The following is a 54,642-nucleotide window of genomic DNA, read 5'->3' on the forward strand; positions in this document are numbered from 1 at the left end:
CTCTTTGCGTCGTGACATAGTGGGACTCCTTCTTCCTACCCATTATGCCCGCCACACACGAAATTCCTGACAGTCCCTAGCGAAGCTGCTGCGACGCGGCACTTAGACCACGCCACCAACTTGCTGTTCGATCCGTCGCAAACGCCCGGACTGATGGCCCTCACATGGCCTGAACAGCGCCATATCTACGAAATCCGGTTCATCGGCACCGAGTCTTACTCCCCGGGGCTCAACGAGGGTGGAACCAGCACGGGAGCAGTCATGGTGTTGGAAGTGCTCGACCTCCAAGAAGTTGGTGGCCCAAATCAAGCGAACTAATGTCAGCTTCCCACCCATTGCGGACATTCGGCTGAACGTCTGAAACAGGCGATCGTGAGACGCTAGCGGACGCGGGTGTTGCTCCACACGACCTGCCCGATGCCGAAGAGCGCCAGGATGGCGCCATAGAGCGCCCACTGCGGATCGCCGGCCATGAAGCTTTGGAGAAAGGCGACGTTCAGCCCCTGGAGAATCCAGATGCTGCCCATGCACACCATCAGGACGCCGATCAGCGTGCTGACGACCCGCATCACTCCGTTGAATGCCTTGCGCATGCTGTTCCTCTCCCAAGCTTTGCCGATGTCATACGGGGCCACGGCACCGGGCGCCATCCTTTACCCCGACCAACGCACGCTCGTGATTGTCCACGCGTGACGCGGTTGTGATATTCGCTTGAGAGGCTGAACGCGAGTGCCCTGTGGGGGCGTTCAGCTGCCTTCGATGAAGTGCGGCACGAAGCGGGAGAGGTTGCGGGTGATGCGGGTCGTGTCTTCCCGCAGTCCGAGGCCCGCCGCGCGGTCGCCGATCATCCAGCTGCCGAGGACCGCGTGCTGCCCATCGGCGGCGAACAGCGGCGCGTAGTCCTGCACGATGCGCCGTTCCTCGCCGTAGTCTCCTCCGGCCTCGACCACTGGTTTTCCGCCTTCCAGCAGGGTCACGTTCTCGCCTTCGCGCGAGAAGACCGGCTTGGACACGGCGCGCGCCAGGTCGGCGCTGCGGGGATCGCCTTCGAAGAAGGCGGGCAGAAGGTTGGGGTGCCCGGGGTGCTTTTCCCAAAGGAGCGGCAGCATGGCCTTGTTCGACAGGATCGCCTTCCACAGCGGCTCGATGAACACGCCGGGTTTCAGGTGGGCCGCGAACGGCTCCCGGAACATGTCTTCCCAGGGGTAGAGCTTGAAGCAGCGGTCGATCGTGCGGTCGGCGGTGTCGGTGAAGCGGCCTTGCGGATCGACGCCGATGTCGCGGATGTCGATGAGTTCGGTGTGGTGCCCCGCCTGGACCGCGCAGTCCATCAGGTAGACAGCGGTCCCGCGGTCTTCCTCGTTCTGAGTCCAGCAGGCGAAGTGGAAGATGCGGTCGGATGCGAAAGCCGTGGCGAAGGCTTCGATCAGGCTTTCCTGCAGGAAATTGAACTGGTCGGCGGTGTCCGGCAGCTGCCCGGCCTCGATCCGGTCGACCAGCCAGTTGTGCTGGAAATAGGCAGCCTCAAAGATAGAGGTCGGGGTGTCGGCGTTGTATTCCAGCAGCTTTGCCGGACCGGTCCCGTCATAGGCGAGATCGAACCGCCCGTAGAGGTGCGGATCGCCGCGCTTCCAGCTATCCCGCACGAGATCGAGCCGGTCGCGCGGAATGCAGAGCCGTTCCAGCGCCTGCTCATCGTCTACCACATCGCCGACGAGGGCGAGGGCCATTTCGTGCAGTTCTTCGCTCGGCGCCTCGATGTCCCGCTCGATCTGCTCAAGCGTGAAGGCGTAGGCGGCATCGTCCACCCAGTACGGCTCCCCGTACATCTCGTGGAAGCCGAATCCGGCCGCGCGGGCCTGATCCCGCCAGCCGGGTCGTTCGGGGAGGGTAATCCGCCGCATCAGCCGCCGAAGCCGTAGCCCCCGCGCGCCATGCCCCGGCCGCCAAAGCCGCTGCGGGCAACCGTGGTGGTCCCGACGTTGACCGGCGTCGCCTTCGGCGGCGCAAGGCCGGTTCCGGGGGTCAGGGTTACCGCCTGTCCGGTGCGGTTGCGGTAGATGGGGGAACCGTAATAGCCGGCTCCGCCATAGTTGTAGTAGGACCGATTGCCGCCCTGGTTCAGTGCCTGGCCGACAAGGAAGCCGGTGAGCAGCGGCATGAACACGCTGCCTCCGCCCGGCGGGCGCTCACACCCCGCCGCGCCCCATTCCGCCTCGCACTCGGCGGCCGTGGTGTACCGAGGTGCGGTCTCGCGATACTCGGCCAGCGCCGCTTGCTGCGAAGATTCGCAGAACGGGCGTTCGTAGCCGGCCGTGATGCACTGCTCGACGCTGCTGAAACGCAGGGGTTCGGCTGGCTGGTCCTCACACCCGGAGAGGCCAAGGCTCATCCCGGCGGCGGCGATGCTTCCCAGCGCAAGGCGGGAGCGCTTGCGGGAAGAAAATCGGCGGGCGGGTGGCTTGTCGCTCATCGCGGGGCTCCGGTTCAGTAGGTCATGCAGGCGGCGTTGAGCAGGCCGACCGTCAAGGCGACGCCGCCTGCCCACAGCCCGGCACTCATCTGGTCATCGGTGATCCGCTGCGCAAGGTTTGGCTGGGTCAAAGCGGCGATCCCGAAGGCGATCAGCTGGATCACCGCGCCGACTGCGGCCCAGATGACGAAGTCGATCAGGCTGACCGAATTGGCCGCAGCCGAAGCGAGCGGCAGGCTGAAGCCGAACAGCGCCCCCAGAAAAGCGACCGCGGCCGTGGAATTGCCAGCGCGGATCAGCGCAAGCTCCCTTTGCGGAGTCACTGCCGTGTAGATCGCGGCGAAGACGACCAGCAGGACCATCCCGCAGCCGAAATATGCCAGGAATGCGGGGAGCCCCGCGACGTAACCGTTCATCGGCCCCTCTCCTCAATTGCTTCAAACACGGCGCACGTCAGTCGGGCCGAGGCCGTAGCCTAGCATGAACGCGATGGCGGCGCCTTCCCGTCTCGCGCTGTCGGAAAGATCCCGCTCCACGTTCAGGAGCAGCATTTCCTCGCCTTGTCCCACCGGGCGGGAATAGAGCATGCACTGCTGGTGGATCTGCCGCCGGCTTTCCCCGTCGTCGACCGTTTCGACGAATTCGACCAGCGGCGTGTGCGCTTCTCCGCTGCCCCAGTAGCGTTGGAACAGGAGGCCGTCGGCATCGTAGCGGGGCGCGCCCATCAGCCCGCCGGGTCCGGTCCAGCGTTCCCACTCGGCTGCGCCGACAGGGACGACGCTGTCCCAGGCCGCATAGAGGCTGACGTCCTGGATCGTGTCGGGTCCTCCTCCGGGGGAGGCGATCACTTGCAGGAGGCGGTCGTATTCGTCGTAGTAGCGCGTGAGCTCGCTGGTGGCATCGAGCCGGGCGGTCCCGATCGCCGCGACGATGAACGCGCCGCCGGTGGGCGCGCCCATTGCGGGTTCTCCGGAGGCAAGGGCGGCTTGCAGGCCCAGCGTATCGATCTCGATCGCGCCGCCGATGGCGCACTGCAGCGGGCCTTGTTCAGGCGGAAGGGCGTCTTCCGGCTTGCCGCGGCCGAACAGCGAACGGATCATGCCGGAACTCCCTGGCAGGCGGCCCAGTCGATCATTCCGGCACCGATCCTGTGGTCCGCGATGTAGAACACGGTGTCTCCCGTGCGCACCCGGCGATCGGGCGGGCAATTAAGGTCAATCTCGCCGTCGTCCTCGCGGCAGAGGCCGATCAGGGTCAGGTCGTGCCGCTGTTTCAGGCCGCAAAGCAGGCCGAAGTACGTCAGCTCGCCTGCGAGGTCCGGCACCTTCAGCGAGAAGGCCGTGTCCTGCGTGTCGTGGCAGAACATCAGTTCCGCGAGGCGCGATGCGCCCGGGTCGCGGGCGGAACGGACCATCAGCTGGGTCGCGATGGAGGTGATCACTTCCACGTCGGGCAACTGGTTGCGGATCAGGCGCGCCGCGCCTTCGTCCTGAAAGAACGCGACCACGTGCGCCTTTGGCGCGGCGGCACGGGCGGCGAGAGTCGCGGCCAGCGTCTCATCGTCGCTGGCGCCGCGCACCACCACCGTCGTCGCTCCGGCAGCGCCGGCGCGGGAGAAGCTGTCAAAGTCCGACAAGCTTTGCGCACCGACGAAATCGACCGTGTCGGGCAGCGGGTTGGAATCGAGCCCCGGGGCAAGCAGCACGATGCGTTCGTGCCCCGCGCCGTCGCTTTGCAGTCCCTCGATCAGCTGGCGCGTGTGGTTTTCCCGCCAGCCGACGATCAGGGTGTGGCCCAGCCGCCTGGAAAAGTTCCCCTGACCTTGCAAGCGCCGCCTCCAGAAACCGCCGATATCGCTGACCGCCTTGCCCAGAAAGGCCGTGAACAAGGCAATCGCGCCCGGCAGGATCACCAGTATGGCCGCCAGCCTTCCCCCCGGCAAGGAGGGAGACAAATCTCCGTACCCGACGGTCGTCGCCGTCGTCATGTAGAAGTACCCGAACGTGAGCCATTCGGACGTGAGATCGGTTTCCCCGGCGAGCCGCAGCAGCAGCCAGGAGAGGGCCATGTGGGCAAGGAAAGCGGCCGCCAGCACGCCCCACGACAGGGTGGCGATGGCAACATAAAGCCGCTGCAAGGCGGTCTGGACAATCGGCATGACGTTCCCCCTGCGCTTTACGCCCGCTCCCGGTGCGCACTATAGGGAGAGACGCAGATCAACAAGCGGAAGGGAATTCAGGTGCTGAACGAACATTGGCCGGTTCCGGAAGATGGCTGGGACATCACCGGCCTGACGGCGCTGTTCGCTTCCGATCCGGAGGAGCTGGGCGACGTCGATGTGGAAGTCGTCGATGACAGCGACGTGCTTTCCATCACCCTGAAGGAGCGCGGCGGGCTGACCGTGCTCGTCACCGCGAGCGGGGAGCAAGTGCTGTGCAGCGTGCTGCTGGCCGAAGCCGGGACGATCCCGCGGCGCGAAGCCTTCGAGCGGATGCTCCTGTCGGTCCACAAGCTGATCCCGCTTTCGACGTTCGGGATTACGCGGATCGACGGCACGGAATGGTACGAGCTGTTCGGCTCCCTTTCCGCGTCGTCCACCGCCGCCGCGCTGGTGGAAGAAGTATCGGTACTGGCCGCCAACGCGATGGACGCGGCGGACTGGGTTGGAGAATGGGTCGACAGCGGCGGCGCCTCGGACATGGGAGAAGCGGCATGAGCATCTGGGGAAAACTTTTCACGGCTATGCGTGGCGGCGTGAATGAAGCTGCGGAATCCGTCGCCGATAGCCAGGCAATGCGGATTCTCGATCAGGAACTGCGCGATGCCGACACCGCGCTGCGCAAGGCCCGGAGCGACCTTGCCGGGATGATGGCGACGGCGAAACGGATCGAGAAACGGATCGAGGACAACCGCGCCAAGGAAGACCGCGACATCCAGAACGCGCGGGCCGCGATGGAAGCGGGCCGGGAAGACCTGGCGCGCGGACTGGCGGATCGGATCTCCACCGGACGGACCGAGCTGGTGCGCGATGAAGCCGATCTGGCAACCATGCAGCAGCAGCAGCAGGCGATGATCCGCACGGTACGGGAAACCGAACAGCGCATCGCTGCGATGAAGCGCGAGGTGGAAAGCGTGAAGGCGACCGCGTCGCTTCAGCGCGCGCAGAAGACAATCGCCTCCACCCACGCCGGGGTCAATTCCCGCATGGGCAGCGCGGTGGGTTCACTGGAGCGGATCCGGGACCGTCAGGCGCAGCTCGCGGCGCGGCTTGAGGCAGGCGAGGAACTGGCCGCGCTCGAAAACGGTGCGGATCTCGACCAGCAGTTGCTGGAAGCGGGAATCAGCGGCCGGACCAGCAGCGCCGATGACATCCTGGCCGAGATTTCCGGTCCGCCTGTGCGAAAGGCATTGCCCGGCAAGTAATCGGACGCCCTGCGCTGCCCGCCATCGGGCTGCGCAGGGAGGCATGGGACGAGCGGGAGCCGTCAGGTATCCCGCTTGTCGCGCTTCTTCGCCTCGTCCCGCTCATGGAGCTGCGCCCACAGCTTCTCGGTCCCGGCTTCCTGCGCCTTGTTCATGTATTGCGAGGCGACCAGCCAGCCCTTGATCGGCCGCAGCGGCAGGAGGCAGCCGATCGCCAGCAGCGGGATCGACGTCAGCAGATGGACCCAGAACGGCGGGCTGAAGGCGACTTCCAGCCAGACCACCAGGAAGATCAGCGGAAACGCGATGATGCACAGGGAGAAGAAGGCGGGACCGTCATCGGGCGTGGCGAAACGGTAGTTGAGACCGCAGACTTCGCACGTGTCGGTAATCTGCAGCCAGGACTTGAACATGTGCCCCTTGCCGCAACGCGGACACAGGCCCTTCCAGCCGGACTTCATGATCCACGCGAACGTGTCGCGCTGCTGCTGTTCCACCCGGCAATCTCCACTGTCCATGCAACAGGGGTGATGTACGGGCACAGCTTGGGCAAACAAGCGGCATCTGGCCGAATTGTGAAAATCCCTGCCTCCGGACCTCGAAGAGCGGCTTGATCCACAAGGCGGGCGGACAAACGGCTTGCATGTTGCTGACAACGTTGCCCAGATGACCGCCTGAACGGCTCCACCGCAAAAGGTGGCGAGGCAAAAGGTTCGGGAGAGGGAGCGTAGCCATGGTTCGTCGCAACATCGGGTATCGTGCAGCCTTGCTTGGCGGGTGCTTTTTGACGCTCGGGGCGGCAAGCGCGCAACACGCCGCACCGCCGCCGGTGCAGCCCGCATCGGCGGACAATCGACGCTGTGCGGCACTGGGGGCTGAGGCCTTTGGGGAGCAGGTGGAGATCCTGTCCGCGGCCCACGTTCCGGCCAGTCTCGCCCGAGGCGCCGCCGGGGCTGCCGGGGTGCAGCCCGCGCTGCCGCCGCATTGCCGTGTGGAAGGCGTCATCAACGAACGACAAGGCGCCGGGGGCAAGACGTACGGCATACGCTTCGCGATCTCTTTGCCGGAAACGTGGAGCGGGCGATTTCTCCTGCAAGGCGGCGGGGGCCTCAACGGCACGGTGAACCCGCCTACGGGGCCGGTCGCCGCCGCGGACCGGCCTGCGCTGGCGCGGGGATTTGCCGTGATCACCAGCGACAGCGGACATCAGGGCGCGGTGTTCGACGACAGCTTCCTGGCCGATCAGCGCGCGGCGCTCGATTTCGCGGAAGCAGCCGTGCCCACCGTCGCGGCGTTGGGCAAACGGATCACGCAGCGGTATTACGGCCGGCCGGCTGCGCACAGCTATATGACCGGCTGTTCCACCGGTGGGCGCGAAGGGATGCTCGCTTCGCAGCGCTATCCGGAATTGTTCGACGGCATCATCGTGGGCGCGCCGGCGATGCGTTCCGGCGATTCCAACCTCGCCGTGGAATATACGCAGGTCCTGTTCAACCAGGCGGCCCCGAAGGACGAACAGGGCCGCCCGATCATGAGCCAGGTGCTGACCGACGCGGACCGGGCGACGATCCTGACCGGGATACTCAAGCAATGCGACGCGCTTGACGGGCTTGAGGACGGGATGGTCGAGAACGTCGCCGGATGCGGGTTCCAGCCGCGCGCGCTCCAGTGCACGGGGGACAAGCAGGATGGCTGCCTTAGTCCGGGCCAGGTGACCGCATTGGAGAAAGGCTTCGCGGGTCCGGTCGACAAGGCGGGATACCCGATCTACGCCCCGATGGCGTTCGACACCGGGGTCGTCGCCGAGCCGGTGGGATACCTCCCAACGGGAGAGTCGGGACCATTCGGCCCGCCGAGCAGCGCGACCACCATCGATCTGGACGCGCGGATCCATGCGATCCGCAACACCGCCTGGCAGCGCCTGACCGACACGAATTACTGGACCAATCTCAACACCTTCCTTGGTCGCGGCGGCAAGATGATGTTCTACCACGGCGTTTCGGACTTCTGGTTCTCGCCGTTCGCGACGCTCGATTACTACCAGCGCGCTGCGGAGGCCAACGGAGCGGCTTTCACCGATGCCAGCCGGTTCTACATGGTGCCCGGCATGCTGCATTGTGGGGGCGGCAATTCCTTCGACCAGTTCGACATGTTGAGCGCGCTGGTGGAGTGGGTGGAGCAGGGCAAGGCGCCGGCGGAGGTCACCGCGCGTCGTTCCGCCTCGCCCGATCAGAGCCGGCCGCTGTGCCCCTGGCCGGCTTATGCCGCGTACACCGGGGGTGACCCGGCCGATGCGTCCAGCTTCACTTGCCGCGTTGCGGAGCAGCAGGCGCGCCGCTGACGTTTCAGGGCAGGGCAAACGCAGGTTTGCGGCGGATCAATGCGCTGCGGCTGGTCGCGCGGCAGTTTGCTTTCGACGCCGCAGTATGGGGAAAACGCCGCGAGGGGCGGCGGCTGCGGCGTGGAAAGAAAAACCATGCGACCAGCGTTTGTGAGCCTTGCCGTTCTTGCCGCCTTTGGAATTGCCGCGCCTGCGCAAGCCGATCCCGCCGGGCGAGTTCAGGTCAAGGCGTTTGCCACGGCCGTGCTTCCCGATGGCCAGATCAAGGACGTGAAGAGCGATGCCGTGGGTTTGCCCGCCGATCTGCAGACCCGGGCGAACGACAATTACGTGCCGACGCTGGCGGTGGAGTACTTCTTCACTTCAGACTTTTCGGTCGAGACGATCTGCTGCCTGACGCAGCACGATGTCGACGCCACGTCAGGCATGGCCGGGGCTGAACTTGCAGCGGATGCGAAGCTGATCCCGGCGACGGTGCAGCTCAAGTATCATTTCGGCTTCGGCGGGGCGGTCAAGCCGTACGTTGGTGCGGGCGCGACGTACTTCCTGTTTATCGACGATGAGCCGGGCACGGCTGCGATCGCGGCCGGGGCGGACGATTTCAGCCTCGACGACAGCCTGGGGGTCGCCTTGCAAGCCGGGGTAGACGTGCCGCTGAATTCGGCGGGTCTGGCGCTGAGCCTCGATGCCAAACGGTACTTCGTGAGCACGGATGCCAACTGGTATGCCGGTGCGACGAAAGTGATCGAGACGCGCCACAGGCTGGACCCGTGGCTGCTGAGCGCCGGTCTGGCTTACCGGTTCTAGGTTGTTTCACGCGAAAAGGGCGCCCGGGTATGGTCCCGAGCGCCCTTTTGTAACGTCGCAGAAGTGAGCGGTCGGAAGCGAGCGCTTACTTCGCCGACTGGCCCTTCATCATCGCAGTTTCCGTGCGGGTGCTTTCCGGGCCGGTATTCCGCTTGGTCAGGCCATTGCCGACCGGGTTGCGGTTGAACGGTTCCGGATCGCCGTCGCGCGTCTGCAGGCCGAAGATCGGCGATAGTCCGGCGTGACGGCCAAGGCCGCCGTGAAGGTCGAACCCGCGATCCAGCCAGTCGCGCAGCGGATCGTCCTCTACCAGCGCGGGAATATCCGCGACGGAAGCGAGCCAGAGGAAGCAGGCCAGCAGGCGGTAATCGACGTAGTTGGGGCTGTCGCCGCCGAACCACTTGTTCTCGCGCAGGGTGGTGCGCATCAGTTCAAGGTTGGCGGAAATCTCGGGCAGGCGGTCTTCGCGCCCGATGATGATATCCTCGATCTTGCGGCCGCCGAACATCCGTTCGCGCGAAGTGGTCACGTATTCGTGATCTTCGGGCACCGACCGGTCGCGGTAAGCCTTGAGGTAGCACGTCATCCACGGGCCGACCGCGGTCTGCCACAGCCACGACTCGATCATCTGCCCGCATACCTTGACGCTCGGGTCGCCGATCAGCGTCGGGCGGTCCGGGTACTTTTCGTCGAGGTACTCGGCGATCAGCCAGCTATCGAGCACCCATTGGCCATCGTCGACGATCGCGGGCAGCCGTTCGGTCTTGCCGCCGGTCCGTTCCGGAATTCCGGTGAACCCGCCGGGGACGATATCCATATCGAATCCCTTGTGGGCCACCGCGTACTTGGTTGCCCAGACGAACGGGCTGATCGTTGCCCCGCTGGCAAGTTGCAGATCGTAAAGGGTAATCCTGTTGTCCTTGGCCATCTGGCTCTCCCGCGTCGTGGTTTCGCCACTTCATAGGGCGCTGCCGGCCCGAGGGCCAGCACGTTTCGGACAAAATCAACCGGCCGGCCGCGCAGGCGAGCCAGTGGCGGGTCAGCTGGCCTTGGCGACCTGCTTCTGGTCCAGAAGCTGCTGGAGCTCGCCGGCTTCGTACATCTCCATCATGATGTCGCTGCCGCCGACGAATTCGCCCTTCACGTACAGCTGGGGAATGGTGGGCCAGTCAGAATAGGCCTTGATGCCCTGGCGAATCTCCTGGTCCTGCAGCACGTCCACGCCTTCGAAGCCGACCTGGCAATGCTCAAGGATCGCCACGGCACGGCTGGAAAAGCCGCACTGCGGGAAATAGGGCGTTCCCTTCATGAACAGCACGACGTCGTTGTCGTTGACGATCTGCGCGATGCGCTCCTGGGAGTTGGACATGGAAAAAAGCCTGACTGTTGGTTGTGTGTGGCGATCAGTTGGGAACCGAGGTGGTGAGTTGCAAGGCGTGGAGCTCTCCGCCCATGCGGCCGCCCAGCGCTTCGTACACCATCTTGTGCTGCTGGACCCGGCTCTTGCCCGTGAACGCGGCAGAACTGACGCGCGCGAGGTAGTGATCCCCGTCGCCGGCCAGATCCTCTATCACCACGTCGGCATCGGGCAGGGCCGCCTTGATCAGCGCTTCGATTTCGGCAGCGGGCATCGCCATCAGGATTCGCCCATCAGCTGGCGGCGCGCCTCGACGCTCTTTTCCTCAAGCGCGGCGCGAATGCTGGGCTCATCCACGACCACTCCGGCGGCGGTCAGATCGCCGAGCAGCTTGCGGATCACGTCCTCTTCACCCGCTTCCTCGAAATCCGCCTGGACGACGGACCGGGAGTAGGATTCCGTCTCTTCGGGAGTGAGGTTCATCTGCCGGGCCGCCCACTGGCCGAGCAGGCGGTTGCGCCGGGCGGCGATGCGGAAGGCGGTATCTTCGTCCAGCGCGAACTTGGCTTCTTCGGCGCGTTCGCGATCCTTGAAATCGGTCATGTCAAAAGCCTCTGGTGGCAAGGGAATGGAGGGTGTTCATGCGGCCAAGCTGGTGCCGCGCCCGAGCCACGGCATTTCGCTGTCCTGCCGCTGCTCATAGTCGGAGATGGCTGCGTCGCGGGCGAGGGTGAGGCCCACTTCGTCGAGGCCTTCCAGCAGGCAGTGCTTGCGGAACGGATCGATCTCGAACGTAAAGCGGTCCTGAAACGGGGTGGTGACGATCTGGCGTTCCAGATCGATCGTCACCGGGTCGGTTTCAGCGACCTCGAGCAAGCGGTCGACCGCTTCCTGCGGCAGTTCGACGGTCAGGATGCCGTTCTTGAACGCATTGCCGGAGAAGATGTCCGAGAAGCTGGGGGCGATCACCGCCTTCACGCCCATGTCGAGCAGGGCCCAGGCGGCATGTTCACGCGACGATCCGCAGCCGAAGTTGTCGCCCGCGATGATGATCGGGGCGCCCAAGAACTCCTCGCGCTCGAACACGTTATCCGGCTGGCCGCGCAAGGCTTCGAATGCGCCGCGGCCCAGGCCTTCGCGGCTGATGGTCTTGAGCCACTTTGCCGGGATGATCAGATCGGTGTCGACGTTCTTGCGCCCGAAGGGACACGCGCGGCCTTCGATCTCGCGGACAGGTTCCATCAGTCAGTCTCCGGCGGCTCGCCCGACGGAATCGGCGGCAGTTGCTTGGGTTTGCGATGATTGACCTTGCGTTTGCCTGCGTAAAGCAGCGCGGCTGCCACGGCTGCGGATCCGATCGCGGCGCCTGCAATGGCCTTTCCGGCAAGGCTCTCTGGCATTTTTCTCGTCATGAATGAATCTTGGAGCGGGCGCGGGCGCGAGGCAAGCGTTCAATCGAGGAAATCGCGCAGCGCGAGCCAGGCGCGCTCCTTTTCCGCCCACGGGGTCCGGGCGTTCGCTGGACTGGAGGATGGCAGGCGCACCAGTGCAACGTCTCTCCCGGCCAGCAGCGGAGCGCCGGTGGCGGCGGACTTGGCCCCGTTGAACCCGACCGCGCGCAATTGAGGCAGCGAGTCGACAAGTTCAGGCAGGCGGTTGCGCTCTTCGTCCCGGATTGCGCCGTCGAGACTGCCTTCCCGTCGCGCCGAGGCGATCGTGTCCCACAAGCCGATCCCGGCGGAGAGCAGGGCGGCCAGACGCGCTTCGTAGTCGAGCGCTTCCAGATCCTTCCCCACCACGTGCCCGGCAAGGTGCCAGAACCGGTTGCGCGGATGGGCATAGTACCGCTGCGCCGTCAGGGAACGTTCCCCCGGCAGGCTGCCAAGGATCAGCACGCGCGTGTCCGGCGCGATGACCGGCGGGAAGGAAGACTTGCGAAAGTCAGTCGGCAAGGCGCCGCACGTCGGTCAGCCGGCCGGTAAGCGCCGCAGCGGCGGCCATGGCCGGGGAAACGAGATGCGTGCGCGCGCCGGGGCCCTGGCGCCCGACGAAGTTGCGGTTGCTGGTCGAGGCGCACCGCTCATTCGCAGGAACCTTGTCCGGGTTCATGCCGAGGCAAGCCGAACAGCCCGGCTCTCGCCATTCGAGCCCCGCCTCGGTAAAGATACGGTCCAGCCCTTCCTGTTCAGCCTGCCGTTTGACGAGGCCTGATCCGGGAACGACGATCGCCCACTTCACGGTGTCCGCCTTCCGGCGCCCCTTGAGCACTTCGGCGGCGGCCCTGAGGTCCTCTATCCGGCTGTTGGTGCAGCTGCCGATGAACACGTTCTGGACTTCGACTTCGTCCATCCGCTGACCCGGGGTAAGGCCCATGTATTCGAGGCTGGCGCGGGCGGCCTGCTGCTTGGACGGATCCGCAAAGCTTTCCGGGGCCGGAACCACGCCGCCGATCGGCACCACGTCTTCGGGGCTGGTGCCCCAGGTGACGCTCGGCTCGATCTTGGATGCGTCGATCCGCACGGATTTGTCGAACCGCGCGCCGGGATCGGTCTTCAAGGTGCGCCAGTACGCAACCGCGCGATCCCAGTCGTCTCCCTTGGGGGAGAAGCGCCGGTCCTGCAGGTAGGCGAAGGTCTTGTCGTCCGGCGCGACGAGCCCGGCGCGTGCACCGCCTTCGATGCTCATGTTGCAGACGGTCAGGCGGGATTCGACGCTCATGTCCTCGAACACCTCGCCGCGATACTCGATCACGTATCCGGTGCCGCCCGCCGTGCCGATCACGCCGATGATGTGGAGGATCAGGTCCTTCGCCGTGACGCCGGGGCCAAGCTGCCCTTCAACCACGATTTCCATCGCCTTCGACTGCTTCAGCAGCAGGGTCTGGGTGGCAAGGACGTGTTCCACCTCGCTCGTCCCGATGCCGAAGGCCAGCGCGCCGACGCCGCCGTGAGCGGCCGTGTGGCTGTCCCCGCAGACGATCGTGGTGCCGGGGAGGGAAAAGCCCTGTTCAGGCCCCACGACATGGACGATGCCTTGTTCGAGAGCGGTCGCCCCAAAGTAGTGAACGCCGAAATCGGCGGTGTTCCGCTCCAGCGCGGAAAGCTGCTCAGCGCTCGCGCGGTCGGCGATGGGGATCCGCTGCCCATTGGCATCGATCCGGGCGGTGGTGGGCAGGTTGTGATCCGGGACCGCTAGAGTCAGCTCCGGCCTGCGAACCTTGCGCCCGCTCATCCGCAAGGCTTCGAAGGCCTGGGGGCTGGTCACTTCGTGAACCAGGTGGCGATCGATGAAGATCAGGCAGGTTCCGTCCTCACGCCGTTCAACGACGTGGGCGTCCCAGATTTTTTCGTAAAGTGTGCGGGGTCGGCTGGCCATGCGATGGCGGGTAAGCCCGCCGGCCCCGGCTGACAAGTGACGAAAACTTGGCCCGGCTCAAGCCTTAGCGGCGGTGGTTTCCGCCGCGGGACGAGCGAGTCGCCGTGCCGCGGTCGTCGCGGCCCGCGCCGTTATCATGGCGGCCCGCGGCATGGACCTGCGACCGAACCGACTCGATGCGTGCGGTAAGCGTCCGGATTTCGGGACGGGTGAAGCCGTTGCGGCTGTAGCTGCGGTAGAGGTTCTGCAGCTGGTCTACCTGCCGCGCCAGTCCGGCTGTCCCCTTTCGCGAGGATCCGTTCTGCTTCTGGACCTGTCGGTCAAGCTGCGTGATCTCCGAGCGCAGCTGGCCCGCATCGCGCGAGACGCTCGCCGCTGAAACGGGGGTCGCGAGCAGCAGGGCGCTGGCGGCGAGGGAGAGCGGGGCAAGGATGAAGATATTGCGCATCTGATGAACTCCTGTGTAGCGGCCTTTGGGCCGTGCACATGGTTTGCCACCGAAACATGCAACTGGGCGTCTCGTGATGTACTTTAGTGTCACGATCCCCGCGCTGTTCGTCGCAGCCTGCGACGTCTATAAAGGCATCATGAACGTGCTCCTCGCCCTTGCGATCGTGCTGGCCACCATGCTTGTTATGGAAGGCGTTGCATGGGCTTCGCACAAGTACATCATGCATGGATTCGGCTGGGCCTGGCACCGGGACCACCACCAGCCGCACGACCGCGTGCTTGAGAAGAACGACCTTTACGCCGTGTTCGGCGCGGCCATGAGCATCGGGATGTTCGCCGTCGGCTCACCGCTGGTGATGGGAAGCGAGGCGTGGTGGCCGGGGACGTGGATCGGCCTGGGGATCTTCGGCTATGGCCTGATCTACACGCTGATCCATGACGGGTTGGTCCACCAGCGGTACTTTCGGTACGTGCCGAAGGGCGGCTATGCGCGGCGGCTGGTGCAGGCGCACAAGCTGCACCATGCGACCAGTTCGAAGGAAGGCGGGGTCAGCTTCGGCTTCGTATTCGTGCGCCACCCGGCCAGGCTGAAGGCCGAACTGAAGCGCCAGCGCGAAGCGGGGTTGACCACCTTGCGGGAGACGGAGCGCTCCTGACGATCCGGCCGCAAGCATCAAGATGGTCGCTGGGGCCGGTACGCGGAGCCGGCGAACGTCGCTGCGCCGGGACTACTGAGCCGCCAATCGCCCTGCCGTCTGCTGGATCAGCGCAATCATGTTGGGAACGCCCTGTGTACGATTGGAGCTTAGCTGGTTCTTCAGATCGAACGGCTGGAGCGCGGCGGAAACGTCCATTTGCGCCACTTCCGCGGCGGGCTTTTCCTGCACTGCCGACAGGACCAGTGCGACAATTCCCTTGGTGATCGCCGCGTTGCTGTCGGCCAGGAAGTGGAGTTTGCCTTCCGTTTCCGTCGGATAGATCCACACGCTGGCCGAGCAGCCGCGCACCAGCGTTGCGTCGGTCTTCAGCGCGGGCGGCATCGGCTCAAGCTCACGCCCGAGTTCGATCAGCAGGCGATAGCGTTCATCGCCTTCGAGGAACTCGTATTCGTCTTTGATATCATCGAGGGAGCGCATGGTGTGCGCCCTAGCGCAATCGAGCGGCAGGTCCAGCCGGAGTAATCATTCAGGCTCCTTCGTCGGGGCTGACACGCAGGCTTTCGATCTCGGCGGAAAGCCGCTTCGCCTCGCGATCCTCCGTGATGATCCGTTCCAGGACCTCGATCCGTTCGCGCAGCAAGTCCACTTCCCGTTGCAGTTCGGGCTCAGGCGAGGGGCTGATGATGGGATTGCCGTTCGCGTCGGTCGGGTACTGGTCCAGCCATCTGCCGGTGTTCCGGTTTCGCCACATGTTGAAAGCCATCACGGCAATAAAAACGAGAAGAACTAAATTCAAGAACGCCACGGTTATCCCCTGAGTCAGCGCTGGACGGACAATGGTGGGCCGGCCGTCCGATGATACAAGGTAAACCGCAGGCGCCGGACTTGGTTCACTGAACGGCCCGGCGGCCTGCCGGCACCCTTCGCGTTCAGCGCAGCCGCTCGATCTCGGCGGACAGGCGCGGATTGCTGGACACGTAGTGGCTTTCGACCTCGGCGAGCCGGCGGTCGATCTCGCGGAAGCGGCTGCGGACCTCGCGCGCGGTTCGCGTCGGGCTTTGGCGCACGCGCTGCCAGTACTTCTGCTCCTGCGCGTCCACATAAAGATGCGGCGGTTTCTTCTCGGTCATGATCCCGAGGGCGAGATACACGGGCAGGCCGAAGCCGAAGCCGAAGGTCAGGATCAGGAAGAACAGGCGCCACCACAGCGCGTCGATCCCGGTGTAATCGGAGAGGCCGGCGCATACCCCCATCAGCTTGCCGTTTTGCTTGTCGCGATAGAATTTGGTGCGGGCGCTGCTCATCTTGCGTTCCCCTTGCTGGCCAGCAGGCGATCGAACTCGCTCAGCGGTTCCTTGTCGATGGCGCGGTCAAGTTCGATCCGCGCAGGCTTGAATTCGGGATTGTCGGCCGCGACGAGCCGCTCGACGGTGTCCATCCGCTCATCGAGCCGCTTGGCGAGCTGATAGAGCTCTTCCAGCAGGGTCTCGTCGTCGTTGGTAAGGGTGGCGGCGGTTTTCCACTTCGTGATGTAGTGGAAGATGATCCACGGCAAACCAAGGAAAATGGCTACAATTGCTACGAACCCTTCCATGATCAGGTCTCCTGATTATCGCCGGCACCCCTGCCGAGCGCGCGCTTCATTTGTTCCAGTTCAGCGTCGATCTTGTCCGATCCTTCGAGCGCGGCGATTTCGTCGGCCAGGCTCGGCGGTCCGTCGCCCCCGACCTTGAGCGCATCGGCGCGCCCTTCGGCGTAGTCGACTCGCCGCTCCAGCTGGTCGAATCGGGCCAGCGCTTCGTCCACGCGCTCGCTCGTCATCAGGCTGCGCAGCTTGATCCGGTTCTCGGCGCTTTCCAGCCGGGCCGCGATCTGGCTTTGCCGACTACGGGCCTCCCGCAAGCGGTGCTGCAGCTTTGCGATGTCCTGTTCATAGGCGCGCAGCGCATCGTCCAGCACCGTGATCTCGGCGTTCAGCTGCTCGAGCATGTCGCTGGCCTTCTTCTTTTCCATCAAGGCGGCCCGGGCAAGATCCTCGCGGTCCTTGCTGAGCGCCAGCTGCGCCTTTTCGCCCCAGTCGGCCTGCAGCTTTTCCAGCTTCAGCGTGTGGCGCTGCATCTCCTTCTGGTCCGCGATGGTCCGCGCGGCACTGGCGCGGACTTCGACCAGGGTTTCCTCCATCTCGAGGATGATCATCCGGATCATCTTGGCCGGATCGTCGGCCTGATCGAGCAGTTCATTGAAGTTCGCGGCGATGATGTCGCGGGTGCGGGAAAAGATGCCCATCCAGGATGCTCCGGAAGTGAGGGAGTTGCGAGTCGGGGTGGGGCTGGAGCGCAGGCGGCCGACCTCACGGTCGATCCGCGATTCTCTGGCTCGATCGGCCCCGATCGGGCGCAGCGGGTCGTCCTCGCGGCTCACGCCAGGATCACCGCTGGTCCGCCGAGGATCACCAGGGGCGGCGATGCCGCCGCGTAGTGTGTCAGGGCGAACACGTTGAAGCTGACCATCGCGGCGATGCTCGCCAGGGCGGCCAAGCCGAGCTTGCTGGCGAAAAAGCGGCGATCGTACATGGTAATGTCTCTCCTTGAACCCTGATGCCCCCTTCCTTGCAAAGGGTGTGCCAAGTGGAGAAATCCCGGCAGTTCAGCGCTTGGACTCTGCGCACCACCGGCGACCATCGGCGTGGATTGCCAAGGCTTGGGAAAATCCGCTACATGTTGGTGCGTGGAACGGGAAAACCAGTTCATCGGCCAATCGGGCGCCTTTCTCGACGCGGTGGAGCGCGCCAGCCGAGCCGCGCCCATGCGTCGCCCTGTCTTGGTAATCGGAGAGCGCGGCACGGGCAAGGAACTGATCGCCGAGCGCCTCCATCGCTTGTCCGATCGCTGGGAGGAGCCGCTGGTGACGATGAACTGCGCCGCGCTGCCCGAAACGCTGATCGAGGCCGAATTGTTCGGCCATGAAGCGGGCGCGTTCACCGGCGCCACGAAGATGCGGGAGGGCCGGTTCGAGGAGGCGGATCGCGGCACGTTGTTTCTCGATGAACTGGCGACCTTGTCGACGGGAGCGCAGGAGCGGCTGTTGCGTGCGGTCGAATACGGTGAGGTCACGCGCATCGGTTCTTCCCGGCCGATCCGGGTAGACGTGCGGATCGTCGCGGCTACCAACGAGGACTTGCCGCGGCTTGCGGAGGAAGGGCGTTTCCGCCCCGACTTGCTTGACCGCCTGAGTTTTGAGGTGATCACGCTGCCGCCGCTGCGGGTTCGTGAGGGCGACATTGCCGTGCTGGCCGACTATTTCGGCCGCCGGATGGCCGCCGAACTCGGGTGGGAGGAATGGCCCGGCTTCGCCAGCCACGTCCAGCGGCAGCTGGAGGAACATCACTGGCCCGGAAACGTGCGTGAACTGCGCAACGTCGTGGAGCGTGCGGTTTATCGCTGGGATGACTGGAGTGAACCGATCGGTCATGCCCAGTTCGACCCGTTCGACAGCCCGTGGAAACCCGCCGGGCAGCGGCCTGCATCGCCGCGTGCGAGAGAAACCGATCACGGGGCGGCCGTTCCTGCCAAAGCCGCACCTCCGCCGAGTTTCGACGGCGTGACCGATCTTCGCGCAGCCGTGGACGCGCACGAGCGGGCGATCCTGGAGCACGCGCTTGGCCGGCATCGCTGGAACCAGCGGCAGACGGCAAAAGCCTTGGGACTAACTTACGATCAGTTGCGCCACGCGATCCGCAGGCACGGGCTGACGGAGTAAGGACCGGCGCATCGCAGGCGGGACGTTTTCGGCCCTTGCGCCGCGGGCGGAAGTTTTCGTTGCAAATGAGCGATAACTGGCTTAGCTACTCCATATCCCGACATTGTCATGGCAATGCCCGGTGCTGGCGCCTCCGGGGGCCGGCCCAAACGGCATTTCCTGCACCCGGGGTCATCACGCTGGAGAAAGAATGGCCGACATCGCGCGCTTGACCGAAGTAATCGAACCCGAGGCAACGGCTCTGGGCTTCGAACTCGTGCGGGTGAAGCTGACCGGTTCGGCTGAAGAGCGTACGCTGCAGGTGATGGCCGAAGATCCTGCTACCGGACAGCTGGTGGTCGAACAGTGCATGGCGCTGTCCCGCCGCGTCTCCAGTGCGATCGACGCGCTGGAGGAGCAGGGCGATGAACTGATCGAGGGGGCTTACCACCTCGAAGTCAGCTCGCCCGGCATCGACCGGCCGCTGACGCGCCCGAAGGACTTCGCCAACTGGCAAGGGCATGAGGCGCGGCTTTCGCTCGCCGAGGCGATCGACGGGCGCAAGAGCCTGCACGGCCAGTTGATCGGGATCGAAGATGGGATGGTCTCGCTCGACGACCGCAAGTCGGGCAGGGTGTCCATACCCTTCGAAAAGATTCATTCGGCGAAGCTTGTTCTGACCAACGAACTGATCGCCGCGACCAAGCCGCTCGACATTACCGGGGCGGATGAGATCATAGAGACAGACGAAGAAAAGGCAGACTGATGGCCAGTTCGATTTCCGCCAACCGGGCCGAGTTGCTCGCGATTGCGAATTCCGTCGCGTCGGAGAAGATGATCGACAAGTCGATCGTCATCGAGGCGATGGAAGAAGCCATCCAGAAGAGTGCGCGCAACCGTTACGGCGCCGAGAACGACATCCGGGCCAAGCTCGACCCGATGACCGGCGACTTGCGCTTGTGGCGCGTGGTCGAAGTGGTTGAAGAGGTTGAGGACTACTTCAAGCAGGTCAGCGTCGAGCAGGCGCAGAAGCTGCAGCCAGGCGCCAAGGTCAGCGATTTCATCGTCGATCCGCTGCCCCCGGTCGATCTTGGCCGCATCGATGCGCAGAGCGCGAAGCAGGTGATCTTCCAGAAGGTCCGCGACGCCGAGCGCGAGCGGCAGTACGAAGAGTTCAAGGACCGCGCGAGCGAAGTGATCACCGGCGTGATCAAGTCGGTCGAGTTCGGTCACGTGATCGTGAACCTCGGCCGCGCAGAGGGCGTGATTCGCCGCGACCAGCAGATCCCGCGCGAGGCCGTCCGCGTCGGCGAGCGCATCCGTGCGCTGATCCTGAAGGTGGAGCGCAACAACCGCGGGCCGCAGATCTTTCTGTCCCGCGCACATCCCGACTTCATGAAGAAGCTGTTCGCGCAGGAGGTCCCTGAGATCTACGACGGGATCATCGAGATCAAGGCCGCCGCCCGCGATCCGGGCAGCCGCGCCAAGATCGGTGTGATCAGCCACGATTCCAGCATCGATCCGGTCGGCGCCTGCGTCGGCATGAAGGGTAGCCGCGTCCAGGCCGTGGTGCAGGAAATGCAGGGCGAGAAGATCGACATCATCCCCTGGAGCGAGGACACTGCGACGTTTGTCGTCAACGCGCTCCAGCCTGCCACCGTCAGCCGCGTGGTGCTCGACGAGGAAGAAGGGCGGATCGAAGTGGTCGTTCCTGACGACCAGCTGTCGCTCGCCATTGGGCGCCGCGGCCAGAACGTCCGTCTGGCCAGCCAGCTGACCGGGCGTCAGATCGACATCATGACCGAGGAAGAGGCGAGCGAGAAGCGCCAGCGCGAGTTCGCCGAACGCTCCAAGATGTTCGAAGAGGAACTCGACGTCGACGAGACGCTGTCCCAGCTGCTTGTCGCTGAGGGTTTCAACGAGCTGGAAGAAGTCGCCTACGTCGACAAGCAGGAGCTTGCCTCGATCGAAGGATTTGACGAGGAACTGGCCGAGGAATTGCAGAGCCGCGCGCTCGAAGCGCTCGACCGCCAGGAAGAGGGCTACCGTGCCCAGCGCCGCGAACTTGGCGTTGAAGACGCCTTGGCTGAACTGCCGCACCTGACCGAGCAGATGCTCGTCGCGCTGGGCAAGGCGGGCATCCGGACGCTGGACGACCTGGCTGATCTCGCAACCGACGAACTGATCGCCAAGAAGCGCGAAGCTCCCCGCCGGCGCAACACGGACGGCCCGCCGATGCGCCGTCCGCAGCGCACCGAGGACAAGGGCGGCGTGCTGGGCGAATTCGGCTTGAACGAGGAGCAGGGCAACGAGGTCATCATGGCCGCCCGCGCGCACTGGTTCGAGGACGAAGAAAGCGACAGGGCCACCGCGGTTTCCGGAAACGAGCCGCAGGCGGCTCAGACAGAGGAGGCCGCTGATGCGGAATCCTCGCAATGAACCGCTAAGTTCCGACATCAATGGCACGGCTTCGGCGCATGCGAGTGCGCCGGAGCGGCGCTGCGTGCTTTCCGGACAGCATGGAGAGCGCGACACGCTGATCCGTCTGGCGCTTTCGCCGGAAGGAGCGGACGGACGGCACAGCGTGCTGCCCGACGTGCTGGCGCGTGCGCCGGGACGCGGCGCGTGGATCGCGGTTGGCCGCACAGAGCTGCAAACGGCGTTGAAGAACGGAAAGCTGCGCGGCGCGCTGGCTCGCGCGTTCAAGACGGGCGCGCTTGACATCCCCGATGACCTTGCCGGACGTACCGAAGAGGCCCTGACCCGCACGTTTCTTCAGCGGCTCGGACTCGAAATGCGCGGCGGACACCTTATCTTGGGATCGGACAGGATCGCGCAGGCTGCCCGCGACGGGCGCGTTGCCGCCCTCTATCATGCGCAGGACGCGAGCGACGATGGGGCGCGAAAGCTCGATCAGGCCTACCGCGTCGGCATGGATGCAGAAGGTTCAGGGTTGGGCGGCATTCGTCTGCCACTGGACCGCACGGCACTGTCTGTGGCATTGGGCCGCGACAATGTCGTCCACCTGGCGCTGGCTGACCGGTCTTCGGCCGAGCGGATTTCGATCCCGCTGCAGCGCCTGCTGATCTTTACGGGAACCGCGCCTGAGAGTGTCTCAGGCATGGCTGTCTCTGGTGACCGGGCGGCGAATACCGCGCCGGAAACTGCGGCGACGAATTGATGCGAAGGAAGTTACGAGGCGTATGAGCGACAACGACACCACCACACCGGCACGCAGCCGCAAGCCGCTGGGGCTGAAGCGCTCGGTTGACGCCGGCGAGGTCAAGCAGACCTTCAGCCATGGCCGCACCAACAAGGTCGCGGTCGAGGTGAAGCGTCGGCGCAAGCTCACGCGTCCGGGTGAAGCCGAAGCGGCTCCGGTGGCGCCGGAACCGGCTGCTCCCGCGCCTGCTCCCTCACCGGCGCCTGCTCCCGCCCCGGCACCCGCTCCCGCTCCGGTAGCGCGCAAGCCGGTTGCACCCGTGCGTCCGCCCGTTTCCGACGAAACGCGCCAGGAACGCCAGGCGCGCCTGCTGCGGGAAGCCGAGGAAGCTCGCCTTGCCACGCTGGAAGAAGCCAACCGGCGCGAGCTCGAGGAAAAGCAGCGCCAGCTTGAGGAAGAGAAGCGCCGCGCCGAGGAAAATCGCCGTGCCGAGGAAGAAGCGAAGGCTCGTGCGGCTGAGGACGCGACTGCCGGGGAAGCGGCAGCCGTAGAACCTGTGGCCGAAGCGTCGCCAGCTGGCGACACCGCGGCTGAACAGCCGGCGGACAGCGCGGCCGAAGTTTCGACGGAAGCGTCGCAAGGCGCAGAGGCCGAAGCGCAGGGCGAGGTCACCCCCGCTCCGCGCAGGTTCACGCCTGTAGCCCGCGTCGAACCGAAGAAGCCGGAAAAGAAGAAGGAAGAAAAGAAGGGTCGCACCGAGCCTGCTCGCCTTACGCCGGATCGCGGCGCGGCGGCAACGGCGGCGGATCGCCGTCGTGGCGGCAAGCTGACCGTCAATCGCGCCCTCAACGATGACGAGGGGGCTCGCGCCCGTTCGCTCGCCGCGCTGAAGCGTGCTCGTGAAAAGGAACGTCGTTCCCACAGGGGCGGCAACAACCAGCCGCGCGACAAGCAGGTCCGCGACGTGGTCGTCCCCGAAGCGATCACCGTGCAGGAACTCGCCAATCGTATGGCGGAAAAGGGTGCCGACCTGGTGAAGGCGCTGTTCAACCTCGGCATGATGGTCACCGTCAACCAGACGATCGACCAGGATACCGCCGAGCTGCTGGTCGAGGAATTCGGTCACCGCATCCAGCGCGTTTCCGAAAGCGATGTCGACGTCGACACCAGCGAGGATGTGGATCCCGAGGAAACGCTCAAGACGCGTCCGCCGGTGGTCACCATCATGGGTCACGTCGATCACGGCAAGACCAGCCTGCTCGACGCCTTGCGCGGGACGGACATTGTGAAGGGCGAGGCCGGCGGCATCACGCAGCACATCGGCGCGTACCAGATCAAGACCAAGTCGGGCGACAAGATCACCTTCCTCGATACCCCGGGCCACGCGGCGTTCACTGAAATGCGGGCCCGCGGAGCCAACGTCACCGACATCGTGGTGCTGGTGGTTGCGGCCGATGACGGGTTGATGCCGCAGACGATCGAGGCGATCAGCCACACCAAGGCGGCCGGCGTGCCGATGATCGTGGCGATCAACAAGATCGACAAGCCGGAAGCCAATCCGCAGCGCATCCGCGAACGCCTGCTCGAACACGAAGTCGTGGTCGAGGAGATGAGCGGCGATGTGCAGGACGTCGAAGTTTCCGCTCTGAAGAAGACCGGGCTCGACAACCTGATCGACAAAATCCTGCTTCAGGCAGAACTGCTCGAACTGAGGGCGCGGCCGGACCGTGAAGCCGAAGCGACGGTGATCGAGGCACAGCTCGACAAGGGCCGCGGCCCGGTTGCGACCGTGCTGATCAATCGCGGAACGCTGAAGCGCGGCGACGTGTTCGTTGTCGGCACCGAAAGCGGCCGTGTGCGGGCGCTGATCGACGACAAGGGCAAGCAGGTGAAGGAAGCCGGACCGTCAATGGCGGTCGAGGTCCTTGGCCTAGGCGGTGTTCCGTCGGCCGGTGACCAGCTGACCGTGGTCGAGAACGAGCAGCGTGCCCGTGAGGCGGCCGAGTACCGCAAGGAAAAGGCCAATGCGAAGCGCACGGCTATCGCTCCGGCCAGCCTGGACACGATGTTCTCCAACCTCAACAGCGACGTGATCGAGTTCCCGCTGGTGGTGAAGGCCGACGTTCAAGGCTCGGTGGAGGCGATCAACACCGCGCTTCACAACCTGTCGAACGAAGACATCAAGGTCCGCATCCTTCATTCGGGCGTGGGCGCCATCACGGAAAGCGACGTCACTCTCGCGGCTGCCAGCGGAGCGCCGATCGTCGGCTTCCATGTGCGGCCGAACGCCAATGCGCGCCAGCTGATCGAGCGGGACAAGGTGCGGATGATGTATTACGACGTCATCTATCACCTGACCGAAGAGATCGCGAAGGAGATGATCGGCGAACTGGGCCCGCTGCGGGTCGAGAACGTGGTCGGTCGTGCCGAGATCAAGCAGGTGTTCCCGGCGGGCAAGCGCGACAAGGCGGCGGGTCTGCTCGTCACCGAAGGCGTGCTCCGCAAGGGTCTGTTTGCGCGGCTTACCCGGCGCGACGTCATCGTTTCAGCCACGCGGATCGAATCCCTGCGGCGCTTCAAGGACGATGTGGATGAAGTCCGCACCGGTCTGGAATGCGGCGTGGTGCTGGCCGACACCAACGACATCAAGCCGGGCGACATGCTCGAGGTGTTCGAGGTCGAGGAACGCGAACGGACGCTTTGATCACGAGCCGGGTGGGCTGGCTGCGCATAGCGCCGGCCCACCCGCGGCCCGTCCTGCAAGAGGGACGGGAGGAGCAATGGCATGACTCGCTACGCCGCCTTTTTCTCCAGCATCAACGTCGGTGGAAACCGGCTGACCATGGCTGAGTTGCGCGATGCGTTGGACCGGGAAGGCTTCGACGACGTGGAGACAGTCGTCGCCAGCGGGAACATCCTGTTCTCCCATGAGGAACGCCCATCCGTCGGCCTCGCTGAAAAGCTCGCCTACGTCATGAGCGACCGGTTCGGGTTCGACAGCTTCGCCGCCGTCCGCAACCTGGCGGAAGTGGAGACGGCGATCGTGGATAATCCGTTTCGCGAAACGGGTCAGGATGAACTGGTCCACACCATGTTCCTCCAAAGCCAACCCGGTGAAGACCAGTTTGGCAAGCTGGTGGCCGACTACGCCGGGCGCGGGCCGGAGAAACTCGCCCTGGGCGACCGGGCCCTTTATATCGACTATGCGGCAGGTGTCGGCACCAGCAAGCTGACGAGCGCCTTTGTCGAACGCCGGCTCGGCTGCCGGGGGACGGCACGCAACATGCGCTCCCTGCAGCGCATTCTGGACAAGATGGACTGATTGAAATGGCGCGCCAGCAGCATACATCCGAAGACCATTCCGTCCGCCTGCTGAAGGTGGGCGAGCGCGTGCGCCATGTGCTTTCGGAGATCCTCATGCGCCAGCAGGTGCACGATGAGACGCTGTCGGCGCGCTTGATCAGCGTGACGGAAGTCCGGATGAGCCCCGATCTTCGCCAGGCCACCGTCTTCGTAAAGCCGCTGCTCGGTTCCGAGGAGGAGGAAGTGATCACCGCGCTGCGGCAGAACACTGCGTTCCTGCAAAGGGAAGTGGCCAGGGCGATGAAGCTCAAGTTCGCTGCCAAGCTGCGCTTCGCGGTCGATGAAAGCTTCGACGAAGCCGACCGGATAGACCGGCTGCTCTCCGACCCGAGGGTTGCGCGCGATCTCGACTGAGCGCACGCTGTCCGTCGTCTGGAGAGAATCGGATGAGAGCCGGGATCGCGGCGATAGTGCTGGCCTTGAGTGCCGCTACGCCGTCGCTGGCGGGGGAGGCTCCGGAACACGTCATGGATGATCCGCCGCGCAACGCCGAGAACCCGGCCGGAATGGAAGCGCTCGTGCTGCCGGTGGGTGATGGCGCGATGAATGCGGTACTCTACACCGCGGCCGGTGAGGGACCGCATCCGACCCTGTTGCTGTTGCATGGTTTTCCCGGAAACGAGCAGAATCTCGATCTCGCCCAGGCCGCACGACGCGCCGGGTGGAACGTGCTGACGCTGCATTACCGCGGCTCATGGGGCAGTCCGGGGCACTTCAGTTTCGGCAGGGCGGCCGAAGATGCGCGTGCGGCGCTGGCTTATCTCAGGAGCCCGGGCGTGGCGGCGCGCTACCGCATTGAACGGGAGACGGTTGCGGTCGCCGGGCACAGCATGGGCGGGTTCATGGCCGCCGAGGCGGCTGCGGCCGACCCGAGCGTTGTCGGACTGGCGCTGATCGATGCGTGGGACATCGGCGGCTTTGCGCGGACGCTGGAAGACCCCGAAGCCATGCGGCGCTGGCGGGTCGAGGTCGCGCACGACCTGCCGCCGCTTTCCGGCACCAGCGAAGAGGCTCTGACGGCCGAAATGACGGAAAACCCAGACCGGTTCGACATCACCCGACGAGTCGCGGCTTTCGGGGATCGGCCGCTCGACATACTCGGGGCGCGGCTGGGGATTGGCGGAGACATCCAGCCCCTTTCCGCAGCGGCGCGGCGGGCGGGCAACACGCAGGTGACCGAAGACGTGTGGGAGACCGATCACGGCTTTGCCGACCGGCGGATTGCGCTGGCGCAGCGGCTGGTGGCGTGGCTGGAGACGCTGAGGTAGGATTATCCCGCCTTCCGCTTTCCCGCGCCGCACCCTATCTCCCCGCCATGTCCGAAACCCTCTTCATGGCGCTCGCGCTGATACCGGCGCTTGTCATCGCCATCGTCTTTCACGAAGTCGCCCACGGGTGGGTCGCGCTCGCGCTGGGTGACCCGACGGCGCAGGAGGAGCGGCGGCTGTCGCTTAACCCCGTGCGCCATGTCGATCCGTTCGGTACGCTGATCCTGCCCGGGATGCTGGCGCTGATCGGAGCACCGGTGTTCGGCTGGGCAAAACCGGTTCCGGTACTCAAGTGGCGGCTGAATAATCCCCGCTTCGGGATGATGGCCGTCGCCGCCGCGGGGCCGGGGACGAACCTGCTGCTCGCGGCAATCGGCGCTGTCCTGATGGGGCTGCTGGGGCGCGGGCTGGAAGGGCCCCCGGATGGCATGGCGGCCTTCGCCTTCATGGCGCTTAATTCCTTCATCCTGATCAACATCTTCCTGGCGTTGTTTAATCTGCTGCCGATCCCGCCGTTCGACGGATCGCACATCCTGGAAGGCCTGCTGCCGCGACGTGCGGCACGCACGTACGAGAAACTGCGCCCTTATGGTTTCCCGCTGCTGTTCGTCCTGCTGCTGGTGATCCCCTGGCTGTTTCCGGGTGCAGGGATCGTGGAAAAGGTGGTGCTGCCGCCGGTTGACTGGGCCTGGAGGCAGTTCATGACCCTTGCCGCCGCAGTTGCGGGCGAGGGGGCATGAGCGGCCCGCACGGCTGGATTATCCTCGACAAGCCGCGCGGGCTGGGATCCACCCAGGCTGTCGCGGCGGTGAAGCGGAATCTGCGGCAAGCCGGCTACGGCAAGGTCAAGGTCGGCCACGGCGGCACGCTGGACCCCTTGGCCGAAGGTGTGCTGCCGATCGCGCTGGGTGAGGCGACCAAGTTGTGTGGCCGGATGCTGGATGCGAACAAGGCGTACGAATTCACCATCTCCTTTGGGGAGGAAACCGATACGCTCGACACGGAAGGCCAAGTGATTGCCCGAAGCGACCGGCGTCCTCCGCTGGCGGCGGTGTTTGCGATACTTGACCACTTTACCGGTGCGATCGATCAAGTGCCTCCGGCCTATTCGGCGCTGAAGGTGGACGGGCGCCGCGCCTATGAAATGGCCCGGGCCGGCGAAGAGGTTGAGTTGAAGACGCGGCAGGTGACGATCCATACCCTTGTCCCGCTTCCGCGAGACGGGGGCGCAGGGGAAGACTTGTGGACGTCGGACTCTCTACCGGCTTCGGCTTTTGCAACCACGGCCGGTCGGCCCGATCCCTACGATCCGGCAGCGCCGCTGGAACTGGCGGAGACCGTAACGCTCCTTACAAAAGTGTCCAAGGGGACCTACATAAGGTCCCTGGCGCGCGACATCGCGCACGCGCTCGGCACAGTGGGATATGTGACGTACCTGCGGCGGGTGAAGGCCGGTCCGTTCGACCAGTCTCAGGCGATTTCGCTGGACAAATTGAACGCTATCGGACAAGGCGCGCCGCTTGAAGACGTAATCCTGCCGCTGGAGGCGGGGCTGGACGACATCCCGGCTCTCACCCTCTCTCCGGACAGTGCGCAGGCGGTCCGTCAGGGCCGGGTCCTTTCCGGAATGCCCCAGGAAGACGGGCTTTATTGGGCGCGATGCGGCGATGTGCCGGTGGCGCTGGTGGAGCTTTCGGGCGGTGACGCTCGGGTCGTCCGGGGTTTCAATCTGTAAAGATGTCGCGGAGCTAAGATATGTCGGTTACCGCCGAGAAGAAGCAGGAAATCATCAACGACAACGCCCAGAACCCGGGCGATACCGGTTCGCCGGAAGTGCAGGTCGCGATCCTCACCGAACGGATCCGCAACCTGACCGAGCACTTCAAGGAGCACCACAAGGACAACCATTCGCGGCGCGGCCTCCTTATGATGGTCAACCAGCGCCGCAGCCTGCTGGCGTACCTCAAGAAGAAGGACGTAGCGCGGTACAACAACCTGATCCAGAAGCTGGGTCTGCGTAAGTAACAAATGCTGGGCGGCTCCGGACCTTCCGGGGCCGTTTTGCTTTGAGAGGGCAAGCACTCGCAATTCGGCGGGTCGAGCCCCGGGGCGGCGACAAGGCCCCTACCGGACCGGGACGGTACACCCGGCAGTAAACCCCGCCTGTGCAATAGGGCCCGGCGGGTCGAAGGAAATTCAATGTTCGACACGAAAACCGTATCGCTGGAGTGGGGCGGAAAGACCCTCACGCTGGAAACCGGGCGCATTGCCCGTCAGGCCGATGGTGCCGTTCTGGCAACCTACGGCGAAACCGTGGTCCTGTGCGCCGTCACTGCCGCAAAGAACGTGAAGGAAGGGCAGGATTTCTTCCCGCTCACCGTCCACTACCAGGAAAAGTTCTCATCCGCCGGGCGCATTCCGGGCGGCTTCTTCAAGCGCGAGCGTGGAGCGACCGAGAAGGAAACGCTGACCAGCCGCCTGATCGACCGTCCGATCCGCCCGCTGTTTCCGGAAGGTTTCTACAACGAAATCAACGTTATCGCGCAGGTTCTTTCCTATGACGGAGAGACCGAGGCCGATATCGTGGCGATGATCGCGGCCAGTGCCGCGCTGACCATCTCCGGCCTGCCCTTCATGGGCCCGATCGGCGGCTGCCGCGTCGGTTTCAAGGACGGCGAGTACCAGCTCAACCCGTCCATCGCCGAAACGACCGAAGGCCGTCTCGACCTCGTCGTTGCCGCGACGCAGGAAGCGGTGATGATGGTCGAATCCGAAGCCAAGGAACTGACCGAGGACGAAATGCTCGGCGCGGTCATGTTCGCGCACGAAGAGTCGCGCAAGGTCATCGGCGCGATCATCGACCTGGCTGAGAAAGCCGCGAAGGAGCCCTGGGAGCTCAACACGTCCGACGACAAGTCCGCGATCAAGGCCGAGATCAAGGACCTGATCGGCGAGGACATTGCCGCCGCTTACCGCATGACCAGCAAGTCCGATCGTTCGGACGCGCTCAATGCCGCGCGCGACAAGGTGAAGGCGAAGTACGCCGATGCCGACGGCCAGACCCAGATGACCGCCAACAAGCTGGTCAAGAAGATCGAGGCGGAAATCGTCCGCACCGCGATCCTCAAGGAAGGCAAGCGGATCGACGGACGCACGACCACCCAGGTTCGTCCGATCGAATCGATGGTCGGCTTCCTGCCGCGCACGCACGGTTCCGCGCTGTTCACGCGTGGTGAAACGCAGGCAATCTGCACCACCACGCTCGGCACCAAGGAATCCGAGCAGATGATCGACGGGCTTGGCGGCCTGACGTACGAACGCTTCATGCTGCACTACAACTTCCCGCCGTATTCGGTCGGTGAAGTCGGTCGCTTCGGCGCTCCGGGTCGGCGCGAGATCGGCCACGGCAAGCTCGCCTGGCGCGCGCTGCGTCCGGTCCTGCCGACGCATGAAGAGTTCCCGTACACCGTCCGCGTGCTGTCCGACATCACCGAGTCCAATGGTTCGTCCTCGATGGCGACCGTGTGTGGCGGCTGTCTGTCGATGATGGATGCGGGCGTTCCGGTCACGCGGCCGGTATCCGGCATCGCGATGGGCCTGATCCTTGAGGGTGAAGACTTCACCGTGCTGTCCGACATCCTTGGCGACGAGGATCACCTCGGCGACATGGACTTCAAGGTGGCCGGTACGGAAGAGGGCATCACCTCGCTCCAGATGGACATCAAGGTTGCCGGGATCACCCAGGAGATCATGCGGCAGGCCCTTGCACAGGCGAAGGAAGGCCGCGCGCATATCCTTGGCGAAATGCTGAAGGCGCTAGGTTCCGCCCGGACCGAGCTTTCGGCGCACGCGCCCCGGATCGAGACGATGCAGATCGACAAGTCGAAGATCCGCGACGTCATCGGCACTGGCGGCAAGGTGATCCGCGAGATCGTCGCCGAAACCGGCGCGAAGGTGGACATCGACGACGAAGGCGTGATCAAGATCTCCTCTTCCGACCTCGATCAGATCGAGGCCGCGAAGAAGTGGATCCAAGGGATCGTCGAAGAAGCGGAAGTCGGCAAGGTCTACACCGGCAAGGTGGTCAACATCGTCGACTTCGGCGCGTTCGTGAACTTCATGGGCGGCAAGGACGGTCTCGTCCACGTGTCCGAGATGAAGAACGAGCGGGTCGAGAAGCCGACCGATGTCGTCTCCGAGGGCCAGGAAGTGAAGGTCAAGGTGCTCGAGATCGACAACCGCGGCAAGGTCCGCTTGTCGATGCGGGTGGTCGATCAGGAAACCGGCGAGGAGCTGGAGGACACCCGTCCTGCACGCGAACCGCGCGGCGACAAGGGTGACCGCGGCGACCGAGGCGACCGCGGTGACCGCCGTCCCAGAAGCGGCGACCGGGGTCGTGACGGCGACCGTGGCGGACGTGGCGGCGATCGCAACCGCGGCGATCGTGGACCGCGCCGTGAGCGCAGCGATGGGGACGAAAAGCCGCAAGGCAACCCGGACCACATGCCGGCGTTCCTGAAGGACGACGACTGAGAACGAACTGTCAGGCCGGCTTTTGCTGAAATGACGTGAAAGAGGCCGCGGGGGAAACCTCGCGGCCTTTTGCTTGGGAAGCTAACTATGATTGCCCGCGAACTTCTTGGAACCGCACAAGTCCCCGGTGGGGCGGAACTGCGGCTGTTTTCCCACGGACGCGATTTCATGATCGCGCTCGACCGTAACGAACTGATGAGCACCCGGATGCGGGGATCGGAAGAAGCGTTGGCGACGATGACGCTGGAGCGGCTCGGCAGACCGGCGTCGCACTTGCTGATCGGCGGCTATGGGATGGGCTTCACCCTGCGCGCGGCGCTGGGGATGGTGCCGCCCAAGGCGCGCGTGACCGTGGCCGAGCTGGTGCCGGAAATCATCGAATGGGCCAGAGGGCCGATGGCGGAACTGACCGCCGGATGCCTTGAGGATCCGCGCGTGACCCTGAAGCTCCAGGACGTCGCAGACGCGATTGCCACCGCCCGGTACGACGCGATCCTGCTGGATGTCGATAACGGCCCCGACGGACTGGTACGGGACGAAAACGACCAGCTCTATTCCCCCAAGGGGCTACGCCGGGCGAAAACTGCGCTGATGCCGGGCGGCATCATGGCGATCTGGTCGGCCGCGCCGGACCCGTCGTTCGTCCGCAGGTTGGAATCCGCGGAATTCGAGGTCGAAGAAGTCGTCGTTCGTGCCCGGCCGAATGGCAAGGGCCCGCGCCACATCATCTGGTTTGCGCGCAGGCCCTAGCGGCGTCAGTCCTGCTTGAGGCGGAGGCGGCCGAGATAGTCGAGCTTGCCGACGCCGACGCCCTTGGCGCGCAGGACGCCGTAAGCTGTTGTCGCGTGGAAGTAGAAGTTCGGCTGGCTGAAGCTGAGCAGGAACTCCTCCGCCGTGAAGTCGAGCCGCTTCGGGCCGATCTCGAACCGCATGGGCTGCCCGACCATTCCTTCCAGCTCGGCCTCGTCCAAGCCTTCGAGGAAGGCGATCGCCTCGTCCAGCTTGGTCCGCAGGCCATCCAGGCTGCCAATCGGCGGAGCGTTGAAATCAGGCGTAAACACGCCCTTGCGCACCGCTTCCACCGCGCCCTGGCTGTGGACCGCCATCGCCTTCACCTGATAGGCGAAAGGCAGCATGTCGTCGATCAGCCGGGCGTCGAGCAGCTCGGCTTCGTTCATCCCGCAGGACGCAGCCTTGTCGAGCCAGCCTTTGCCGGAGTTGAGGATCTGCAGCCAGCTGGGGACCAGGGCGGCGTGAAGCGAAAGCGGCATGGCGATTCTCCCTTGTTTCGCGGTTCCCATAGACCTTACCCTGCGGGTCTGCCAAACCGGATGCAAATTTAAGGGAGAGTGCCGCATGCCGATCACCAGCTTCGAAGGGAAAACCGCGTTCATCACCGGCGGGGCGAGCGGAATTGGGCTCGGCATCGCGAAAGTGCTGGTCGCGCGCGGAGCAAAGGTGGTGCTCGCGGACTTGCGGCAGGACCACATCGATAAGGCGCTGGGCGAGTTTGCAGGTGGCGGCCAATCAAACGCAGTTTCAGCGCTGCAACTCGATGTGACGAACCGCGAGGCTTACCGCGAAGCGGCGCGGAAGATGGAGCAGGACTTCGGCGGGATCGATATCCTGGTCAACAATGCCGGCGTTGGGCTGGAAGGCCCGCTGCTGGAAGCCACGTACGCCGATTACGATTTCGGTTTCGGCGTCAACGTTGGCGGGGTGATCAACGGCTTTACCGAGTTCCTGCCGCAGATGGTCGCGCACAAGCGCGGGGGACACATCGTTTCCACCGCTAGTCTGGCCGCCGAAGTGGTCATGCCGGCGCAAATGGCGATTTACGCATCCAGCAAGGCGGCGGTCTGCCATTTCTGCGAGGCGGTGAAGCCGGAACTCGCCGAGCACGGGATCGGGGTGTCCATCCTGCTGCCGGGCCCGGTGAAATCCAACATCCACGAAACGCAGTCGAACCGGCCAAAGCACTTGCTTGAAGGAAGCGGCTTCAAGGCGAGCGAGGAGAAGCTTTCCCGCCGGATCGTGGGCGACAACTGGATGGAGCCTGAGCATGTCGGCAATCTGGTTGCCGACGGGATCCTGAACGACACGACCTATGTCATCACGCACGGCTTCTACAAGGATGGGATGCGTGCGCGGGCTGAGGCTGTGCTTGCCGCCACGCCCGACCAGAAAGAGGAAGCGCCCGATTTTGGGCAATTCCGCGAAGAGTAGTCACCCCTCACGGGAGAGGAGGATACAATGATGCAGGACCTGACCGAAAAGGTGGCCTTCATCACCGGCGGAGCGAGCGGGATCGGCCTTGGCATGGCCCGCGCGTTTCTGGCCGAAGGGATGAAGGTCGTGCTCGCCGACTGGAACGAGGAGCACATCGCCCGGGCGAAAGACACGCTGAAGGGGAGCAACGCTGCCCATTTAGTCAAGACCAACGTGGCCGATCGCGCCAACTTGCGGTCCGCGGCGGAAGAAGCGCTGGAGGTGTTCGGCAAGATCCACGTGCTGTGCAACAACGCCGGGGTCAACGGCGGCGGCACCGCGGATTCCCACGATTTCGACGCATGGGACAAGGCGCTGGCCGTCAACTTGGGCGGAGTGATCAACGGCACCAAGATCATCGTCCCGATCATCAAGCAGCAAGGGGAAGGGGGGCACGTGGTCAACACCAGCTCCATGGCCGGTGTCGTCCCGCTACCGGGCCTCGCTGCCTACTCGACCGCGAAGTACGCGGTACGGGGTTTCTCCGAAAGCTTACGGATGCAGCTGGCTCCTGACGGCATCGGAGTGTCCTGCCTGTTCCCCGGCGCGACGCGCACTGCGCTCGTTCCGGTGCCGGAAGACGAGGCGGGGGCACACATCGACGCCCGGAACGCCGATCCTTTCATGCACGCACTGTGGGACGCGATGCGCGCCGCGATCGATCCACTCGAGACAGGCGGCGCGGTGGTGGACGCGATCCGGGAGAACCGGTTCTACATCTTTACAAACCGTGAGTTCCTAGACGAAGTGAAGCAGCGGCACCGCGAAATCGAGGACGCTTTTCCCGAACAGGCACCTCCCGAGGGACGGGTTCGGTTTGAGACGATGCGCGCTGAAATGGTGCGCAATCTGATGGCGGCGGGGCACCCACCGGCGGGTGAGGGCGGATCCGGCTTCCAGCTGGATCTCCAGTCCCCTTCGGCCGAGCAAACCTGAGGTTCGGGAGAGAACAAGTGGCCGTTCCTTTCAGTGAAGCGGTGTCGCGCGCGCCGTTGCGTCCGTTCCAGATCGCCACGGTCGCCGTGTGCATGCTGGTACTGATCTGCGACGGCATCGACATGCAACTGCTCGGCATCGTCGCGCCGGTGGTGATCGAGGACTTCGGTGTTGACCGCGGTACCTTCGGCATTGCGATGAGCGCGGCGCTCGTGGGCATGGGATTGGGTGCATGGACCGGTGGCTGGCTGGGAGACGCGATTGGCCGGCGCTACTCGCTGGCCGTTGCCGCCGTGTCGTTCGGCCTTGCCACTATCGCCGCCAGCCGGGCGGATGGGGTGTGGATGATGGCGTTCTGGCGGCTGCTCGGCGGGCTCGGCTTCGGCGCGGCGTACGCCAACGCGCTGGCGATGGGAAGCGAGTGGCTGCCGGAGCGGTGGCGAGCGGTGGCAATCACCACGCTGTCCGTCGGCACGCCCGCGGGGGGCGCGATTGCGGCGGCGATAGCGCCCGCAGCCCTGGACTCGTTCGGCTGGCGCGGCACGTTCGTCCTGTTCGGTGTGGCAACGCTGCTTTTGCTGGTGCTGATCCTGGGAGTGTTGCGGGACAGTCCATCGTTCCTGCTGTCGAAGGGGCGGCGTGCAGCCGCCCACGAGGCTGCCGGCAAGGTGCTGCGGGGACAAGTCGATCTGATCCCCGAACGTGACGCCGGCGATGCGGCGGGCGGCGGATCGATCGGAGTGCTCCACCGCAGCAACCTCCGGCTGAACCTCGGCGTGGGGATCAGCTTCGCGGCATCCACGCTGGTGGCCTATGGCATCCTCAACTGGTCAACGACCTTCCTCACGGCGGCAGGGTTTGCGCTGGAACAAGCGGCCTACGCGGTCTCCGTCGCCGGTATCACGTCGATCCTCGGAGCGATTGGAGCCGGCTTGCTGACCCGGCATTTCGGCTCCAGGATCGTGATGGCAGGCGTTAGCGTGCTGTTGTTCGCTGTGCTGGTCAGCCTCGCCGCCGTACTTGAGGCAATGCCGACAGCGGCGGGCGAGGCATACCGCATCATGGTCATAGCGCTGATCGGAGCCGCGGCCGCGGTGTTCAGCACCGGGATCGCTACCATCTACGTCGTCATTGCGCTGGGGTACCCGCAATCGTGCCGTTCGGCCGGGATCGGGTTCGGCATCTTCATGGGCCGGATCGGGGCCATTCTTGCCAGCGGGTTCGGCGGCGCATTGATCGACTGGGGGGAAGGGAGCCTGATCCCGTTCTTTGCGGTGCTTTCAGCCAGCGCGATCCTCGTCTCCACCGCAGCTTTCGTGATCAATCGCCACGTTCCGCCGGCGCGGCAATCCGCGCCCGTGGCCGAGCTGTCGGGTGTGCCGCCGGTCGCGGGGCGGTAGCTCTTCCTAGAGTAGAAGGCCCGCCGTGCGCTGAACGCAGGCGGGCCGGAAGGTCAGCGCACGCGCGGGCCACCGAACGGCAGCGGCGGCGGGGGACGGCGAGCGCCGCGGGGCAGCTGCGCCTGATACGCGCGGCCGCAGTGTTCGACGCAATAAGGAAATCCGGGGTTCACCCGTTCGCCGCAGAAGTGGAAATTCGGTTCCCCGGGATGGCCCATCGGCCAGCGGCAAACACGATCGTTGAGATCGAGCAGGCTGGTCTTGTCGGCGACTTCCGGACTTGGCCTGGCCGGGACAAGCCGGCGCGGAGGAGCTGGGGGAATCGGCGCCTGCTGGTCACCAGGGCCCTGGCGCAGAAATCCACCCGGGCCCACAGAGACGATCCGGGGGGAACTGCCGCCGGACGCAGGCGGCGCCGGCTGCTGCGGTGCCGGGTCCGGTCGAGGCGCAGCAGCGGGCGCGGCGCGCTTCGGTTCGGCTTTGGGCGTGGCCGGCCTTTCGGTAGCCGCGGTATGCTCGGCAGCGGGCTTCGCCTCCTTGGCAGGCTTTGCCGCCGAAGCTTCTTCACTTGCCTTGACGGGGGACGGGCGCGCTTTCAGGCCAAGGCGGTGGGCCTTGCCGATTACCGCGTTGCGGGAAACGCCGCCCAGTTCCTCGGCAATCTGGCTCGCCGTGGCGCCGCCTTCCCACATGCGGGTCAGCTTGCCAATTCGTTCTTCGGTCCAGCTCATCAGTTCAATACCTCGAATTCACGGTCGGGCGGCGCCGGTGCTTGCCAGGCGAAGCCGCTGCCGATAGGCGGCCTGACATGGTCGATCAAGTCCAGACAGAAGCCGCACCAGGAGTGGGGTCACCCGATTTCCTCGACACAAACACGCGTCCGGGGCACAGGTTTCCGCCCAAGGGCCAGCCCACGATCACCGGGTTCAACCGGATCGGGCTCTGGACCCTCTATATGAAGGAGGTGCGCCGATTTCTCAAGGTCCAGACGCAGACGGTCTGGGCTCCGGCGGTTACCACCCTGCTGTTCCTGATCATTTTCACCGTCGCGATGGGCCGTGGCAGCCGGGTTGTGCTGGGCGTGCCGTTCTCCACCTTCGTCGCACCCGGGCTGATCATGATGGGCATGATGCAGAACGCGTTCGCCAATTCTGGCTTTTCCCTGCTTGCCGGCAAGATACAAGGCACAATTATCGACTTGCTGATGCCGCCCCTGAGCAACGCGGAACTGATGATCGGCATCGTCGCCGCGGCAGTGACTCGCGCTCTCATGGTCGGGGGCGCTGTTGCCCTGGCGATGCTGCTCTGGCCCGACGTGCAACTGACGGCTGCCCACCCATGGGCGATCGCCTGGTTCGGCCTGATGGGCTCTGTCATGCTGGCGATCATGGGGCTGATCACCAGCATGTGGGCGGAAAAGTTCGACCACAATGCGGCCGTGACCAACTTCGTGATCGCGCCGCTCTCGCTGCTGTCGGGCACGTTCTACGTGATCGACAATCTGTCCCCGCTGTTCCAGACGATCAGCCGCTTCAATCCGTTCTTCTACATGATTTCCGGGTTCCGCTTCGGCTTTCTGGGGCGCAGCGACATCGGCAACACCAACGAGGCGGTTCTCGGTGCAGCGGTCGGCGCGCTGGTCCTGAACCTGCTACTCGGCCTGGTCTGCTATCGTCTGCTGAAAAGCGGCTGGAAGCTGAAAAGCTGACCTAGTGCGTCAGGCTACGGCGCAAGGGGTAGCGCCCGCCGTCGAAGTCTTCGAAAATCTGCGCAAGGCTGGGATGGTCCACCGGGCCGGCTTCGGCGTCTTCCAGCAGGTTCTGCTGGCTGACGTAAGCGACGTACGACGAATCTTCGTTTTCGGCGAGCAAGTGGTAGAACGGCTGGTCACGCCGGGGGCGCAGTTCCTCGGGTATTGCTTCGAACCACTCCTCGCTGTTGGCGAAGACGGGATCGATATCGAAGATCACCCCGCGAAAATCGTATAGCCGATGACGCACGACATCGCCGATGCCGAAGCGTGCTTCGCAATGACGCGGTGCTTCGATCCGGCGTCCGGCTTGCGGGGAATAGAATTCTGAACGGTCCATCGGCATCGATATAGAACGCGCGAGACGGTAGGCAAGGTTCCCGGCCTTGCACAAAAGAGTCTGGTGACGTGGAGCAGGGCTTGGCAAGCTGCGAAGCATGCGCTAACGGCCGCTCCTCAAAGCGACCGGGCGCTGTGCCCAAGCGCGCCTTGCGGAGAGGTGCCGGAGTGGTCGAACGGGACGGTCTCGAAAACCGTTGTGCCCTCACGGGTACCGTGGGTTCGAATCCCACCCTCTCCGCCACCTAGTCTCGATGAATCCCTGTTCACCGGAGAAAACGGCCCGCCACCTGGCGGATTTGGGCCGTTCGGTGTTCGGCTTGGGAGCGGCGGAGAGAGAAATCCGGCGTAGAACCTGCAGTCTGCTGGATAGCAGAGAATTCGCCGCGCCATCTTCAGGCAGTTCTGTGCCGACCCGCTCCCCGCCTGGAGCCTTGCGCTGGGCGCTAACGTTGCTCGCCAGACTTGGAACGCCGCTTCAAGAATTGAGGCATCCTCCAGGCTGATCTGTTCAGGTGGACGCACGCAACCAGCTCCAGATCGCCAGAAAGGGGTGTGCACACGTTTAGTTGTCGGTGCGACGAGCCCGATTGTCGCAGCCGATTATCAGTTGTCGCAACCGATTGTCGATTGTCGAAAAGAGGTTGTCGGTTGTCGAAACAGGTTGTCGTAGTTGTCGCAACCGGTTGTCGCTGGCTGGGGGGCAGTTGTCGCGCCTACTTGCAACCCATTGAAAACATTCGATGCCAGAGTTATAACCCGGACAAAGGTTGTCGCTTCGCCCTAAAAAGAGAGCGACAACCAGATGAGCGTGGCTGACCGGCCGAGCAGATCTGCCAGTGAAGTGCCTGAAGGGGATCGAAGCAGTTGGGACGGGCGCCTGGTGGCTGGGCGCTCCTGGCTCTTTAGAGCTCGCGCGCTGGCATCCTTGTCTTGCTCGCCCTTGTCAGGATCGACCAGTGAGCGGGGACAGCGGACTGCGGCATCGAGACACATCGAACATGCCTGCCCGTTAGTCCACGACAATCTGGGCGGCTGTGCCGCCTCGTGTATGGCCCTTGTGTATAGTCGCAGCTACAAGATCGGCAGCGGGGACAGCGTCAGACTTCCCGCGCATCCGTGAAAGCAAACATGTCGCCCGACTCCCGCATTCCGATCTCTCGCCGTCTTGCGCCGAGTGCCGCACACCTCGCGGTCGACATCGTGCTGATGACGATTAGGGCTGGGGCGTTGCACGTCGTGATGGCCGAACGCGACGAGGAGCCGTTTGCTCATCGCTTCGTCCTTCCCGGCAATATGATCCATGAACCTCAGCTCCTGGAGCAGGCCGCGTACAGCGTGCTGTTCGAGAAGGTCGGGGATATCGACGCAAGGCTGGAGCAGTTCTTTACCTTCAGCCATCCCGAGCGCGATCCGAGAGGCTGGGTGACGAGCGTTGCCTACCTGGCGCTTGCTCCGGCTGACTGGCTGATGCGGCTGACAGGGCCTGGACTTGAACCGCAGCTGGTAAGAATCGAGCTAGCCGAAGTTCCCAAGCGCGCGCGGCTGAACTTTGAGGGACTTTCCATTCTGGCGGGGTTTGATCATGCCGAGATCGTTGCCGCGGCCGTAAGGCACCTGCGGGATCGGGTGGACGGGTCGATGCTCGCGTTTGACGTGCTGCCTTACGAGTTCCCGCTGCTCGACCTGCAGCAGGTGCACGAGGCAATCCTCGGACGAAAGCTGAGCAAGCCGCTTTTCCGCAAGCGGATGCTGCAGCGCATTTTTGCCGATGGGCGGCGCCTTGAGCCGACCGAAGAGGTGCGCGGAGGGGCGCACCGCCCGGCAAAGCTCTACCGGCTCGCCAAAGGAGCGCCCGCTAGAAAACGAGCAGCGCCTTCTCCTGCTCTTCCCAATCCCACCCGAATGCATCGGCCCTGAGGAGCGCCTGGGCATCGATCCCGGCTTTGGTGCGCCCGGCCAGGATCCCCTCGACCACGGATGGCGCGAGGAAGGCAAGCCGCACCACGCGCGTGATATAGGAGCGGGTGACGCCTTCCTGTTTTGCAAGTGAGGGGGTGTCGAGCTTCCCTTCCGCCAGAATGTCCCACCAGCCACGGGCTTTCACGAGCAGGCGCAGCAGTGCGGGATCAGCTCCCGTCGTAGGGGCCGCCAGCGCGCCGTTGTTCTGGACCAGGCGAACGGCGCGTCCGGTACGGGTCAGGCGTACGTTGCTGGTCAGCGTGAAGTGCTCAGGGGCATGACCCGCGAGGGGAACGTCCACGAGCTTGCTGAGGCTTGCTGCCGAGACGACCAGGTCGAGCGAGGCGGCATGGACCTGCACCTTCACCAGCAGGCGCTGAAGAAGACTGCTGCTGCTCGATTGCAGCTTTGGCCCGACTTCCTTGCAGCGGGCGACGAGCGGGATCAGTGCCGCTGGCTGCAGATCAAGCCCAGCAAGCTCAGCCAGGTGCATCGGATCGTCAAACAGCGCGGCCAGTTCCTGCGCCACCACTTGGTCGACCTCTTTCGCGGGGAGGCGAATGCCGCCTCCTGATCCTTCGCCGGTTCCATGATGCAGGGCCTTGCTGACGTAGTAGCGGTAGCGCTGCTCGCCCTTTCTCGTGTGGGTTGCGACGAGCGGCTCGCCCGCTTGATCAACAATCAGGCAAGCCAGCGGACTGTTCGTCGGTGCGCGCTGCACCCGCTTGCCTTTGGTGTGCGAGACCAGCTGGCGCTGGACTTTGTCCCACTCTTCGCGTTCGATGATCGCCGGGTGGTTGCCGGGATGGATGGTCTCGTGATGCGCAATGTCGCCCACGTAGATCGGGTTCTTGAGGATGGCGTAGAGCTGCCCGCGGGAGAAGAACCCGCCGCCAAGTGCCCGACCCGTGCCCGTCGTGCGCTGAGGCACGGTAATCCCCTCCTCGGTCAGCTGCTCCTCGACGAGGCGGACATTGCCGAGTGTGCGGTAGCGCTTGAAGATGTCGCGCACGAAGCTTGCATGTTCCTCTACGATCGTAAGGCTGCGCCCATCGGGCTTGTAGCCGAGCGGGGGAACACCGCCCATCCACATGCCCTTGGCTTTCGAGGCCGCCAGCTTGTCGCGGATCCGCTCAGCCGTGACCTCGCGCTCAAACTGCGCAAACGACAGGAGCATGTTGAGGGTGAGGCGACCCATGCTGGTGGTGGTGTTGAACGCCTGCGTGATCGAGACGAAGCTTACGCCGGCCTTGTCGAGCATCTCGACCAGCCTGGCAAAATCGAGCAGCGAACGGGTAAGCCGGTCGACCTTGTAGACAACGATGATGTCGATCTTGCCGGCTGCGACATCCGCCAGCAGCGTCTGCAAGGCCGGGCGCTCAAGCGTGCCGCCGGAGATTCCGCCGTCGTCGTAGTGCTCAGGCACAAGCTGCCAGCCTTCCGAGGCCTGGCTGAGGATATAGGCCGCACACGCATCGCGCTGGGCATGCAGCGAGTTGAACCCTTGCTCCAGACCCTCGTCGCTCGACTTGCGGGTGTAGATCGCGCAGCGAACCGGGGTCATGCGGCTTTCTTCTGCTTGAGACCGAAGAAAGCAGGGCCCGACCAGCGGGTCCCGGTGATCGCGCGGGCGACCTCACTGAGCGATCTCCAGGTTTTACCCTGCCAGCGGATTGTCTCGTCGGCCTCGATCGTGACGGTGTGGAGCACACCTTTCCACTCGCGCATCAGGCGCTGCTTGGGGGCCGTGGCTCCTGCTTCGCTTGTTCCTGCTGCCCTGGCGAGGCGCTGTTGGGTGCGCGCCGAGAGCCCGCCGTAGACATGCGCCTGAAGCTCAGCCCCAAGCGCCATGCGCATGAGGGCGGCGCTAACCTTCGGGGCTGGCTTACCGGTGAGAGCGGTCCAGCGCTGACGCAGTTCGGCGCGCGAGCATGTGGGCAGGGCACCCAGTTCGGTATCGAGGTCGAGGGTGGGCTTCAAGAGTGGTGTTCTCCTCGCGTTGAATGAGCAGCGTTCCACTGCTCTCACCACCTCTGGCCCCGGTGCGGGGGTGCGGCCGGGGCGTGCGAGGCGAGTATCGCCCTCGCGAATCTCCCTTCAACACATGCCGCTCTGGCTCGATTAGTCGAGCGGAATGAGAATGAAGGTCAGCGTGAGGATCTGCGGCCTGCGAAGGCTTCTTTGGCCCCTATACAAAGAAGCCAGCGGCCGTGTCATTCGTCACGTTCAGGAGACAGCGAGAAGGAAACGACTGCTCAAGCCAGATAGATACTGAAAGAGCCGGAAAACTATGGATCAATGGCCACGCGGGACAAGTGATTTGCTCATGTCCATTCGGGAGATCTTAAAATGCGCACCAGCCTTACTCACCCACTTGAGATCGCGGAAGTTCAGCCCTTCGAACGGATGGGCAAGGTCGGTCTGACGTTCTGCCCGGGCAAGAAGCAGCCCAATGCTGCTACGGGAGCATGGGACCGGGATCTCGAGCTCGATATGCAGGTCGTGAAGGACTGGAAAGCCGCAGCGGTTGTAACCCTGGTTGAGGACCATGAGCTTGCCAGCCTTGGCGTCGTGCATCTGGGCGAGGCTGTCATCGACGAGTACATTGCCTGGTATCACTTGCCGATCCGCGATGTCGGTATTCCGACAACCTCGTTCGAGCGAGCCTGGAAGGTCGCCGGCGAGGACCTGCGCTCCTTCCTTCGCTCAGGGTCCAATGTCCTCGTCCACTGCAAGGGCGGGCTGGGCAGGGCAGGAATGGTTGCCTCTCGCCTGCTGGTCGAGCTCGGCATGGACCCGGCTGAAGCCGTTGCCGCTGTGCGCCAGGTTCGCCCCGGAGCAATCGAGACAGCCGCGCAGCTGAACCATGTCCTTGAGCTCGGACCCAAAGCGGAAAAGAAGCCCGACGCCGCGCTCATTGCGGCGCGGGACCGGGCGACCGGCTCTCTGCTGGGCCTTGCCGTCGGCGATGCGCTGGGCACCACGCTCGAGTTCGCCCTGCGCGATACTCACCCCCGAGTGACCCGCATGGAAGGGGGAGGTCCGTTCCATCTCGAACCGGGCCAGTGGACCGATGACACCGCAATGGCGCTTGCGCTGGGTGACAGTCTGATCGCCAGCAGCGGACTTGATGAGGCTGATCTGATGGACCGCTTTCTCCGCTGGCGCGACGAGGGCGAGTATTCCTGTACCGGGACCTGCTTCGATATCGGCACGACCGTCAGCCGTGCTCTCTCGCGTTACAAGCAGACGGGCAATCCGGTTGCGGGATCCACTGATCCGATGAGCGCCGGCAACGGCAGCCTGATGCGGCTTGCGCCGGTGGCCATTTGCTACTGGCAGGATCGCAAGACCCTGCACGAGGTCGCCGCGCGCCAGAGCCGCACGACGCACGGCGCACCCGAGGCAGTCGATGCCTGTATCTCTTACGCCGACATCCTTGCCGACGCGATCGAGGGGCGTCCGCGCAGCGAAGTTCTGCGTCCGCGGTCTGGTCCTTACGCCGGCGAGATCGCGAGCATTGTGGCCGGATCCTGGCGGAGCAAGTCTCGGGACGAGATCGGCTCATCCGGGTATGTGGCCCATTCGCTTGAAGCCGCGCTCTGGTGCGTGGGGCGCACTGCCTCGTTTTTCGATGCGGTATTGCTGGCGGCCAACCTTGCCGACGATTCCGATACCACGGCTGCGATCACCGGCCAGCTTGCCGGCGCGCTTTATGGAGCAAGCGGTATCTCCTCAAACAGCCTCGGTCCGCTCGCGTGGAAGGAGCGGATCGAGGAGATGGCGGCCAGCTTGTTCGAGCAGGGCGTGCGGTGATCGCAGGCCGCGCAAGATCACCAGCACCAGCGAGCTGACGGGTGACCGATCAGCCGAAAACAATCCCATGCACTGTAGCCGGGGCCAGCTCTTTGCGCTTTGGCGGCCACAGGTCGTGACAGCACCCTCGGGAGGATTCGAGGGGGTGACCACATGGCAAGGAAGAAGGATGAGGAGCCGCACGGCAGGGAACCGGGCCGTAAGCCTGGCGCTGCCCAAACCATCGTGGCGCTGGGATCGCTTGTTCCGCCTGTCGACCACCATGCGCTCATTCTGAATGACCTGGTGGAGCAGACAAACAGCTTTGCGCTGGGCTCGTTCGAGCAGGCCGCAAGGGAACGAGGAAATCCGCAGCGATCAGCCGTGTTCCTGAAGCAGGGACTGGACCTCGCCAGGGGCTGCGCTGCTCTCGTCGCCGCCAGTGACAGTCATCGCAAGGCGCTGCGCAAGAGGGATGAACGTGGCAGGCACGCATGAGCGCAACACCGGGGCGATGCACTCTGCCCTGCGTTGCGGGGCAAGAACTCGTTTCGGCGAGCCTTGCAGATCCCCCAGCATTGCCGGTGCAGCGTGGTGCCGGATGCACGGAGGCAAGGGATCAGGTGCGCCTTTGAACAACCGCAATGCTCTGAAGCACGGGGCCCATCATCGGTAGATGCGCGAGCGGAACGCGCTCGTTCGGGAGCTGACGGCCAGAGTGCGCCAGGTGACGCAATGCTTGGGTCAGGGGGAGAGCTGACCGCCTTGGGGGAGCGCCCGAAACTCACGGCCAATCGCAGGAGAGATGCATGTCCGCTTCGCGCCCTAATCTCGGTTGTTCGGGATCATAGTCGACGAGCCGAAAGCAGACGTAGATCGCGTGCCGCTGGAGCGGCAGCATTGTTGGACGCTCCGGAACGGCAAGTTTTGGGGCGCGAATTACGGATAGCGGTCATTCCGAACGATGAATCGGCACGTCGGCTTCGCGCCCCTTAGCGGTCATTCGCCGAACCAGCCGCAAATCCTGAAAGCGGACGTTCCTTCAAGCTAGGGCGTCGGATAAGATGGTCGGAGGCAAAATGGCAGCGTTCGAGCGTCGAACGTGGTAAGTGAACGCTCCAGTGGTTGATCACGTCCTTCGCGGCGACGATGCTCTTGCGACATCGCTCTGAACGCTGGCCCGCCAGGCCTCCTCCCAGCCCGCGACTACCGATGGGTCGAGACGCTCGGCCATTCGGACGAGCCGCTTCGGATCGGTTACAAGACCGCCCACCGGCACCGAGTGATGGCCTAGGCGAAGATGGACGTTCACCAGCGCGCCGATGCCGGGCACGAGCAACACCTCGAGGTTCGCGGGCAGATGCCCTTGAGGAAGAAGGTAGCCGCGCCCGAAAAGCCGACGATGTTGGGATCTCACAGTCCGGTGCGTCGACCTCGGCATCGCCTGGACAGTTCTGAGTTCGGACCGTCCGGCATTCCGCGCGGCCACTCGGACCTGATGGAGCGCTTCGGCCACCCGCAGCGTACGGCCCCATGTCGAGCCGCTGGGTCTGAGCCAGGTTATCTCGAGCTCGTCCGAGTCTTGGTCTGACGTAGCTATGCGATCGACGAGGCGGGCCAGGTTAGGCGCCATGTAACTGGCGCCGATCGTAGCGGTGAACCCGCCTTCCTCGCGACCTAGCATTGTGATGGCCTGGATCCAGCCCTCAGCTTCGGTGGGCGAGTGGATGAGCGACGCCAGATCTCCGCGCCCGGTCATCCTCTCGAACTCCGCGGCCGTCACCGGCGTTGGTTCAGGCGAGTACGCTGACTGCCAGGCGTCGTTTGCGGCCACCGTGAGCTTCTGGAAGGCGGCGGCGTCATCACCCAACTCCGAGAACGTCGTCCGTACTGTCATCCCGTCGGTGTCGAGGACGAGCCCCGCCGGAAGTAGCTGGTACCCGTAACTTCCGCTCTCAACGTCGGAGATCGAGTAGAGGTTCACCTTGTCCGGTTCGGGAAAGCGTCTGATCCGCTTTGCGTAGTCTCGGAAGTTCTCCTCGAAAGCCTGCCGCGCGAAAGCCTCGGGAAATTCGCGCGCGTTGGGCTGCTCGGCCAATCGGACGAGATAGTCGGTGTTGGGCGTTCGCGACCGCGGCACCATGTTGCGGCTCACGAGGTCGAACCAGACGGTGTCGACCAGAGGGGTGACCTCGACTATGTGTGGCGCTCCGCCGTCGCCAGCGGAACGAAACAGTTCGCGGCCGGCAGGTGCCAACATCACCTCGTCGCCATCGAACTCGACGTACTTGTTCCGTCCCATGTCCAGCAGAACCGTCTCGATCTCCGGCTCGCTGAAGCCGAACCAGGCACGCAACCTTGTCACCTGCATTCGCTCGAGGACGGCGAGGAGCCGGAGCACGAACTCGTCGACGACCGGAAGCTGCCGATCGTTGGTCACCGATGCACGGATCGTGAAGCGGCGGCATGAAATCTGGAAGTCGACGGCGTCGATCTCGATCCTGTTTGCCTCGGCGCTCACTGGGCGATGCTCCCGGCGGGAATGACGGCGCCGCCGTCACCCTTCATCGCCCTCACGCGCTGATGCACCCGTCGCATCGGGGAGTCGCATTTGGGATCGGACCACATTTCGACGTTCCCCACTATGTACAGGCGCTCCTTTGCCCGCGACATCGCAACGTTGCAGCGGGTTTCCCTGCCCACATGCCCTGAAAGCCTGTCGTCGTTGGCTCGAACAAGGGTCACGATGACGATCGCATTCTCCTTGCCTTGATAGGCATCCACCGTGTCGATCGTCACCATTCGCCTGAATGCTTCAGAGAAGTGTTGTTGCGACCACTCACGCTCGATGCGGCGCTTCTGCTCGCTGTACATGCAGATGACGCCGATCGCCGGATCGCCCCGTCGTGAGAGAGCCTCGATGAGGGTCTCCTCCCTTGCCAGCCGTCGCAACAGCGAGAGCACCGTTGCGACCTCCGCATCGTTCCAAATGTCGCGTCGCATGTTCTTGTCCTGCTCGTCCGCGTTCGGAAGCTCGGCGGTATCGTACCAAACCACGGGTAGCGACAGATCGGCAGGCAGCTCGGAGAATGCCTCATCCCCCTTTCGCGCCGGGGAAGGCCTCAGCTTGACGTCATGTGGCGCGTAGAAGATTTCCGAGACGAGGTCGCTGATAACCGGCGTCATGCGGTATTGTTCGTCGAGGACGAGGGCGTTTCTCCGCCCGTAGGGTGACTCAAAAGCCCGCTCGAAGTCGGACTTCGCCAACACGCGCCCGAGCCCACTGAACTCCTTACGGAGTCCCTCCTTCACCGCGAAGTCGATCATGGGCCTGAGCTGCCTCTGGTCACCAACGAGGATCACCCTGCTTCCGAGCTGGAGCGGAACGGCAAGTTCGCCGCTCGTGCAGCGCGCCGCCTCGTCGACGATCACCCAATCGAAGGTGCCTTCCTCGAGCCGGATCTGCGACTGTCCCAGACCCACGCACGTGCCGGCGACCACCCGACGGGTCTTGGCGAGGAACTCGTCGAAGTTGCGATGGCCGGTCGCGAGCGTGTTCTGCCAGTCCTCGGCCAGCCTCATGAGCCGCCGCGTGGTGGCGAGATCGCTGGGACTCGCTTTGGGATACCTTCCTAGGACGGCTGCGTATGCCTCCTCGATCAGCGTCGGCACGTCTTCGACCACAGCCTCAACCTGGCGCTCGAGCGAAATCCCGGCCTCCCGTATGAACGCCGTCAGTAACGTACGGAGGCGGTTGTCATGGCGTGTCCGTCCCTCACGAGTGGTCTCCGCATTCGCCGTGAAGGAGACGAGTTCGATCGAGCGCCTGAGGCGGCCGAGCCGCTGGTCAACGTCGACGACATCATAGACGAACGCCCTCGGGATGCCCGCCGCGCCGGCCGCATGGGCGACGCGAGCCTTCAAACCGTTCTCGAACCTGATACGATAGCGTTCGCGCAGCGACCGTGCCTGATACGGCCTCACCCTTTCCGTAGCGCCACGGGCGCCGACCCGCAGCATGTCGGCATGCCCTCCGTGCGTTCTGTAGGTCTTGAGCACCTCCTCGAGGACGTTGTTGACTGCCTCATGCGACTGGCTCGCGATCAGTACCCGGCGCGCTCCGCCCTCTGTCAGCAGCCAGTGAGCGAAGGAGGCAATGAAGCGAGTCTTGCCCGAACCGGGCGGTCCCTGGAGCATTCCGATCGGACCAGTGCCGAGGAGGCCCCGGAAGGCTTTCCGCTGACCCTCGTTCAACCCGTATTCGAGCAGGACTTCGTCGGACACCTCGACCGCGTTTTTCGTCTCCGGCGTGTCGATGCCCGGGTCGAAGTAGTCGATCAGGTTCGGGACGACGCTTGCTCGCCGCGTGATCCGCTCGACGGCCCTTCGCCTGCGCTCCTTCGAGACCCGGTCCCTTCGGTCGAGGAGGGTTAGGAACTCGCCCTCCGCGATCGGGAAGCGCTGATCGCGCAGTGCGATTCTCTTCTCGTCGCAGCGCGCGACGTCGAGAAAGCCGATGCGCCGCCCATGAACGCCGCCGAGCATCACCTCGACCGTGTCGTCGTCCTCGAACTCGAGAGGCCGCGGCGAGGCATAGGAATAGGCCGCAGCGTTTGTGGAGTCGGGCAGCCGTCGGTCGACCCTGACCTGGAGCGCGGTCTCTTCCTCGATCTCTGCCGCACGGAGCCATATGCGGGCTACGTTGAAAGCGAAGAGCGGCGCGACGGGGGCAAGAGTGGGGTCGTCCGTATCCAGGTCGCCGACCTCTTCCATGGGCGCGATTTCGTCGTCGTCGACCTCGAGATTGTCCTCGACGATGTCCGCGAAGCGGACCTCCTCCGGCGCGACGTGTTCTGCCAAATAGTCGCCGAGTTCGAGCAGACCCTGCTCGGGTCCGTTCGCCATGCTGATCGCGAGGGGCACGCGCGCGCCCTGACCAAGCTCGGACAGCTTTGCTTCGACGAATTCGATGCCGTCCACCTCCCCAGCTTTGATGCGGAGCAGGATGCGGCCGTTAAGGCCCGTAACCCAGTGCACGTCCATACCCGCGGCGTTCCGGAAGGCCTTGACCCAAACGTCGCCATCGTCGGTCTGAAGGTCGCCGTGCGGGAGGCCCGGCGCGCTGATGTGGAATTGCTGAGCCTCGGGTTGCAGGAGCCGGCGCCGTTCGAGTTCGATGGCTTCGATCACCGGTGCAAGAGTTTCGATCGAGATCCGCTGCATCTCCTCCTGCGCGACTTGTGCGATCCGGCTCAGCTCGGAGAATATGGAACCCTCTGCTCGCAACGCGGCCATGCGGCAGACGGCAAAGCGATCGATCTGCTGTTCGGTGCGCCGCTCGTGATCTTCGGGCGCCCAAGCGTTGCTTCTGATCCGGCCAGCCCCGACCTGCGAAATGTCGAAGAGGTCGATGATCGTGATGGAACCGTCGGACGCGACGAGCACGTTCTCCGGATGGAGATCCCCGTGCGCCAGACCCCGAGCGTGCAGTTCGTCGACGGCCTTGGCGAGACGGTCCAGAAGGGCGAGTTCGCCCAAGGCGTCGGCGGACGCATGTCGATCGAGGGTCACGCCGTCGATCCACTGCGTCACTACGAAGGGACCGACGGGCGAGAGACCGCTGGCAACGACGGGGGTTACACACCCCAGGGGAGTTGTTTTCAGCGAGGCCGCTGCCTCGAGCATGGAAAGGAGCGCGTGATCCCGGCGCGCATCGCCGCGGGCCATGCCGTTCCAGACTTTGACCATGTGGTGCTCGTTCCCGGTCGCACTCTCGTACCGCGTAGAGTGCGCTCCTGTATGGGTCGCGCCGGTCGGGGAAAACAGCACGTAGGGGATGGCGGTCGTTTCGAAGGCGTCGAGCCTCGACTGATCTACGCTTGGGCCGGCCGGGGTCCGAAGTTCACCCAGGGCTTCCGCCATGGCACGAGCGTCCGCGAACCTCTCCCCAGGTGCCGACAAGGCCTTGGCGGCCACCTCGTCCCAGCCTGTCGGCAGCGCGCTAATGTCTCCCTCCAGTGCTGCGAGATCCCGCATGACGGCACCGAGACTGTAGACGTCCCGCTCCTTGGCGGTGGGGAGCTGGCCGTTCCAATCGGGTTCCTCCTCGGCGAAGGTGCCAAGAACCTCGAGGAAGTCGGACACCGAGCGGTCATCGGGCAGCTTCGCCGAGAAGAAGCCCGTCATGGACATGCTGGTCGGGGACCCCATCCACACCGCGTCGGCGCCCAGATCGCGATGGGCAACTCCTTGCGCGTGCAGCTCCGCGACCATGGAGGCGAGTGTGTGGACGATGTCGACCCGCTGCTCGCCGGTGACTTCCGCGCCGTGGCGCTGCAGGTATCGCCGTAGCGTCGTCCATCCGCTCGGTATCGATATGAGCTGGTGATGCTCGGTCAGCACCTCGTCCGGCGGCGTTCCCACCTGCTGGAGAATGCCGCGTTCGGCCATCCAGCTACCCTGCTCGCCCAGATACGCCACGGTCTTCAATTCGCGGTCCGCGATGAGCTGACGGCCGCCGGGCTCGTTCAGGCCCACGGGCAAGTTGTCGAAGCGCCACAGCCGCAGCAGTGCCTTGACCCGCTCCTCCCGCTTGAGTTGCGCCCGGTGCTCACGCCAGACGTCCCGGCGGTGGACGAAGAAGTCCTCGTCCGTGACACCGTACCCGTCCCATGTCATCTTGAGAGGCTGGAAATAGCTGCCGTTCCCGAACAGCTTTTCGAAGTCCTTGACCAGCATGTTGGGTCTGACCGGAGTTAGCCGCACCGACCCGATCAGACGGTCACGCTGCTTGCGGTCGCCTAGGAGCTTTGCCTCCTCAAGCGTGAGGACGTACGGCTTCTGGTCGTCAGGCAGATCTTCCCTAGTCGAGGTGGCCGTCAGGACCACGCGAGAGTCGACGAAGATGCGACTAATCGACGGGATTTGTGACCTGATGATCCCCTTTATCTTCTTCGCCTTCTCGTTGCCGAGAATCACGGGGGAACGCTCGTGCTTGCCTGCGTGGACCCACATGTCCCCCTTCGGTCTAATGGGCCCGTTCCAGTCCTTGAGTTCGAGCAGTACGATCCGGTCGTCCATGACCACGAACACGTCTATCTCAATGGGTGCGCTGTTTCTGGGAAAGGCGTTAAGTGACGCGTACACGAGCCAGTTGCTGGGAAAAGCGCTGGCTAAAGCGTCAAGCCCCTTCACCTCGCGATGCTGAACACCTGCGCTGCTGAGATATCTAACCGAACAAACCATCGACCGCCGCGCCCTCATTCGCTTTTTGTCGCCCGAAACCAACGGACTTGAAAGATTCAACTTTCGCGGCAGCCGCCCCCGACGGTTAGAAGATGCAGCGTTGGCGACGGCGGGCCAACCCTTTTTCGACAAGCAAGCGAAAGAGGTCGTAACCAACGTCGCTCTCAGCGGCTTAACTGGCGAGCAAAGCCAATGTCCGCTTCGCGCGATCTGGGGCCCGGAAGCCGCCAGGCCGCAAACGGCCCAAGAGGCGCCATAACTGGCCGCGTGAATGAACGGCTGGTTTCAACGGCCAAGAGAGGCGTTGTGAACGTCGGCTATTATCGGCGACAAGGGTCAGCGAAGTTGAGCATGATTAGCGGCAGCTATCTGTTGTCCGTCAACCGAAACCGGACGGTCTCCAAGCGGCCCAGCTTGAGCCGAAAAGCAGCCGGGCGGAAGCGCGCCCAATCTTTGCCGTTTCCGGCCTGCAATGCCGAACCTGCAAGTGGCCATTGGTTATGCGGCGGCGGCCGGCCGTCGGAATGGCCGCCCCCAGGACTTTCCTGCCATTCCCGCTGCGAACGATGAACGGCTTGATTCCAACCTTCACCATTCGTTTGACCTCTCTTCCGAGCAAAGCCATGAGAGCGCTCCGCGACCTCGACCGCCGCACCTTGCATGAGGCGGAAAGATCAGGTGAAAGTCCAGGAGGTTGAAGCCCAGTTAATGGCCGGATCCAAACGCCATCATTTCTGGTCAAACTTCTGGGCCTTGCCCAGCGCGATGATTTTCGGAGCGGTCGTCCTTACCGGGCTTCTGCTGGCGCTGGACGCCCGAGGCGGATCGGCCTGGATGGGGGACCGAGGCTGGCCCTTCGCGATCACAGGCAAGACGGCGCAGCAACTCGCCAGCGCGCTCGTGACCTTGCACAGCACGTTCTCCACTTTGTATTTCTCCATCACGTTGCTGGTCCTGACACTGGCCGCCGGCAATCTTGGCGTGCGGCTGATCGACCGCTGGATCAGTGATCGGGAAATCCGTTTTACGCTCGGCCTGCTGATGTCGCTTCTTGCGGCTTCGGTGGTCGTGCTTTTCTCAGTCGATAGCGATGCCGCGCCAGACCGTGTTCCCCGGCTTACGCTGACCGTACTGGTGGTTGCGACCATTCTTGCCCTTGGGTGGATGACAAAGGCCCTCAACCATCTGGGGCGCACCGTTCATGTCGACACTTCGATCGCAGAGTTGGGGCGGAACGCTGCGCGCAGTCTCAGCCGCAATCGCCAGCCGGGCCCGCTCGGCATAGAGCGAGAGACAGGCGTGCCCATCCTCGCGTGCGAAACCGGCTATGTCGATGAACTCGATAGCGACGCGATCCTGCGCGAGGCGTGCAACAGGGGCGCGTTCGTCCGCTTCCTGCGCGGAACCGGTGATTTCATGATAGAAGGCGAACAGATCGGTATCATTATCGGAGACAGCAGCGGTGACTGGGTGAACCAGCACCTTACCTGCGCGGCCTACCGGAATGACACGAACGGTCCAATCTTCGAATGCAATCTTCTAGTGGAAATCGCGGCTCGCGCCCTCTCTCCCGGGATCAACGATTTCTACACGGCTCTAACGTGCTGTGACCGGCTCGCCGGCGTGTTCGCCACAGCCCTGAACGTGCGGCAAGCGCCCCAATGGCTGTGCGACAAACAGGGCACTCCTCGGCTTGAGCTGCCAACGGAGCGCGTGACGCAGTTCATGGACGGACCCTTAAAGGCGCTTCGCCAGGCGGCTGCTTCCTATCCACCGGTCATCATCCACATGATCAAGCTGATCGGTCGCCTTCCATGCGCCGGCACGACAGACGAGGATGTGCGCGCATTTCTTCTGGCCCACGCAAATGCCATGGCACAGCATGGCTCCAGCCAGGCAGGGACCGACCTCGACCGCGCTGACATCGCCGGGGCGCTGGAGACGGCGCAACGTTCGCTTGCCATTCGGTGATCTGATCCCGAGGCGCTCGCCACGGGATGCATACAGCTGATCCGGCTGCGTCGAGCATCCGCTTCGGGGGAACCCGATCTGCCTCGGCAACGTCTGACCGGGGAGCCGTTAGGTTCGCATTCCGTTGCGAGTCCCAGGGGGACAGCGGAGATCCGGAATGGTCGGTTCCTACGGCCTTGAAGAGACTGACCTTACCCCCCCATCGTCCGGCACTGTCAGAGCAACTGCACCGGATAGCGACTAGGTGCGGAACGGGGTAGGGCAGGCGCATGCCTCGCCCTCTTAAACCCGCCAATCCGTTCCGGTATTTCCACTCCTCGCCCGAGGTAATCCGCCTCGTGGTCATGATGTACGTCCGTTATCCGCTTTCGTTGCGGAACGTGGAAGACCTGCTGTTCGAGCGCGGGATCGACATCTGTCACGAAACGGTGGGGCATTGGTGGAACAGGTTTGGTCCGATGTTTGCGGCGGACATCCGCCGGCAGCGCATCTCCCGGATGCGCGGCTTTTGTCATTGGAGGTGGCACCTCGACGAGATGTACGTTCGGGTGAATGGCGAGATGGTCTATCTCTGGCGCGCCGTCGATCACGAGGGCGAAGTCCTCGAAAGCTACGTCACGACAACCAGGGACAAAGCCGCTGCCCTGCGGTTCATACGCAAGACGCTGAAGCGTCACGGCAAGGTCTAGACGATCACAACCGACGGTCTGCGCTCGTACAAAGCAGCGCTGACTGAACTTGGCTGCGAGCAGAAGCAGGAGACCGGCCGCTGGGCCAACAACCGCGCCGAGAACTCGCACCTGCCGTTCCGGCGACGAGAGCGAGCAATGCTGAGGTTCCGGCAGATGAAGTCGCTCCAGAAGTTCGCTTCGGTCCCCGCCTCCTTCCACAACCACTTCAACTCCGAACGCCACCTCGTCGACAGGCAGACTTACAAGACCCGCCGCTCGGCCGCTCAGGTGATCGGCGTCGGTTCGGTACCGTAGTAGCTGGAGACGCGATCCGCATAAGATTCGTTGAACTCAGGCGGATTATTCGCCCAGCTAGGACCGCCCTCCAAGACGCGGCGATCGATTGTGACCACGTAATCGTCGCTGGTGACATCATAGGAGAGCAGACTGAAAGGTACTGGATAGTAGCTCTTGTTCAGACCCAGAAAGCCTCCCAAGCTGAGAACCGCGTACGTGGATTGCCCGGTGCGCTTGTCGACCATGAGTGCCTTGAGGTGGCCAAGGTCATCGCCGTCGCGCGACCGCACCTTCAGTCCTGAGGTTTCGGCTTCCGCCAAAGTCAAAGCTGGTTGTGATGTTGTCATTAATGGAATCCTTCGGAAGGCAGTTCGGGATCTGACGCGCCGGAAACCGGACCCATCGTTCAGCGCGTCACTATGTCTGCAATATCCGGCCCCTCAACTCGTTCACTTCCGCGATCCGGTCAGATACACGCGAAGCTCATCGTAGACTTGTTGTCGCCGGATGGTGTTACGCTGCGCAATTGGGCGGATCGACTTCTGCTCTGACAATATTCCTTGGCTGCGTTCACGGCCGTCGACTGGTTGTCCGGTGCCACGCGATAGGTGATGCCCAGCGCATCTGCTGAAACAATCCGGGGAGCGTTTTCCCCGAAGGCTGAGCAGCCGCCGATCAGCAGCACTGCAATCGTAGTGGACACGCTCGCCCGAACTCGCATATTTTACCTCGCTCCAACGTCTATGATGAGAAATCCGTGTTCTCTCAACCGACCATCGCACCGACTGTTCCGTACCCATCCGGTTGGTCCCGCCTTGTGCGGGAGGCACAGGACCGGTCTTAAGCACGCTCTTATGAGCGCACTTAGGAGCGGTTTATGGGCCAGATTACGGTGTTTTCGGGGCCGGAGCGACAGCGACGCTGGAGCGAGGACGAGGGCCGCGTGATCCTGGCCGAGGCGTTTTCGCCGGGAGCTTGCGTGGGCCAAGTTGCTCGGCGGCACGACGTCTCCACAGCATTGGTCTACACGTGGCGACGCAAGCTTTTGAAGACGGCAG

At 64.1% G+C, this 54,642-nt stretch carries 59 protein-coding genes, 1 tRNA gene and 1 pseudogene (1 of these 61 only partly in view); 30 read left to right on the plus strand and 31 right to left on the minus strand.

Going from position 1 to position 54,642, the window contains the following annotated elements:
- Positions 1–380: 380 nt before the first annotated feature.
- The 6 genes from ELY13_RS12270 to ELY13_RS12295 form a co-directional block, all read right to left on the minus strand.
- Entirely contained in the window at positions 381–593 is a 213-nt protein-coding gene (locus ELY13_RS12270) for a hypothetical protein (protein ID WP_126174218.1), read from the minus strand.
- A 153-nt stretch (positions 594–746) separates the two neighbouring features.
- A complete protein-coding gene (locus ELY13_RS12275; RefSeq protein WP_126174219.1) occupies positions 747–1,904 on the minus strand; it encodes a glutathionylspermidine synthase family protein in 1,158 nt (385 codons plus the stop codon).
- Complete coding sequence (locus tag ELY13_RS12280) at positions 1,904–2,473, minus strand: DUF1190 domain-containing protein (RefSeq protein ID WP_126174220.1); 570 nt, start codon at positions 2,471–2,473, stop codon at positions 1,904–1,906. The genes ELY13_RS12275 and ELY13_RS12280 overlap by 1 nt, the downstream gene beginning before the upstream one ends.
- Before the next feature lie 14 nt (positions 2,474–2,487).
- On the minus strand, positions 2,488–2,889 hold the full coding sequence (locus tag ELY13_RS12285; protein ID WP_126174221.1) for a DUF350 domain-containing protein: 402 nt from the start codon (positions 2,887–2,889) through the stop codon (positions 2,488–2,490).
- Between the two features lie 21 nt (positions 2,890–2,910).
- A complete protein-coding gene (locus tag ELY13_RS12290; RefSeq protein ID WP_206436058.1) occupies positions 2,911–3,573 on the minus strand; it encodes a DUF2491 family protein in 663 nt (220 codons plus the stop codon).
- Positions 3,570–4,631 (minus strand): potassium channel family protein, encoded by a 1,062-nt coding sequence (locus tag ELY13_RS12295; protein ID WP_126174222.1) that lies wholly within the window; start codon positions 4,629–4,631, stop codon positions 3,570–3,572. The genes ELY13_RS12290 and ELY13_RS12295 overlap by 4 nt, the downstream gene beginning before the upstream one ends.
- 81 nt (positions 4,632–4,712) lie before the next feature.
- Between ELY13_RS12295 and ELY13_RS12300 the strand changes: the two genes are divergently transcribed.
- Complete coding sequence (locus tag ELY13_RS12300) at positions 4,713–5,189, plus strand: DUF2170 family protein (RefSeq protein ID WP_206436059.1); 477 nt, start codon at positions 4,713–4,715, stop codon at positions 5,187–5,189.
- Positions 5,186–5,896, plus strand: coding sequence for a PspA/IM30 family protein (locus tag ELY13_RS12305; RefSeq protein WP_126174223.1), 711 nt, complete (start codon positions 5,186–5,188; stop codon positions 5,894–5,896). Before ELY13_RS12300 ends, ELY13_RS12305 begins: the two co-directional genes overlap by 4 nt.
- Before the next feature lie 62 nt (positions 5,897–5,958).
- On the opposite strand, the gene ELY13_RS12310 is transcribed toward ELY13_RS12305, so the two are convergent.
- On the minus strand, positions 5,959–6,414 hold the full coding sequence (locus tag ELY13_RS12310; protein ID WP_126174224.1) for a DUF983 domain-containing protein: 456 nt from the start codon (positions 6,412–6,414) through the stop codon (positions 5,959–5,961).
- Positions 6,415–6,629: 215 nt separating this feature from the next.
- Between ELY13_RS12310 and ELY13_RS12315 the strand changes: the two genes are divergently transcribed.
- Both ELY13_RS12315 and ELY13_RS12320 read left to right on the plus strand, forming a co-directional pair.
- Complete coding sequence (locus ELY13_RS12315) at positions 6,630–8,237, plus strand: DUF6351 family protein (RefSeq protein ID WP_126174225.1); 1,608 nt, start codon at positions 6,630–6,632, stop codon at positions 8,235–8,237.
- A gap of 135 nt (positions 8,238–8,372) precedes the next feature.
- The gene (locus ELY13_RS12320) at positions 8,373–9,044 is read left to right on the plus strand and encodes an OmpW/AlkL family protein (protein ID WP_126174226.1); all 672 of its coding nucleotides are present in this window, start codon (positions 8,373–8,375) and stop codon (positions 9,042–9,044) included.
- Positions 9,045–9,129: 85 nt separating this feature from the next.
- On the opposite strand, the gene ELY13_RS12325 is transcribed toward ELY13_RS12320, so the two are convergent.
- The 9 genes from ELY13_RS12325 to ELY13_RS12360 all read right to left on the minus strand — a co-directional run bounded on the left by ELY13_RS12325 (position 9,130) and on the right by ELY13_RS12360 (position 14,224).
- Positions 9,130–9,972: a beta-etherase gene (locus ELY13_RS12325; protein WP_126174227.1), complete on the minus strand. Its 843-nt coding sequence runs from the start codon at positions 9,970–9,972 to the stop codon at positions 9,130–9,132.
- A gap of 111 nt (positions 9,973–10,083) precedes the next feature.
- The gene (grxD, locus tag ELY13_RS12330) at positions 10,084–10,413 is read right to left on the minus strand and encodes a Grx4 family monothiol glutaredoxin (RefSeq protein ID WP_126174228.1); all 330 of its coding nucleotides are present in this window, start codon (positions 10,411–10,413) and stop codon (positions 10,084–10,086) included.
- A gap of 34 nt (positions 10,414–10,447) precedes the next feature.
- Positions 10,448–10,681, minus strand: coding sequence for a BolA/IbaG family iron-sulfur metabolism protein (locus ELY13_RS12335; RefSeq protein ID WP_126174229.1), 234 nt, complete (start codon positions 10,679–10,681; stop codon positions 10,448–10,450).
- Positions 10,681–11,004: a DUF1476 domain-containing protein gene (locus ELY13_RS12340; protein ID WP_126174230.1), complete on the minus strand. Its 324-nt coding sequence runs from the start codon at positions 11,002–11,004 to the stop codon at positions 10,681–10,683. Before ELY13_RS12340 ends, ELY13_RS12335 begins: the two co-directional genes overlap by 1 nt.
- A 36-nt stretch (positions 11,005–11,040) precedes the next feature.
- Positions 11,041–11,643, minus strand: a complete 603-nt coding sequence (gene leuD / locus ELY13_RS12345; protein ID WP_126174231.1) for a 3-isopropylmalate dehydratase small subunit — start codon at positions 11,641–11,643, stop codon at positions 11,041–11,043.
- The gene (locus ELY13_RS15035; RefSeq protein WP_164549795.1) at positions 11,643–11,813 is read right to left on the minus strand and encodes a hypothetical protein; all 171 of its coding nucleotides are present in this window, start codon (positions 11,811–11,813) and stop codon (positions 11,643–11,645) included. The genes leuD and ELY13_RS15035 overlap by 1 nt, the downstream gene beginning before the upstream one ends.
- A gap of 39 nt (positions 11,814–11,852) precedes the next feature.
- Positions 11,853–12,353: a DNA-deoxyinosine glycosylase gene (locus tag ELY13_RS12350; RefSeq protein ID WP_126174232.1), complete on the minus strand. Its 501-nt coding sequence runs from the start codon at positions 12,351–12,353 to the stop codon at positions 11,853–11,855.
- Entirely contained in the window at positions 12,343–13,776 is a 1,434-nt protein-coding gene (gene leuC, locus ELY13_RS12355) for a 3-isopropylmalate dehydratase large subunit (RefSeq protein ID WP_126174233.1), read from the minus strand. Before leuC ends, ELY13_RS12350 begins: the two co-directional genes overlap by 11 nt.
- 64 nt (positions 13,777–13,840) lie before the next feature.
- Positions 13,841–14,224, minus strand: a complete 384-nt coding sequence (locus tag ELY13_RS12360) for a hypothetical protein (RefSeq protein ID WP_126174234.1) — start codon at positions 14,222–14,224, stop codon at positions 13,841–13,843.
- A 139-nt stretch (positions 14,225–14,363) separates the two neighbouring features.
- On the opposite strand from ELY13_RS12360, the gene ELY13_RS12365 reads away from it, so the two are divergent.
- Complete coding sequence (locus ELY13_RS12365; protein WP_126174273.1) at positions 14,364–14,882, plus strand: sterol desaturase family protein; 519 nt, start codon at positions 14,364–14,366, stop codon at positions 14,880–14,882.
- A gap of 72 nt (positions 14,883–14,954) precedes the next feature.
- Here the strand turns inward: ELY13_RS12365 and ELY13_RS12370 are convergent, their stop codons facing one another.
- From ELY13_RS12370 to ELY13_RS15040, 6 genes are all read right to left on the minus strand, one after another.
- A complete protein-coding gene (locus ELY13_RS12370; protein ID WP_126174235.1) occupies positions 14,955–15,362 on the minus strand; it encodes a SufE family protein in 408 nt (135 codons plus the stop codon).
- Between the two features lie 49 nt (positions 15,363–15,411).
- A complete protein-coding gene (locus ELY13_RS12375; protein ID WP_126174236.1) occupies positions 15,412–15,648 on the minus strand; it encodes a hypothetical protein in 237 nt (78 codons plus the stop codon).
- 166 nt (positions 15,649–15,814) lie between these two features.
- Positions 15,815–16,189, minus strand: a complete 375-nt coding sequence (gene pspC / locus ELY13_RS12380; protein WP_126174237.1) for an envelope stress response membrane protein PspC — start codon at positions 16,187–16,189, stop codon at positions 15,815–15,817.
- Positions 16,186–16,479 (minus strand): envelope stress response membrane protein PspB, encoded by a 294-nt coding sequence (gene pspB / locus ELY13_RS12385; RefSeq protein WP_126174238.1) that lies wholly within the window; start codon positions 16,477–16,479, stop codon positions 16,186–16,188. The genes pspC and pspB overlap by 4 nt, the downstream gene beginning before the upstream one ends.
- Positions 16,480–16,481: 2 nt before the next feature.
- Positions 16,482–17,306, minus strand: a complete 825-nt coding sequence (gene pspA, locus ELY13_RS12390; RefSeq protein WP_241233696.1) for a phage shock protein PspA — start codon at positions 17,304–17,306, stop codon at positions 16,482–16,484.
- Positions 17,303–17,458, minus strand: coding sequence for a hypothetical protein (locus tag ELY13_RS15040; protein WP_164549796.1), 156 nt, complete (start codon positions 17,456–17,458; stop codon positions 17,303–17,305). Before ELY13_RS15040 ends, pspA begins: the two co-directional genes overlap by 4 nt.
- A 154-nt stretch (positions 17,459–17,612) precedes the next feature.
- Here ELY13_RS15040 and pspF point away from each other — a divergent pair, with 154 nt between their 5' ends.
- From pspF to ELY13_RS12455, 13 genes are all read left to right on the plus strand, one after another.
- Positions 17,613–18,644, plus strand: a complete 1,032-nt coding sequence (gene pspF, locus ELY13_RS12395) for a phage shock protein operon transcriptional activator (RefSeq protein ID WP_126174239.1) — start codon at positions 17,613–17,615, stop codon at positions 18,642–18,644.
- A gap of 190 nt (positions 18,645–18,834) precedes the next feature.
- Positions 18,835–19,389, plus strand: coding sequence for a ribosome maturation protein RimP (gene rimP / locus ELY13_RS12400; RefSeq protein WP_126174240.1), 555 nt, complete (start codon positions 18,835–18,837; stop codon positions 19,387–19,389).
- A complete protein-coding gene (nusA, locus tag ELY13_RS12405; protein WP_126174241.1) occupies positions 19,389–21,062 on the plus strand; it encodes a transcription termination factor NusA in 1,674 nt (557 codons plus the stop codon). The genes rimP and nusA overlap by 1 nt, the downstream gene beginning before the upstream one ends.
- The gene (locus ELY13_RS12410; RefSeq protein ID WP_126174242.1) at positions 21,043–21,804 is read left to right on the plus strand and encodes a DUF448 domain-containing protein; all 762 of its coding nucleotides are present in this window, start codon (positions 21,043–21,045) and stop codon (positions 21,802–21,804) included. The genes nusA and ELY13_RS12410 overlap by 20 nt, the downstream gene beginning before the upstream one ends.
- Positions 21,805–21,826: 22 nt before the next feature.
- Positions 21,827–24,490 carry a translation initiation factor IF-2 gene (infB, locus tag ELY13_RS12415; RefSeq protein WP_126174243.1) on the plus strand — a complete coding sequence of 888 codons (2,664 nt, stop codon included), beginning with the start codon at positions 21,827–21,829 and terminating at the stop codon, positions 24,488–24,490.
- 81 nt (positions 24,491–24,571) lie between these two features.
- Positions 24,572–25,108, plus strand: coding sequence for a DUF1697 domain-containing protein (locus ELY13_RS12420; protein ID WP_126174244.1), 537 nt, complete (start codon positions 24,572–24,574; stop codon positions 25,106–25,108).
- A gap of 5 nt (positions 25,109–25,113) precedes the next feature.
- A complete protein-coding gene (gene rbfA, locus ELY13_RS12425) occupies positions 25,114–25,503 on the plus strand; it encodes a 30S ribosome-binding factor RbfA (RefSeq protein ID WP_126174245.1) in 390 nt (129 codons plus the stop codon).
- Between the two features lie 32 nt (positions 25,504–25,535).
- Positions 25,536–26,417 carry an alpha/beta hydrolase family protein gene (locus ELY13_RS12430; RefSeq protein WP_126174246.1) on the plus strand — a complete coding sequence of 294 codons (882 nt, stop codon included), beginning with the start codon at positions 25,536–25,538 and terminating at the stop codon, positions 26,415–26,417.
- Positions 26,418–26,464: 47 nt separating this feature from the next.
- Positions 26,465–27,157 carry a site-2 protease family protein gene (locus ELY13_RS12435; RefSeq protein ID WP_126174247.1) on the plus strand — a complete coding sequence of 231 codons (693 nt, stop codon included), beginning with the start codon at positions 26,465–26,467 and terminating at the stop codon, positions 27,155–27,157.
- A complete protein-coding gene (truB, locus tag ELY13_RS12440) occupies positions 27,154–28,152 on the plus strand; it encodes a tRNA pseudouridine(55) synthase TruB (protein ID WP_126174248.1) in 999 nt (332 codons plus the stop codon). Before ELY13_RS12435 ends, truB begins: the two co-directional genes overlap by 4 nt.
- A 20-nt stretch (positions 28,153–28,172) precedes the next feature.
- A complete protein-coding gene (gene rpsO, locus ELY13_RS12445; protein WP_126174249.1) occupies positions 28,173–28,442 on the plus strand; it encodes a 30S ribosomal protein S15 in 270 nt (89 codons plus the stop codon).
- Between the two features lie 174 nt (positions 28,443–28,616).
- The gene (gene pnp, locus ELY13_RS12450; RefSeq protein ID WP_126174250.1) at positions 28,617–30,950 is read left to right on the plus strand and encodes a polyribonucleotide nucleotidyltransferase; all 2,334 of its coding nucleotides are present in this window, start codon (positions 28,617–28,619) and stop codon (positions 30,948–30,950) included.
- Positions 30,951–31,037: 87 nt separating this feature from the next.
- On the plus strand, positions 31,038–31,700 hold the full coding sequence (locus ELY13_RS12455; RefSeq protein ID WP_126174251.1) for a spermidine synthase: 663 nt from the start codon (positions 31,038–31,040) through the stop codon (positions 31,698–31,700).
- Positions 31,701–31,705: 5 nt separating this feature from the next.
- Here ELY13_RS12455 and ELY13_RS12460 read toward each other — a convergent pair whose 3' ends face one another.
- Complete coding sequence (locus ELY13_RS12460; RefSeq protein WP_126174252.1) at positions 31,706–32,221, minus strand: DUF1993 domain-containing protein; 516 nt, start codon at positions 32,219–32,221, stop codon at positions 31,706–31,708.
- Positions 32,222–32,306: 85 nt separating this feature from the next.
- Here ELY13_RS12460 and ELY13_RS12465 point away from each other — a divergent pair, with 85 nt between their 5' ends.
- From ELY13_RS12465 to ELY13_RS12475, 3 genes are read left to right on the plus strand one after another with little or no spacing between them, the layout of a single operon-like run.
- Entirely contained in the window at positions 32,307–33,176 is an 870-nt protein-coding gene (locus tag ELY13_RS12465; RefSeq protein WP_164549797.1) for an SDR family NAD(P)-dependent oxidoreductase, read from the plus strand.
- Between the two features lie 27 nt (positions 33,177–33,203).
- On the plus strand, positions 33,204–34,154 hold the full coding sequence (locus ELY13_RS12470; protein WP_126174254.1) for an SDR family oxidoreductase: 951 nt from the start codon (positions 33,204–33,206) through the stop codon (positions 34,152–34,154).
- 17 nt (positions 34,155–34,171) lie between these two features.
- The gene (locus tag ELY13_RS12475) at positions 34,172–35,554 is read left to right on the plus strand and encodes an MFS transporter (RefSeq protein WP_126174255.1); all 1,383 of its coding nucleotides are present in this window, start codon (positions 34,172–34,174) and stop codon (positions 35,552–35,554) included.
- A gap of 53 nt (positions 35,555–35,607) precedes the next feature.
- Here the strand turns inward: ELY13_RS12475 and ELY13_RS12480 are convergent, their stop codons facing one another.
- Positions 35,608–36,285: a GcrA family cell cycle regulator gene (locus ELY13_RS12480; RefSeq protein ID WP_126174256.1), complete on the minus strand. Its 678-nt coding sequence runs from the start codon at positions 36,283–36,285 to the stop codon at positions 35,608–35,610.
- Positions 36,286–36,362: 77 nt separating this feature from the next.
- On the opposite strand from ELY13_RS12480, the gene ELY13_RS12485 reads away from it, so the two are divergent.
- Positions 36,363–37,262, plus strand: a complete 900-nt coding sequence (locus tag ELY13_RS12485; RefSeq protein WP_126174257.1) for an ABC transporter permease — start codon at positions 36,363–36,365, stop codon at positions 37,260–37,262.
- A gap of 1 nt (position 37,263) precedes the next feature.
- Here ELY13_RS12485 and hspQ read toward each other — a convergent pair whose 3' ends face one another.
- On the minus strand, positions 37,264–37,644 hold the full coding sequence (gene hspQ / locus ELY13_RS12490) for a heat shock protein HspQ (protein ID WP_126174258.1): 381 nt from the start codon (positions 37,642–37,644) through the stop codon (positions 37,264–37,266).
- A 153-nt stretch (positions 37,645–37,797) separates the two neighbouring features.
- On the opposite strand from hspQ, the gene ELY13_RS12495 reads away from it, so the two are divergent.
- Positions 37,798–37,887: transfer RNA gene (locus tag ELY13_RS12495), tRNA-Ser, on the plus strand.
- Between the two features lie 887 nt (positions 37,888–38,774).
- Positions 38,775–39,563, plus strand: a complete 789-nt coding sequence (locus ELY13_RS12500) for an NUDIX hydrolase (protein WP_126174259.1) — start codon at positions 38,775–38,777, stop codon at positions 39,561–39,563.
- On the opposite strand, the gene ELY13_RS12505 is transcribed toward ELY13_RS12500, so the two are convergent.
- Together ELY13_RS12505 and ELY13_RS12510 are read right to left on the minus strand one after the other, a co-directional pair.
- A complete protein-coding gene (locus ELY13_RS12505) occupies positions 39,502–41,169 on the minus strand; it encodes a recombinase family protein (RefSeq protein ID WP_126174260.1) in 1,668 nt (555 codons plus the stop codon). The genes ELY13_RS12500 and ELY13_RS12505 overlap by 62 nt on opposite strands.
- Complete coding sequence (locus tag ELY13_RS12510; protein WP_206436060.1) at positions 41,166–41,585, minus strand: DUF2924 domain-containing protein; 420 nt, start codon at positions 41,583–41,585, stop codon at positions 41,166–41,168. The genes ELY13_RS12505 and ELY13_RS12510 overlap by 4 nt, the downstream gene beginning before the upstream one ends.
- Positions 41,586–41,954: 369 nt before the next feature.
- Here ELY13_RS12510 and ELY13_RS12515 point away from each other — a divergent pair, with 369 nt between their 5' ends.
- The 3 genes from ELY13_RS12515 (at position 41,955) to ELY13_RS15690 (ending at position 44,076) form a co-directional block, all read left to right on the plus strand.
- Positions 41,955–43,421: an ADP-ribosylglycohydrolase family protein gene (locus ELY13_RS12515; RefSeq protein WP_126174261.1), complete on the plus strand. Its 1,467-nt coding sequence runs from the start codon at positions 41,955–41,957 to the stop codon at positions 43,419–43,421.
- A gap of 153 nt (positions 43,422–43,574) precedes the next feature.
- Positions 43,575–43,898 (plus strand): hypothetical protein, encoded by a 324-nt coding sequence (locus ELY13_RS12520; RefSeq protein WP_126174262.1) that lies wholly within the window; start codon positions 43,575–43,577, stop codon positions 43,896–43,898.
- A gap of 16 nt (positions 43,899–43,914) precedes the next feature.
- Entirely contained in the window at positions 43,915–44,076 is a 162-nt protein-coding gene (locus tag ELY13_RS15690) for an HGGxSTG domain-containing protein (RefSeq protein WP_420897427.1), read from the plus strand.
- A 453-nt stretch (positions 44,077–44,529) separates the two neighbouring features.
- Here ELY13_RS15690 and ELY13_RS12525 read toward each other — a convergent pair whose 3' ends face one another.
- Both ELY13_RS12525 and ELY13_RS12530 read right to left on the minus strand, forming a co-directional pair.
- Entirely contained in the window at positions 44,530–45,921 is a 1,392-nt protein-coding gene (locus tag ELY13_RS12525) for a hypothetical protein (protein ID WP_126174263.1), read from the minus strand.
- Positions 45,918–50,594 carry an AAA domain-containing protein gene (locus ELY13_RS12530; RefSeq protein WP_164549798.1) on the minus strand — a complete coding sequence of 1,559 codons (4,677 nt, stop codon included), beginning with the start codon at positions 50,592–50,594 and terminating at the stop codon, positions 45,918–45,920. Before ELY13_RS12530 ends, ELY13_RS12525 begins: the two co-directional genes overlap by 4 nt.
- Before the next feature lie 759 nt (positions 50,595–51,353).
- Between ELY13_RS12530 and ELY13_RS12535 the strand changes: the two genes are divergently transcribed.
- Both ELY13_RS12535 and ELY13_RS12540 read left to right on the plus strand, forming a co-directional pair.
- Positions 51,354–52,616 (plus strand): DUF2254 family protein, encoded by a 1,263-nt coding sequence (locus ELY13_RS12535; RefSeq protein WP_164549799.1) that lies wholly within the window; start codon positions 51,354–51,356, stop codon positions 52,614–52,616.
- A 269-nt stretch (positions 52,617–52,885) separates the two neighbouring features.
- A pseudogene (locus tag ELY13_RS12540) lies at positions 52,886–53,602 on the plus strand (IS6 family transposase).
- Here ELY13_RS12540 and ELY13_RS12545 read toward each other — a convergent pair.
- Together ELY13_RS12545 and ELY13_RS12550 are read right to left on the minus strand one after the other, a co-directional pair.
- Positions 53,572–53,931 (minus strand): PRC-barrel domain-containing protein, encoded by a 360-nt coding sequence (locus ELY13_RS12545; RefSeq protein ID WP_126174266.1) that lies wholly within the window; start codon positions 53,929–53,931, stop codon positions 53,572–53,574. The pseudogene ELY13_RS12540 and the gene ELY13_RS12545 overlap by 31 nt on opposite strands.
- Positions 53,932–54,050: 119 nt before the next feature.
- Positions 54,051–54,287 (minus strand): hypothetical protein, encoded by a 237-nt coding sequence (locus tag ELY13_RS12550; protein ID WP_126174267.1) that lies wholly within the window; start codon positions 54,285–54,287, stop codon positions 54,051–54,053.
- A 174-nt stretch (positions 54,288–54,461) separates the two neighbouring features.
- Here ELY13_RS12550 and tnpA point away from each other — a divergent pair, with 174 nt between their 5' ends.
- Positions 54,462–54,642, plus strand: the beginning of a protein-coding gene (tnpA, locus tag ELY13_RS12555) for an IS66-like element accessory protein TnpA (protein ID WP_126174268.1). The gene runs 287 nt beyond the window's last position; 181 of the gene's 468 nt are visible here — the first part of the coding sequence; its start codon is at positions 54,462–54,464; its stop codon lies beyond the right edge, outside the window.

This window comes from Altericroceibacterium xinjiangense (assembly GCF_003958635.1).
Classification (GTDB): Bacteria; Pseudomonadota; Alphaproteobacteria; order Sphingomonadales; family Sphingomonadaceae; genus Altericroceibacterium_A; species Altericroceibacterium_A xinjiangense.

Coding starts and splice junctions, on each gene's coding strand:
- ELY13_RS12420 (WP_126174244.1), top strand. CDS start 24,572: ATGACTCGCTACGCCGCCTTTTTCTCCAGCATCAACGTCGGTGGAAAC.
- ELY13_RS12460 (WP_126174252.1), bottom strand. CDS start 32,221: ATGCCGCTTTCGCTTCACGCCGCCCTGGTCCCCAGCTGGCTGCAGATC.
- ELY13_RS12505 (WP_126174260.1), bottom strand. CDS start 41,169: ATGACCCCGGTTCGCTGCGCGATCTACACCCGCAAGTCGAGCGACGAG.
- rimP (WP_126174240.1), top strand. CDS start 18,835: ATGGCCGACATCGCGCGCTTGACCGAAGTAATCGAACCCGAGGCAACG.
- ELY13_RS12270 (WP_126174218.1), bottom strand. CDS start 593: ATGCGCAAGGCATTCAACGGAGTGATGCGGGTCGTCAGCACGCTGATC.
- ELY13_RS12375 (WP_126174236.1), bottom strand. CDS start 15,648: ATGGCTTTCAACATGTGGCGAAACCGGAACACCGGCAGATGGCTGGAC.
- pnp (WP_126174250.1), top strand. CDS start 28,617: ATGTTCGACACGAAAACCGTATCGCTGGAGTGGGGCGGAAAGACCCTC.
- leuC (WP_126174233.1), bottom strand. CDS start 13,776: ATGGCCAGCCGACCCCGCACACTTTACGAAAAAATCTGGGACGCCCAC.
- ELY13_RS12295 (WP_126174222.1), bottom strand. CDS start 4,631: ATGCCGATTGTCCAGACCGCCTTGCAGCGGCTTTATGTTGCCATCGCC.
- ELY13_RS12360 (WP_126174234.1), bottom strand. CDS start 14,224: ATGCGCAATATCTTCATCCTTGCCCCGCTCTCCCTCGCCGCCAGCGCC.
- nusA (WP_126174241.1), top strand. CDS start 19,389: ATGGCCAGTTCGATTTCCGCCAACCGGGCCGAGTTGCTCGCGATTGCG.
- ELY13_RS12455 (WP_126174251.1), top strand. CDS start 31,038: ATGATTGCCCGCGAACTTCTTGGAACCGCACAAGTCCCCGGTGGGGCG.
- rbfA (WP_126174245.1), top strand. CDS start 25,114: ATGGCGCGCCAGCAGCATACATCCGAAGACCATTCCGTCCGCCTGCTG.
- ELY13_RS12370 (WP_126174235.1), bottom strand. CDS start 15,362: ATGCGCTCCCTCGATGATATCAAAGACGAATACGAGTTCCTCGAAGGC.
- ELY13_RS12535 (WP_164549799.1), top strand. CDS start 51,354: ATGGCCGGATCCAAACGCCATCATTTCTGGTCAAACTTCTGGGCCTTG.
- ELY13_RS12485 (WP_126174257.1), top strand. CDS start 36,363: ATGGTCGATCAAGTCCAGACAGAAGCCGCACCAGGAGTGGGGTCACCC.
- truB (WP_126174248.1), top strand. CDS start 27,154: ATGAGCGGCCCGCACGGCTGGATTATCCTCGACAAGCCGCGCGGGCTG.
- ELY13_RS12365 (WP_126174273.1), top strand. CDS start 14,364: ATGAACGTGCTCCTCGCCCTTGCGATCGTGCTGGCCACCATGCTTGTT.
- hspQ (WP_126174258.1), bottom strand. CDS start 37,644: ATGGACCGTTCAGAATTCTATTCCCCGCAAGCCGGACGCCGGATCGAA.
- ELY13_RS12315 (WP_126174225.1), top strand. CDS start 6,630: ATGGTTCGTCGCAACATCGGGTATCGTGCAGCCTTGCTTGGCGGGTGC.
- ELY13_RS12515 (WP_126174261.1), top strand. CDS start 41,955: ATGCGCACCAGCCTTACTCACCCACTTGAGATCGCGGAAGTTCAGCCC.
- ELY13_RS12340 (WP_126174230.1), bottom strand. CDS start 11,004: ATGACCGATTTCAAGGATCGCGAACGCGCCGAAGAAGCCAAGTTCGCG.
- ELY13_RS12285 (WP_126174221.1), bottom strand. CDS start 2,889: ATGAACGGTTACGTCGCGGGGCTCCCCGCATTCCTGGCATATTTCGGC.
- ELY13_RS12305 (WP_126174223.1), top strand. CDS start 5,186: ATGAGCATCTGGGGAAAACTTTTCACGGCTATGCGTGGCGGCGTGAAT.
- rpsO (WP_126174249.1), top strand. CDS start 28,173: ATGTCGGTTACCGCCGAGAAGAAGCAGGAAATCATCAACGACAACGCC.
- grxD (WP_126174228.1), bottom strand. CDS start 10,413: ATGTCCAACTCCCAGGAGCGCATCGCGCAGATCGTCAACGACAACGAC.
- ELY13_RS12290 (WP_206436058.1), bottom strand. CDS start 3,573: ATGATCCGTTCGCTGTTCGGCCGCGGCAAGCCGGAAGACGCCCTTCCG.
- ELY13_RS12500 (WP_126174259.1), top strand. CDS start 38,775: ATGTCGCCCGACTCCCGCATTCCGATCTCTCGCCGTCTTGCGCCGAGT.
- ELY13_RS12480 (WP_126174256.1), bottom strand. CDS start 36,285: ATGAGCTGGACCGAAGAACGAATTGGCAAGCTGACCCGCATGTGGGAA.
- ELY13_RS12280 (WP_126174220.1), bottom strand. CDS start 2,473: ATGAGCGACAAGCCACCCGCCCGCCGATTTTCTTCCCGCAAGCGCTCC.
- ELY13_RS15035 (WP_164549795.1), bottom strand. CDS start 11,813: ATGACGAGAAAAATGCCAGAGAGCCTTGCCGGAAAGGCCATTGCAGGC.
- ELY13_RS12435 (WP_126174247.1), top strand. CDS start 26,465: ATGTCCGAAACCCTCTTCATGGCGCTCGCGCTGATACCGGCGCTTGTC.
- ELY13_RS12320 (WP_126174226.1), top strand. CDS start 8,373: ATGCGACCAGCGTTTGTGAGCCTTGCCGTTCTTGCCGCCTTTGGAATT.
- pspC (WP_126174237.1), bottom strand. CDS start 16,189: ATGAGCAGCGCCCGCACCAAATTCTATCGCGACAAGCAAAACGGCAAG.
- pspB (WP_126174238.1), bottom strand. CDS start 16,479: ATGGAAGGGTTCGTAGCAATTGTAGCCATTTTCCTTGGTTTGCCGTGG.
- ELY13_RS12335 (WP_126174229.1), bottom strand. CDS start 10,681: ATGGCGATGCCCGCTGCCGAAATCGAAGCGCTGATCAAGGCGGCCCTG.
- ELY13_RS15690 (WP_420897427.1), top strand. CDS start 43,915: ATGCACTCTGCCCTGCGTTGCGGGGCAAGAACTCGTTTCGGCGAGCCT.
- ELY13_RS12410 (WP_126174242.1), top strand. CDS start 21,043: ATGCGGAATCCTCGCAATGAACCGCTAAGTTCCGACATCAATGGCACG.
- ELY13_RS12520 (WP_126174262.1), top strand. CDS start 43,575: ATGGCAAGGAAGAAGGATGAGGAGCCGCACGGCAGGGAACCGGGCCGT.
- ELY13_RS15040 (WP_164549796.1), bottom strand. CDS start 17,458: ATGTACGATCGCCGCTTTTTCGCCAGCAAGCTCGGCTTGGCCGCCCTG.
- leuD (WP_126174231.1), bottom strand. CDS start 11,643: ATGGAACCTGTCCGCGAGATCGAAGGCCGCGCGTGTCCCTTCGGGCGC.
- infB (WP_126174243.1), top strand. CDS start 21,827: ATGAGCGACAACGACACCACCACACCGGCACGCAGCCGCAAGCCGCTG.
- ELY13_RS12470 (WP_126174254.1), top strand. CDS start 33,204: ATGATGCAGGACCTGACCGAAAAGGTGGCCTTCATCACCGGCGGAGCG.
- ELY13_RS12545 (WP_126174266.1), bottom strand. CDS start 53,931: ATGACAACATCACAACCAGCTTTGACTTTGGCGGAAGCCGAAACCTCA.
- ELY13_RS12430 (WP_126174246.1), top strand. CDS start 25,536: ATGAGAGCCGGGATCGCGGCGATAGTGCTGGCCTTGAGTGCCGCTACG.
- ELY13_RS12310 (WP_126174224.1), bottom strand. CDS start 6,414: ATGGACAGTGGAGATTGCCGGGTGGAACAGCAGCAGCGCGACACGTTC.
- ELY13_RS12275 (WP_126174219.1), bottom strand. CDS start 1,904: ATGCGGCGGATTACCCTCCCCGAACGACCCGGCTGGCGGGATCAGGCC.
- ELY13_RS12465 (WP_164549797.1), top strand. CDS start 32,307: ATGCCGATCACCAGCTTCGAAGGGAAAACCGCGTTCATCACCGGCGGG.
- ELY13_RS12325 (WP_126174227.1), bottom strand. CDS start 9,972: ATGGCCAAGGACAACAGGATTACCCTTTACGATCTGCAACTTGCCAGC.